At 36.9% G+C, this 40680-nt stretch carries 37 protein-coding genes and 1 other annotated feature; of the genes, 27 read left to right on the top strand and 10 right to left on the bottom strand.

What is annotated here, in order from left to right:
- The 4 genes from thpR to WBG45_RS10140 form a co-directional block, all read left to right on the top strand.
- Positions 1–554: RNA 2',3'-cyclic phosphodiesterase (gene thpR / locus WBG45_RS10155; RefSeq protein WP_424414219.1), on the top strand; the 554-nt coding region annotated here is incomplete at its 5' end.
- Positions 551–1477, top strand: a complete 927-nt coding sequence (locus tag WBG45_RS10150; RefSeq protein ID WP_424414217.1) for a diacylglycerol/lipid kinase family protein — start codon at positions 551–553, stop codon at positions 1475–1477. The genes thpR and WBG45_RS10150, both read left to right, overlap by 4 nt.
- Before the next feature lie 64 nt (positions 1478–1541).
- Entirely contained in the window at positions 1542–2189 is a 648-nt protein-coding gene (gene trmB / locus WBG45_RS10145; RefSeq protein ID WP_424414216.1) for a tRNA (guanosine(46)-N7)-methyltransferase TrmB, read from the top strand.
- Between the two features lie 135 nt (positions 2190–2324).
- Positions 2325–3170 carry a YtnP family quorum-quenching lactonase gene (locus WBG45_RS10140; RefSeq protein WP_424414214.1) on the top strand — a complete coding sequence of 282 codons (846 nt, stop codon included), beginning with the start codon at positions 2325–2327 and terminating at the stop codon, positions 3168–3170.
- A 106-nt stretch (positions 3171–3276) separates the two neighbouring features.
- Here the strand turns inward: WBG45_RS10140 and WBG45_RS10135 are convergent, their stop codons facing one another.
- Complete coding sequence (locus WBG45_RS10135) at positions 3277–3591, bottom strand: PepSY domain-containing protein (protein WP_024534178.1); 315 nt, start codon at positions 3589–3591, stop codon at positions 3277–3279.
- Positions 3592–3755: 164 nt separating this feature from the next.
- On the opposite strand from WBG45_RS10135, the gene WBG45_RS10130 reads away from it, so the two are divergent.
- The 12 genes from WBG45_RS10130 (at position 3756) to ccpA (ending at position 15878) form a co-directional block, all read left to right on the top strand.
- Positions 3756–4829 carry a M42 family metallopeptidase gene (locus WBG45_RS10130; protein WP_424414211.1) on the top strand — a complete coding sequence of 358 codons (1074 nt, stop codon included), beginning with the start codon at positions 3756–3758 and terminating at the stop codon, positions 4827–4829.
- A gap of 278 nt (positions 4830–5107) precedes the next feature.
- On the top strand, positions 5108–5638 hold the full coding sequence (locus WBG45_RS10125; RefSeq protein WP_424414210.1) for a DUF84 family protein: 531 nt from the start codon (positions 5108–5110) through the stop codon (positions 5636–5638).
- A 64-nt stretch (positions 5639–5702) separates the two neighbouring features.
- Complete coding sequence (locus tag WBG45_RS10120) at positions 5703–6221, top strand: hypothetical protein (protein ID WP_424414208.1); 519 nt, start codon at positions 5703–5705, stop codon at positions 6219–6221.
- Between the two features lie 13 nt (positions 6222–6234).
- On the top strand, positions 6235–6549 hold the full coding sequence (locus WBG45_RS10115) for a thioredoxin family protein (RefSeq protein ID WP_424414206.1): 315 nt from the start codon (positions 6235–6237) through the stop codon (positions 6547–6549).
- 126 nt (positions 6550–6675) lie between these two features.
- Positions 6676–7488, top strand: a complete 813-nt coding sequence (locus WBG45_RS10110; protein ID WP_424414204.1) for a DUF1444 family protein — start codon at positions 6676–6678, stop codon at positions 7486–7488.
- Complete coding sequence (ytpR, locus tag WBG45_RS10105) at positions 7488–8093, top strand: YtpR family tRNA-binding protein (RefSeq protein ID WP_424414202.1); 606 nt, start codon at positions 7488–7490, stop codon at positions 8091–8093. The genes WBG45_RS10110 and ytpR overlap by 1 nt, the downstream gene beginning before the upstream one ends.
- 128 nt (positions 8094–8221) lie before the next feature.
- Positions 8222–10615: a DNA translocase FtsK gene (locus WBG45_RS10100; protein WP_424414201.1), complete on the top strand. Its 2394-nt coding sequence runs from the start codon at positions 8222–8224 to the stop codon at positions 10613–10615.
- Positions 10616–10740: 125 nt separating this feature from the next.
- Positions 10741–12036, top strand: coding sequence for a UDP-N-acetylmuramate--L-alanine ligase (gene murC / locus WBG45_RS10095; RefSeq protein WP_424414200.1), 1296 nt, complete (start codon positions 10741–10743; stop codon positions 12034–12036).
- 271 nt (positions 12037–12307) lie between these two features.
- Complete coding sequence (locus tag WBG45_RS10090; protein WP_424414199.1) at positions 12308–12793, top strand: DUF948 domain-containing protein; 486 nt, start codon at positions 12308–12310, stop codon at positions 12791–12793.
- Between the two features lie 12 nt (positions 12794–12805).
- A complete protein-coding gene (locus tag WBG45_RS10085; protein WP_424414198.1) occupies positions 12806–13375 on the top strand; it encodes a YtxH domain-containing protein in 570 nt (189 codons plus the stop codon).
- A 301-nt stretch (positions 13376–13676) separates the two neighbouring features.
- On the top strand, positions 13677–14762 hold the full coding sequence (locus tag WBG45_RS10080) for a bifunctional 3-deoxy-7-phosphoheptulonate synthase/chorismate mutase (RefSeq protein ID WP_024534189.1): 1086 nt from the start codon (positions 13677–13679) through the stop codon (positions 14760–14762).
- 117 nt (positions 14763–14879) lie between these two features.
- On the top strand, positions 14880–15878 hold the full coding sequence (gene ccpA, locus WBG45_RS10075; RefSeq protein ID WP_424414196.1) for a catabolite control protein A: 999 nt from the start codon (positions 14880–14882) through the stop codon (positions 15876–15878).
- A gap of 218 nt (positions 15879–16096) precedes the next feature.
- On the opposite strand, the gene WBG45_RS10070 is transcribed toward ccpA, so the two are convergent.
- From WBG45_RS10070 to WBG45_RS10060, 3 genes are read right to left on the bottom strand one after another with little or no spacing between them, the layout of a single operon-like run.
- Positions 16097–17278 carry an acetoin utilization protein AcuC gene (locus WBG45_RS10070; protein WP_424414194.1) on the bottom strand — a complete coding sequence of 394 codons (1182 nt, stop codon included), beginning with the start codon at positions 17276–17278 and terminating at the stop codon, positions 16097–16099.
- Complete coding sequence (locus WBG45_RS10065; protein ID WP_424414192.1) at positions 17248–17895, bottom strand: acetoin utilization AcuB family protein; 648 nt, start codon at positions 17893–17895, stop codon at positions 17248–17250. Before WBG45_RS10065 ends, WBG45_RS10070 begins: the two co-directional genes overlap by 31 nt.
- Positions 17896–17915: 20 nt before the next feature.
- Positions 17916–18548, bottom strand: a complete 633-nt coding sequence (locus WBG45_RS10060; RefSeq protein WP_424414190.1) for a GNAT family N-acetyltransferase — start codon at positions 18546–18548, stop codon at positions 17916–17918.
- 172 nt (positions 18549–18720) lie between these two features.
- Between WBG45_RS10060 and acsA the strand changes: the two genes are divergently transcribed.
- Positions 18721–20439, top strand: a complete 1719-nt coding sequence (acsA, locus tag WBG45_RS10055; RefSeq protein ID WP_424414188.1) for an acetate--CoA ligase — start codon at positions 18721–18723, stop codon at positions 20437–20439.
- 66 nt (positions 20440–20505) lie between these two features.
- Here the strand turns inward: acsA and WBG45_RS10050 are convergent, their stop codons facing one another.
- Entirely contained in the window at positions 20506–23484 is a 2979-nt protein-coding gene (locus WBG45_RS10050) for a transglycosylase domain-containing protein (RefSeq protein ID WP_424414186.1), read from the bottom strand.
- A gap of 108 nt (positions 23485–23592) precedes the next feature.
- Positions 23593–23793: a binding site (T-box leader), on the top strand.
- Between the two features lie 95 nt (positions 23794–23888).
- Here WBG45_RS10050 and tyrS point away from each other — a divergent pair.
- Positions 23889–25154: a tyrosine--tRNA ligase gene (tyrS, locus tag WBG45_RS10045; protein ID WP_424414184.1), complete on the top strand. Its 1266-nt coding sequence runs from the start codon at positions 23889–23891 to the stop codon at positions 25152–25154.
- A gap of 51 nt (positions 25155–25205) precedes the next feature.
- Here tyrS and WBG45_RS10040 read toward each other — a convergent pair whose 3' ends face one another.
- Positions 25206–26021, bottom strand: coding sequence for a cobalamin-binding protein (locus WBG45_RS10040; protein WP_424414183.1), 816 nt, complete (start codon positions 26019–26021; stop codon positions 25206–25208).
- A 242-nt stretch (positions 26022–26263) separates the two neighbouring features.
- On the opposite strand from WBG45_RS10040, the gene WBG45_RS10035 reads away from it, so the two are divergent.
- Both WBG45_RS10035 and WBG45_RS10030 read left to right on the top strand, forming a co-directional pair.
- Complete coding sequence (locus tag WBG45_RS10035) at positions 26264–26659, top strand: hypothetical protein (RefSeq protein ID WP_424414181.1); 396 nt, start codon at positions 26264–26266, stop codon at positions 26657–26659.
- Positions 26660–27275: 616 nt separating this feature from the next.
- On the top strand, positions 27276–27947 hold the full coding sequence (locus WBG45_RS10030; protein ID WP_424414179.1) for a permease: 672 nt from the start codon (positions 27276–27278) through the stop codon (positions 27945–27947).
- A gap of 644 nt (positions 27948–28591) precedes the next feature.
- Here the strand turns inward: WBG45_RS10030 and WBG45_RS10025 are convergent.
- A complete protein-coding gene (locus tag WBG45_RS10025; protein WP_424414177.1) occupies positions 28592–28759 on the bottom strand; it encodes a hypothetical protein in 168 nt (55 codons plus the stop codon).
- A gap of 394 nt (positions 28760–29153) precedes the next feature.
- The gene (gene rpsD / locus WBG45_RS10020) at positions 29154–29756 is read right to left on the bottom strand and encodes a 30S ribosomal protein S4 (protein WP_424414175.1); all 603 of its coding nucleotides are present in this window, start codon (positions 29754–29756) and stop codon (positions 29154–29156) included.
- Positions 29757–30101: 345 nt separating this feature from the next.
- Here rpsD and megL point away from each other — a divergent pair, with 345 nt between their 5' ends.
- On the top strand, positions 30102–31313 hold the full coding sequence (megL, locus tag WBG45_RS10015; RefSeq protein ID WP_424414173.1) for a methionine gamma-lyase: 1212 nt from the start codon (positions 30102–30104) through the stop codon (positions 31311–31313).
- Positions 31314–31353: 40 nt separating this feature from the next.
- Here the strand turns inward: megL and WBG45_RS10010 are convergent, their stop codons facing one another.
- Positions 31354–31833, bottom strand: coding sequence for a GAF domain-containing protein (locus WBG45_RS10010; RefSeq protein ID WP_424414171.1), 480 nt, complete (start codon positions 31831–31833; stop codon positions 31354–31356).
- A 57-nt stretch (positions 31834–31890) separates the two neighbouring features.
- Positions 31891–32685, bottom strand: coding sequence for a histidinol-phosphatase HisJ (gene hisJ / locus WBG45_RS10005; protein WP_424414169.1), 795 nt, complete (start codon positions 32683–32685; stop codon positions 31891–31893).
- A gap of 147 nt (positions 32686–32832) precedes the next feature.
- On the opposite strand from hisJ, the gene ezrA reads away from it, so the two are divergent.
- From ezrA to rarD, 6 genes are all read left to right on the top strand, one after another.
- On the top strand, positions 32833–34533 hold the full coding sequence (gene ezrA, locus WBG45_RS10000) for a septation ring formation regulator EzrA (RefSeq protein WP_424414167.1): 1701 nt from the start codon (positions 32833–32835) through the stop codon (positions 34531–34533).
- A 125-nt stretch (positions 34534–34658) separates the two neighbouring features.
- Positions 34659–35792 carry a cysteine desulfurase family protein gene (locus WBG45_RS09995; protein WP_424414221.1) on the top strand — a complete coding sequence of 378 codons (1134 nt, stop codon included), beginning with the start codon at positions 34659–34661 and terminating at the stop codon, positions 35790–35792.
- A gap of 6 nt (positions 35793–35798) precedes the next feature.
- A complete protein-coding gene (gene thiI / locus WBG45_RS09990; RefSeq protein WP_424414165.1) occupies positions 35799–37001 on the top strand; it encodes a tRNA uracil 4-sulfurtransferase ThiI in 1203 nt (400 codons plus the stop codon).
- An 86-nt stretch (positions 37002–37087) separates the two neighbouring features.
- Complete coding sequence (locus WBG45_RS09985; protein ID WP_377733265.1) at positions 37088–37291, top strand: small, acid-soluble spore protein, alpha/beta type; 204 nt, start codon at positions 37088–37090, stop codon at positions 37289–37291.
- A 167-nt stretch (positions 37292–37458) separates the two neighbouring features.
- Positions 37459–39030 (top strand): acyl-CoA synthetase MbcS, encoded by a 1572-nt coding sequence (gene mbcS, locus WBG45_RS09980; RefSeq protein ID WP_424414163.1) that lies wholly within the window; start codon positions 37459–37461, stop codon positions 39028–39030.
- Positions 39031–39157: 127 nt separating this feature from the next.
- Positions 39158–40072: an EamA family transporter RarD gene (gene rarD, locus WBG45_RS09975; RefSeq protein WP_424414161.1), complete on the top strand. Its 915-nt coding sequence runs from the start codon at positions 39158–39160 to the stop codon at positions 40070–40072.
- Positions 40073–40680: the final 608 nt, after the last annotated feature.

Genomic DNA, 40680 nt, shown 5'->3' with positions numbered 1-40680 from the left:
GTTTGCAACATTATTTTATCGGTGTTAAATTACCTGGAGATTTAGCAAGACGACTAGTGGATGAGCGAAATGAGTGGCAGTTAGAACTTTCCCATAAAAGATTGCCAGTTGCTGAAGATTTACATATTACACTTGTATATTTAGGGGCAGTTGAAGCTGAAGTATTAACAAAACTCATAAGCGAGTTAAATGGACTCGCTGAAGTAATTCCTGCCATTAATCTCACTTTGTCGGGAGTGGCAACGTTTGGAAACCCTTCAACTCCAAGAGTAATTTACACGTCAATTGAAGAACAACCAATGTTGCGTAAACTACAAAATGCCATTTTAGAAAAGTGTCTAGCCCTATTATTAAAAGTAGATCAAAAACCGTTCGTTCCGCATATTACACTTGCAAAAAAGTGGAGTGGGAAAATAGATGGTTTTTCACAAGAAATGCTGATTAACCAATCATCATTCACTATGAGCAACTTTTCAATTTACTCTATTAATCCAAGGGAAGTTCCATCATATCAACCCATTCATACTATTTTTTTAAAGGACTTAACAACATGAAAACGACGTTCATCGTAAATCCTACTGCTGGCAATGGAACTTCGCTAAAGCGGTGGGAGAAATTCAAGGAAAAGTTAGATTTTACATATGTTGTTCACATGACCACTAGCCCCAAGCATGCCACTGAATTAGCAAAAGAATGTGCAAAAAGTGGAGAGCATCAGCTGTTAATTGCATTTGGAGGAGACGGTACCGCTCATGAAGTAATAGAAGGCGTACTCGATTGTCCGAATTGTATCGTGGGTGTCGTTGGTGCAGGGTCGGGCAATGACTTTGGTCGTGGATTCCCTTCTTTTCACCAGGCGGAAGAAGTGAATATGTATGTCCAATCTCAAGGTAAAACCATTGAAATGGATATAGGGTATGTCGTTACATCGCAACAAAGCTTTACCTTTGTGAATAATGCCGGGATTGGTTTTGATGCCTATGTAGCGTACCAAGTGAACAAATCCCCAGTTAAAAAGATATTGAACAAGTTCAATTTAGGCAAATTAGCGTATACTTTTTTTGTTATGAAAACATTGTTCACATTTAAACGCTTTACATTAACCGTAGAATCTTCTAACCAAAGTCAAACGTTTGAAAAAGTGTGGTTCGCTACTATAAGCAATCAACCTTACTTTGGTGGGGGAATGAAAATATCTCCAAAGTCTAATCCTGCTGATGGGAAAATTGAAATCACGTTAGTCCATCACTTATCACGAATTAAACTTTTGCTCGTCTTTGCGTCGGTTTTCTTCGGCAAACATACTTCCTTTAATGAAGTTCATCAACTGTCAACTACTACGTTTAAATTAACAACGAATGAATCTGTTTACCGTCACACAGACGGGGAGTATGCAAATCAAACCATTCCGAACGTTGCTGACGAGTTTACTGTGCAATCAAAGAAATGGCAGATTACCAGTATACTAGCAACTTGACGTTAACTTGTAATTCATTGATAATATAAATTCGAAAAGCAAGTATGAAAGTAGGCATAATTAAATGAGATTACGTAATAAACCATGGGCAGAAGATTTTATAAATGCTCACCCACATATCGTTTTACCAAATCCTGAAGATTTTAAAGGAAAGTGGAATACTGTTTTCAATAATGATCATCCACTTCACATTGAAGTTGGAACCGGTCGAGGACAATTCATAACTGGAATGGCAAAAGCCAATCCTGATATCAACTATATTGGAATCGAGTTGTATGATAGTGTTATTGTTTCTGCACTTGAAAATGCACTTGAAGCTGGGACTTTACCAAATTTAAAACTCATTAAAGTGAATGGGGAACATTCGGCAAAATTCTTCCAAAAGAATGATGTAAATCGAGTGTACTTGAATTTCTCAGATCCATGGCCAAAAGATCGACACTCCAAAAGACGTTTGTCTCACGAAAACTTCTTAAAATTATATGAATCATTTTTAATCGATAATGGGGAAGTTCACTTTAAAACCGACAATCGCGGGCTTTTTGAATTTTCTTTAGTGAGTATGTCTGAATACGGTATGTTATTGAAATATGTATCGCTGGATTTACATGCGAATATGCCGGAAGACAACATCATGACAGAATATGAAGAAAAATTCTCTTCAAAAGGGCATCCTATTTATCGCTTAGAATCGCAATTCGTTACTAAATAATTAACGTACTTTTGGAACTTGTGAGAAGCTGCAAATTATCCCTGTTCGTTAACATCATAGGAAAACGCCACTCAATCAAGAGATTGTCGTGGCGTTTTTTGTTACACTAAAAATATGATAAAGGGAGGGTTCAATATGGATCATTATAAATTTCACGAAATGACGTTAACTTGGTTAAACGGAGGATTCACTCAATTAGATGGGGGTTCAATGTTTGGTGTGGTACCAAAAGGCTTATGGTCAAAAAGATACCCTGCTAATGAATTAAACCAAATCGATTTAAGTACAGATCCGATTTTAATTCAATTTCAAGGGAAAACTCTTTTAATCGATACAGGCGTGGGAAATAAAATGGACGAAAGACAGCTGAGAAATAACGGGGTAAGAGCACAATCGCAAGTCGAGGATTCTTTAGCTTCATTAGGATTGCTTGCTGAAGATATCGACTTTGTCTTAATGACACATATGCATGCGGATCATGCGAGTGGTTTGACGAAGTTGGAGAACGGACAATATATTTCGACGTTCCCAAATGCTAAAATTCTTCTTTCTACTACTGAATGGAATGAATTGCGTCAACCAAATATTCGTTCAAGAAATACATATTGGAAAGAAAATTGGGAAGCTATTCAATCACAAGTGGAAACATTTGAAACTGAACGTGAAGTATTGCCTGGTATTCGGATGATTCACACAGGCGGACATAGTGATGGCCATAGCATTATTAAGCTAGAACAGAATGGTGAGACAATCATTCATATGGCTGATATAATGCCGACTCATGCACATCAAAATCCATTATGGGTATTAGCCTACGATGATTATCCAATGACTTCTGTTTTCGCAAAAGAAAAAATAATGGCCGAAGCTTTAGCTAACGGTTATTCATTTATTTTTTATCATGATGCCGTTTATCGTTTAATTAAATGGAATGAAACAGGAAAAGAAATTGTTGAGAAAATTGAACGTTCTAGAAATTAATGAATTTTTGAAGGTGTAAGTTCAATCATTAATGAGAAGACTCAAAATGAACACCGAAATCGAGCAACAAAAAAGCGATCCCTTTTGCACAGGGATCGCTTTCATTTTACAATTTAATTAAGTCTACAACTGTACCTGTTCGTGCGTCTGCAAAAAATTCAAATTGTTCGATTTCACCTTCACGAACGCGTGAAATACCTCCACGGTAAACATCCGTTGAAACGGCTTGACGATTAAAAGGTTCTGTTTTCATATAAATCCAAGATCCGTCTATTGGACCTTCCTCTTTAAACGACTGTTTAATACCATGTAACACAAGTTCTGCTGGTTTTGTTGGTTCAATTCTATGGGCAACTTCGCGAATTAAAAATCCTGCCGCAACTCCCGTAGAAAATCCAATGAGCAAATCTCTCTTCTTCATTAACATACCTCCTAAAGCATCGGTTTTTTTCAGTTTATCACATCTTACATATACAAACAGAGAATAACTTACACATTTAATTCGAACCGCGAAATAATAGGTGGAAATGTTCAGAAAAATCAACTACAATATGAATGAATGCAAGTACATAGGGGGATATCACTTTGAACTCAGAAACACTACAATTATTTAAGACGCTTACTGAACTTCCTGGAGCTCCTGGTAATGAACATGCTATGCGAAAGTTTATGAGAAGTGAACTAGAAAAATACTCTGATGAAATTGTTCAAGACCATTTAGGTGGGATTTTTGGATTGAAAAAAGGAGACGATCAAGGTCCTCGCATCATGGTTGCTGGTCATATGGATGAAGTAGGCTTTATGGTGACACAAATCACTGAAAACGGAATGATTCGATTCCAACCATTAGGTGGATGGTGGAGCCAAGTGTTACTTGCACAACGTGTGGAAATTATTACGGACAAGGGTCCAGTAATCGGGGTAATTGGTTCAATACCACCTCATTTATTAAGTGATGAAGTCCGCAACAAACCAATGGATATTAAAAATATGTTAATCGATATAGGTGCAGATGATTTAGATGATGCTGTCAAAATCGGCATTCAACCAGGCCAACAAATCGTTCCAGTTTGTCCGTTTACACCAATGGCCAATAATAAAAAAATCTTAGCTAAAGCTTGGGATAATCGATACGGATGTGGACTTGCAATCGAGTTACTAAAAGAGCTTAAAGACGAGAAATTAGCGAATACTTTATATTCGGGTGCCAATGTCATGGAAGAAGTAGGATTAAGAGGTGCTCAAACAGCTGCAACCTTAATTAAACCTGATTTGTTCTTTGCATTAGATGCTAGTCCAGCAAACGATATGTCTGGTTCTAAAACAGAATTTGGTCAACTTGGACAAGGTACATTATTACGAATTTTAGATCGCTCAATGGTTACACATCGGGGTATGCGTGAATTTGTATTAGATACAGCTGAAACTCATAATATCCCGTATCAATATTTTGTTTCGCAAGGTGGAACCGATGCCGGCCGTGTTCACATGTCTAATGAAGGTGTACCAAGTGCAGTTGTAGGGATTTGTTCAAGATACATTCACACATCTGGTTCTATCATCCATATAGATGATTATGCTGCAGCAAAAGAATTAATTATTAAACTAGTACGTTCTGCGGATAAAACAACACTAGAAACGATTCGTCAAAACGTTTAAAAAGTGCCTGAAAAGGCGCTTTTTTTGTGAAAAAAGATAGTCGAGATTGGATTCGACCACTCATAAGAGGTTTCCGTCCATTCAGCATGAGTTTCCGTCCATTCATGGAAGGTTTCTGTCCATTCAACATGAGTTTTCGTCCATTCATGTAAGGTTTCCGTCCATTCAAAATGAGTTTCTGTCCATTCGCTTGGAGGAGGACATCATTCCTCTGGAGAAAGACAGTGATTTCCCTATTTAAGTGGTCTGTTCCGCATCAAAGCATAGGGGGGATAAATATGAAAATAGCCATTGGAACAAAAAATCAAGCTAAAAATAAAGCAGTGCAAAGTATATGTTTACAAATGATGAACGATCCGGTCTTCATCTCCCTTGATGTACGTTCTAATGTATCAGAACAACCTTTTGGTGATGAAGAAACTTTACAAGGTGCAAAAAATAGAGCTAAACAAGCATGCAAAGAGGCGCAAGTTCATATGGCTTTCGGACTCGAAGGTGGAGTGAAAGAATTAAATGGCCAACTTTTCATTTGTAACTGGGGCGTTCTTCAAACAGCAGAAGGCGAGCAATATTTAGCAGGCGGTGCACAACTTCCTTTACCAAAAGAAGTGGCAAATGCAGTTCTAAATGGTGAGGAACTTGGACCCGTAATGGAGCGCTATACAAATCAAACAGGTATTAGGCATAATGAAGGTGCAGTCGGAGTTTTTACAAGTAATATCGTCAAACGTGCAGACATGTTTGAACACATAGTAAAACTTCTATTAGGTCAATACTTGAAGGATCATCCCAGCCATAAAATGACTTAAGTTGCAACGGTTTGGGAAGCATATTAAAATAGAATATAGTGAGTTTATGAATGGAGGAAAAAAGATGCGAAGAACCTGGTTGCGAATTGTAATCGCACCCTTTTTAATAGTGGCTCTAACTGCTTGTTCACCTTCTGCTGAAGACCAAACAGGAGAGGGAATAAAAGCTGCAAAAGAAATTTTTCAAGATGAAGCAACTAAACCTAATGAGCAAGTAGAAAGTGTAAACTTATTTGTTCCAGGCGGTTTTTCAATACAAGAGGATTCCGATGAGACGAACATCGTGTTAACAAAAAACAATGATGCGTATGTATTATTTATTAATCCGAACGAAGAACAAAATAGTCGCTTGTTTTATGATTTAGTACAAGCCGAGAAAAAAAATAATATTTATGCGTTAGAAACTTATGAGCAAAATAGTCGCTTTGGATTCATTGCTGTTCTACCATCAGGTGAGGAGCAATTCGAAATCATCACAAGTATCGGCGGCGTAAAGTTAACAACGATTTCTGAAGAAGCTAATATTCAAAAGAATATAGAGCAAATGATGAAGATTGTTCGATCGGTAAAAATAGAAAGGTAATGGGGGAGTTTGATTGAGAGACTTACAATCAGTTGAAGAATTTCAAGCTTTAAAAGTAACAGAAGACGTTGTGTTTTTATTTACTGCAGGCTGGTGTCCGGATTGTCATTTTATCGATCCATTTATGCCTGAGGTTGAAGAGAAATTCCAATCTTTCACTTTCGTTTCAGTTAATCGTGATCAATTTATTGATATCTGTGCAGAACATGAAATATATGGAATACCAAGTTTTCTAGTCTTTAAAAATGGAAATGAAGCTGGACGATTTGTCAGTAAAGACCGTAAAACAAAAGAAGAAATCGAAAATTTCTTAACAGAACTCTTATAATATGTCCCAACGAAACATCAAACAGTTTATCCTGCTTTTTACGGACTCCTGAACTTCTTAAAATAAAAATAGAGCGGTTCCGCTTAAAAAGCGAGAACCGTTTCCTTTTGTAAAGGACGTGACATGTTGAAACCAAAACAATTGGTTGAACGATTAAAACAAGAATTACCGAATCCTTATTTTACTTGGCAACATGATCAAAAGACAGATCGTGTAAGGTTGCATCATACGGAGCTAAACAAAGGAATGGAGATTTCACTACCTGAAATCTTAGCGAAATATGAAGTGAATAAAGATAAAGCGATTCACGCAGTAGTTTATACAATTAGCCAAACGTTCGAAGCAATGGAACAAGAATCCATTGGTCTAACTAAATCTACTTCAAATATCTTTCCTGTAATCCGTTCTACATCGTTTCCTGTTAAATCAAATGAAGGTCATGATTTTGTCGTTACCGATCATACAGCTGAAACACGCATATTCTATGCCTTGGATTTAGGAAATACGTACCGATTATTAGATGTAGACATGTTAGTTCAATTGAATATTACTGACTTAGAAGTAAAAGAAGCAGCTAGATTTCAAGTTAGAAAACTTTCAACCGAATTAAAAGAAGATAAAGTAGCAGGAAATATCTTCTATTTCCTGAATGCAAATGACGGCTACGATGCAAGTCGTATTTTAAATGAACAATTTCTAAAAGAGATGCGAGCTAAAGTTGAAGGGGACATGACCTTATCAGTTCCTCATCAAGATGTATTAATTATTGGAGATATTCGAAATGAAGCAGGGTATGATGTACTTGCTCAATTAACGATGCATTTCTTTACTGTAGGTAAAGTACCCATTACATCTTTATCATTTATTTACGAAGATGGAGAGCTTGAACCAATATTTATTATGGCCAAAAATCGTGTACAAAAGGAGAACAAAGAATAATGAATATTTTTTACAATACAACTGGTGTTGGGGATGTACTTTTAGTCCAATTAACAACAACTAAATTTGAAGAATTACAAACTGAATCTAAAGGAGACATTACACTAATTAAAGATGCAAAAACTGCTGAAATTGGTGCTTTTAATGTCTTTAATGCTAGTAAATATCTTGAAATTAAAGAATCAGGTTCTGTTGAAGTGACAAAAGAAATCGTAGAGTCTTTGCAACAATTGCTTAATGAAAATGATGTAGAGCTTAAATTAGAGGTAGACTTTACACCTAAATTTGTTATTGGTTACGTTTCATCTAAAGAAAAACATCCAAACGCTGATAAATTGAATGTGTGCCAAGTCGAAGTTGGGAATGAAACCCTACAAATTGTATGTGGTGCACCTAATGTTGAAGCGGGTCAAAAAGTTGTTGTAGCTAAGATTGGCGCGGTTATGCCATCTGGATTAGTTATCCGACCTGCTGAACTCCGTGGAGTTGCGTCAAGTGGCATGATTTGTTCGGCAAAGGAGCTAGCTATACCAAACGCACCAGAGGAAAAAGGGATATTAGTAGTAGAAGATCATAATGAAATAGGTTCAGCTTTCCAACTGTAAACTAGGTAAAACTCTGTGTATTCATTAATTTGAATATGCAGAGTTTTTTTTGTAGTATCAATATTACTATCAAATCTAGTAACAAACCTGTTAAAATAGAAGCATTGACACGAAAAGAGGGTTTGCAATTGAATTGGTTTACCAAAGCATTTAAAAAAGTTTTTACTGATGAAGAGCATGACATTGAAGAGTATATTGATGAAAATGAAGCACCTACATATAAAGAGTCTAAAACACCTTTTCGATTCCCACTAATAAGTGATGATGAAAAAAGTCGTCTCGGTGACGAAGAGACCTATGATAATTCACAAGAAGAAGAACATCGACCATTGTATATGCATAAACAATGGCAACAACAGCGACAAAATACTGTAGTTCATCAAGCAACCAAACCAAGAATTGAACAAATAAGTCCACCATTTAAACGAGATACGTACAAAGAAATCAAACGAGATGAGTACCAAGAAGTCAAACGAGATGAGTACCAAGAAGTTAAACCGAGAATTACAAAAGTGCCTGTTCAGACGAAGACTTTCAAACCGACTGAAGTTCCATCCCCGATTCACGGTTTTAATCGACCAAAAATAACACCCATCGATGAATTATTGGCTAAAAAGAATTCTGATGAAGTTATGGCTGAAACTGCAGTTACAACCTTAAATCCCAAAGAACGGTTACCGATTAAAACCTCTGAGCCAGCTAAAATTGTTCCTAGTGAACCAGTCATTATTACTCCGAGTGAACCAGTAATAATAGAGCAACATACCATAGTAGAAACAGAGCCGGTTCAAGAGACACCTGTTAAGGTTGAAGTGCCAGTTGAAACTATTCAAACTGTTAAAGAAGTCTTACCTGTACCTTCAGTTGTTGTTGAAAATCCAACTACTGAAAAAAGTAAGAAATCGCTTCCCTTTAATGTCATGATGTTAAATTCAGATAAAGAAAAATATCAGAAAAAGAAAGTTCAAACGAATTCAGTTCCGTCTTATAAAGAAGTACTGCCTGTGAAACCAGTTGTTCAGCCACCAGTTATTCCTGCAGTAAAAAAGTTGACAGTTGAGCAGGAAGTAACAAAAGAGTCTGTAACGGAAGAGAAAGTTCATGTAGCAGGCTATAACTATCCTGAAGAAAACTTTTTAGTACCACCTGAACAAAAAACTCAAGATTTTGAATGGATGCAAATGCAGGCAGATCGATTAATAGAAGCGTTATCTTATTTCCAAGTGACTGCGGAGATTATCCAAATGGTTCAAGGTCCAGCAGTCACTCAATTTGAAATAACGGTTGGACAAGGTACGAAAGTGAGTAAAATACGTAATTTAGCAGATGATTTAAAATTGGCCCTTGCAGCGAAAGACATTCGTATTCAAGCGCCTATTCCTGGAAAAAGTTCGATCGGTATTGAGATACCAAATCAAACCTCAAGACCTGTCCGATTGTCTGAAGTTGTCGGAAGCTCAAACTTCAAAGATTCGGATTCTCCACTTGAAGCTGCACTTGGTTTAGACTTAACTGGAAAACCGGTAACCATTGATTTACGTAAAATGCCACATGGTTTAATTGCAGGAGCTACAGGGTCAGGTAAATCAGTATGTATTAATTCGATACTCATCAGCTTATTATATAAAGCTACACCAAAAGAATTGAATTTATTATTGATTGACCCTAAAATGGTCGAATTAGCTCCATTTAATCATATTCCTCACCTCGTCAGTCCAGTAATAACGGACGTTAAAGCGGCTACTGCTGCACTGAAATGGGCAGTTGAGGAGATGGAACGTAGGTATCAACTTTTCGCGCATACTGGTGTTCGTGATATCACTCGATATAACGCTATGGCCGAAGAAAAGAGACAATTTGCTCAGAAACTGCCTTATTTATTAATCGTGATAGATGAGTTAGCTGATTTGATGATGATGGCACCAACAGAGGTAGAGGAATCTATTTGTAGAATTGCTCAAAAAGCTCGCGCATGCGGAATTCATTTAGTTGTCGCTACACAACGTCCATCAGTAGATGTAATAACGGGTCTTATTAAAGCAAATATTCCCACACGTATTGCGTTTTCTGTATCATCTCAGATTGATTCACGCACCATTCTGGATGTTCAAGGAGCAGAGCGATTACTTGGACGTGGAGATATGTTGTATTTAGGTAATGGGATGTCTGCACCTATCCGTTTACAAGGAACGTATGTTACCGATGAGGAAATGGATGATATTATTGAACATGCACGTAGTCAAGGTGAGCCCTCTTATTTATTTGAGCAAGAGGAATTAGTTCGTCGTTTAGAAGTTGCTGAGGATCAAGACGAGTTATTTGAAGAAGCTTGTCGTTTTATATTGGAACAAGGCTCTGCTTCGACTTCATTATTACAACGCAAATTCCATATGGGTTACAACCGTGCAGCTAGGTTGGTAGATTTAATGGAACAACATGGTTATGTTTCGGAGTCAAGAGGAAGCAAAGCACGTGAAGTATTTATTACTGAAAATGATTTAGAACTCCTATTTAAGGATTAATGATTTGACTACAAAATAATTGTGGGAACAATTGTTCAATTCGAGTCGAGATTAATTGATGATATAATAGGGTAAGAGAATAATGTAAACAAAGTATGGGCACCTTTCCCAGGAGGTATAATCAAATGACAGTGTTTCATTTTACAGGAATAAAAGGGTCTGGCATGAGTTCACTTGCACAGATTTTGCACGATGCAGGAAATCAAGTTCAAGGCTCTGACATAGATAAGCATTTCTTTACTGAAGATCCATTACGTAAACGAGGCATCAAAATTTCCACGTTTAATGCAAGCAATATTCAAGAAGGCATGACCGTAATAGCAGGTAATGCGTTTAAAGATGATCATGAAGAGTTAATTCGTGCCAATGAAATAGGTGTAGAAGTAATTCGTTATCATATCTTTTTAGGTAATTTAATGAATCAGTATACCTCTATTGGAATTACAGGCTCCCACGGTAAAACATCAACCACAGGGTTAATGTCGCATGTTTTGAGTGGCTATGCACCAACATCATATTTAATAGGAGATGGAACTGGTCACGGAGAATCTCAAGCCGAGTTCTTTGCTTTTGAAGCTTGTGAATACCGTCGTCACTTTTTAGCTTATCACCCTGATTATATGATCATGACGAATATCGATTTTGATCATCCAGATTACTTTACTGGTATCGAGGATGTAGTTAGTGCATTCCAATCTATGGCTTTACAAGTTAATAAAGCGATTATTGCATGCGGTGATGATGAGCATCTACAAAAAATCCGAGCAAATGTACCGGTTGTGTTTTACGGATTTGGATCTAACAATGACTTTGAAGCTCGAAATCTAATGAAAACAACGTCAGGTTCAACATTTGATGTCTTTATTCGCAATGAGTTTTATCGTACGTTTGAAATTCCGTTTTTTGGAGATCACGCTGTGTTAAATGCACTGGCGGTTATTTCGTTGTGTAATTACGAAGGTATTCCAGCTGATGTGATTCAACAGCAATTACTTTCATTCAATGGGGTAAAACGTCGTTTTACTGAAAGTAAAAAAGGTGACAGAATACTAATAGATGACTATGCTCATCACCCAACTGAAATAAAAGCAACGATTCAATCTACTCGACAAAAATATCCAAATCGTGAGATTATAGCGATTTTCCAACCACATACATTTTCTCGCACAAGAACATTTTTAAGTGATTTTGCTGAGAGTTTAGAAGGTGCCGATTTCGTCTACTTATGTGATATTTTTGGGTCAGCTCGAGAAAATGCTGGCGAGTTAACGATACAAGATTTAAGTGATTTGATTGATGATTGTGTCATTCTTAAGACAGAAGAAATTGACGTATTACTTAAACATGAAAATGCAGTTTATCTATTCATGGGTGCTGGAGATGTTCAAAAATTCCAAGCAGCTTTCGAATCTAAAATTTAAATAATTGTTCATGTTGAGGAATGCTATTGATATTAAAGAACTAACTAAAGAGTCCATTTGCGCCAATCATGCGGAACGGATAGATCAAATGAACATTAAACAGCAGTTAGAACTTAATAAAAAAACTCTAGTTAAAAAATTTAACTAGAGTTTTTTTTATTTTAGCAGGAGAAAATTTGTTTTTGTAGAATAAAATTAACTTGAGAAGTTTATTTACCTCTGTGTAAGGGAACATAGGTAGTATGAACATTTAAAAGGAGGAGATTGTTTAATGGAAATAATATTATACATAGCAGCGTTAGTTGCGGCTATCGGATTTCTCGTTCTTTGCGTAAGTCTAGCAATGACCTTAACTTCATTAAAGAAAACACTAAATGAAGTATCTGGAACAATGTCCGGATTGGAAGGTCAGTTACAAGGTGTAACGCGAGAAACAACGGAATTATTGCATAAAACAAATGGCTTGGCTTCAGATATTCAACATAAATCTGAAAAACTTAACAGTGTAGTAGATGCTGTGAAAAATGTAGGAGAGTCAGTTAATGGCTTAAATACGTCAGTTCGTCGTATTACTTCTTCAATTTCAACAGAAGTTGAAAGAAATGAAGATAAAATTGCACAAGTTGTGCAATGGAGTAATGTTGCATTTGGCATTCGTGACAAATGGAAAGAACGTAAAGCAATCGAAGAAGCGCGTGATGGCTACACAATTTATCAAAGTGAACCAAGTAACACATATAAAGAACCCCAAAAATAAGGAGGAAATAACATGACACAATACAAACCTAACTATAATGAAGCGAAGTACAACCGTGAGTTTTATACGAATAAATCTAACCAAACGGAATCGTACCTTCCTGAACAAGTGAACTATTCTAATGGGCAACAGCAGTATGATCCTTTATACAACTCAAACGATGAAGTTAATTCAAAAGACTTTTTAATCGGAGCTTTAGTTGGAGGAATAATTGGAGCAGCAACTGCTTTATTCCTAGCACCGAAATCAGGCGCTGAACTTCGTGGTGATGTGACTACGCAAGCAACGCACTTAAAAGAAAAAACTGTGGACTTATCATCTACTGCTAAAGAAAAAACATCTCAGCTTTCTTCTCAATTAAAAGAAAAATCAGGTCCTTTAGTTGATAAAGTTAAATCAATTAAATCTAAAACATCTTCACCAATGGATGACGGTACTGCATCTTCTGAAGGTGAAGAGCCAATTGATTTCATGGAGACGGTAACTAACACAATTGAAGAAGTTGTAAATGAAGATAACAAAAATTCAACATCTACTGCTCAAGCCTTAAAAGAAGCTGTAGAAGATAAAAAAACAGTATAAAAATATAGAAGACACCCCACATATACAATATGTGGGTGTTTTTTTGTGTATGAATTATGAACTAAGGAAAACATCTTAAAACTATAAAAAACGCAGAAAATCGAAGACATCAATGGGAAGAGTAACATGCGTATCAGATAAACAAAATGCTACTAAAATACTTTAGCGCGTTGAAGTGTTAAAGATATTACGTGACTTTCTGATTTTCCCGTACTATAATAAGTCTTATATTAAAAATACATCATACTGTTTACGTTAACTCTTTGTAAATACGATATGAATTTGAGAGGAGATCGAAGGTATGAGCCATCCAGAATTAGATAGCTTACGTAAAAATGTAGACGAATTAAACTTAGAAATTCTACGTTTAATCAATGAACGTGCAACTGTTGTAAAAGAAATCGGGAAAGTAAAAGAAAAACAAGGTGTCAACCGATATGATCCCCTTCGCGAACGTCATATGCTGAACTTAATCAAAGAAAATAATGCTGGTCCACTGCCACAATCAACAGCTGACCACATTTTTAAAGAGATTTTTAAAACAGCTTTAGAATTACAAGAAAATGATCACCGCAAAGCATTGCTTGTTTCTCGTAAAAAGAAAGCTGAAGATACAGTAGTTGTAATTAACGGAGAACGCATCGGTGAAGGGAAGCCTTCATTCGTATTCGGACCTTGTGCAGTAGAATCATTTGATCAAGTAGCAGCGGTAGCAGAAGCAATCCAACAAAAAGGATTGAGAATGATTCGAGGAGGAGCGTACAAGCCTCGTACATCACCTTATGATTTCCAAGGACTTGGTCTTGAAGGGTTAAAAATCCTAAAGCGTGTTTCTGAACAATACAATCTTGCAGTTGTCTCTGAAATTGTGACACCTCATCATCTTGAAGAAGCTTTAGACTATATCGATGTGGTTCAAATTGGTGCTCGAAACATGCAAAATTTCGAATTATTGAAAGCAGCGGGACAAATTAATAAGCCTGTCCTATTAAAACGAGGAATGTCTGCAACTATTGAAGAATTCATTCATGCTGCAGAGTACATTATTTCTCAAGGGAATGACCAAATCATTTTATGTGAACGTGGAATTCGTACTTATGAAAAAGCGACACGTAATACCCTTGATATTTCGGCGGTACCAATTCTAAAACAAGAAACGCATTTGCCAGTATTTGTCGACGTAACACACTCTACTGGACGTCGTGATTTATTACTTCCTGCAGCTAAAGCAGCAATTGCAATTGGAGCAGATGGTGTTATGGCGGAAGTACATCCTGATCCAGCAGTTGCCTTATCTGATGCTGCTCAACAAATGAATTTACAACAATTTGATGAGTTTTATGACTCGCTTCAGAAGTTCATGAAATCTTATGAAATTCACGCATAATTTTCATGCCGGTTCAATTAATGAACCGGTATTTTTCTTTGTATTGAGGTAACATTGGAAAAGGACTGAAAACTGTTATATGATGATAGAAGATAAGGACCCAGGGAGTGTATACATATGACAATAACAATTTATGACGTCGCCCGTGAAGCGAATGTCTCAATGGCAACGGTATCTCGTGTGGTCAATGGCAATCCAAATGTTAAGCCAGCGACACGCAAAAAAGTACTGGATGTAATAGAACGATTACAATATCGTCCAAACGCAGTGGCTAGAGGATTAGCTAGTAAAAAAACAACTACTGTTGGGGTAATTATTCCTGATATCTCTAATATTTTTTATGCAGAATTGGTACGTGGTATTGAAGATATTGCGACGATGTATCGCTATAATATTATTTTATCGAATTCCGATCAACGTGAAGACAAAGAATTGCAACTTCTTGAAACAATGCTAGGTAAACAAGTTGATGGAATCGTATTCATGAGTGAACATGTGTCTGTTGAATTATTAACGATGATGGAACGTTCTCCGGTTCCGATAGTTTTAGCAGGTACTGTTGATGCGTCAGGGAAAATGCCTTCGGTCAACATTGATTACTATCAAGCGGCCTATGAAGCTGTCCACCGCTTACTTTCAAATAATCACAAGCGATTAGCATATGTTTCAGGTTCTTTATCTTCAACAATCAATCGGGCTTATAAATTTACTGGCTACGAAAAAGCTTTAGAAGATGCTGGTTTAACACTTGATGAAGAATTAGTAGTGGAAAGCGAAGCGACGTATGATGAGGGATATGCAACATTTAATAAACTAAAGAATATTCAGGATCCTCCAACAGCTTACTTTGCTGGAAATGATGAATTAGCAATAGGATTAATACATGGTGCCCAAGATGCAGGATTACATGTTCCACATGACATTGAAGTCATCAGTTTCGAAAACTCTAAGTTAGCTCGTATGGTACGACCTGAATTAACAAGTATCGTATTGCCTTTGTATGATATAGGTGCGGTATCGATGCGTTTGTTAACGAAATACATGAACAAAGAGCAGATTGAAGAAAAAACGGTTATTTTGCCTCATCGTATTGAAGAGAGAGATTCAGTTAAATAATGAAAAGGAGGAAACTACAGCTATTGTAGTTTCCTCCTTTTTTTATGATATGTTCCGTGAAAGTTTGATTTTAATTATCACACTTTTGCGCAGGCCACACTGCTCCTGCAAAATAATCTAAATAAAGATTATTAAACAGCAGGTAAAACGGTCAATGCGGACTGAAAAACTGACATACTCAATTTTTCAGTATTCTCGTCAAGTTTCTTTAATCAGACCTAATGGGACCGTATGGAATAAAGAGCTTTATCGAGAATTTGTTTATTTTTTTCCGTAATTTCTTCTTTACGTGGAATGGGTTCGTATAAGTTATCTGGATCTAACCAAGTCGGAATCAACGTTACAGGTGATTCTCCTTGCCATTGATCAAGCCATTCTTTTGGCAATTCACCTTGTGGCAGCGGAATATCATTCATTTCCATCCATAAAAGCGACCAAGCTCTAGGAACAACTCTCCAAATATCATATCCACCACCACCAACTGCAATCCATTTCCCATCACAATATTCATGAGCTAACTGATGGGCTAGTTTTGGAATCTCATGATAAATTTTCATCGTTCCATAGAGATGAGTGAGAGGATCGAGGTAATGAGCATCCGCACCATTTTGGCTAATGATGACGTCTGGTTTAAAATGTTCCGCAATCTCGCGAAAAGCTGTCATATATAGCTCTAAAAAAGACTCATCTTCTGTAAATGCATCGATAGGCAAGTTGAAGGATGTTCCATATCCTTGTCCAGAGCCTCTCTCAGTGACGTTTCCGGTTCCAGGGAACAAATAGCGACCTGTTTCATGAATCGAGATTGTGCACACATCAGGGTCCTCATAGAAACTCCACTGTACACCATCACCATGGTGAGCATCCGTATCTATATAAAGAACACGTGCTTTATATTTGTGTTGTATGTATTTAATGGCTACAGAACTATCATTGTACACACAAAAGCCAGATGCTCGGCCATGAAAACCGTGGTGAAGTCCTCCGCCTAGATTAAGTGCATGTGAAGCTTTATTCTCCATTACATAATCTACCGCAGTTAATGTTCCACCAACTAACCTTGCACTTGCTTCATGCATGTTTGGGAAAATCGGTGTATCATCTGTCCCAATCCCAAAACTCTCAGTTTGGGACGAGGTAACAAGTCCTTGACTCGCTTTTTTCACGATATCAATATAACGCGCATCATGAGCAAGTAATAATTCGTCATCTGTTGCTAAGCGAGGCGGTACAACATCATGGTCTGTAAGCGCATTCATTTTTCTTAATAAGTCAGTAGTTAAGACTAATCGCTTTTGGTTGAACGGATGGTTTTCAGAAAACTTGTAACCTAATTGATCCTCTGAATAAATATATACGGCGTGTTTTTTTATGTTGTCATTCCCGGCATGTTTGGCCATAGCACATCGAAACCTTCTTTACGTATATCTTCAATAATCCCAAGAGGATTCATTGTCTTCACACGGAATACTAGGATTTTATTATCGTCATTTTGTAAATCTGGATAGACAAGAACACTCAATACATTTGAATGATGATCATGGAAAACCTTTGACACTTCAAACAATATTCCAGGTTTATTGGGTACACGAACTTCAATTTGTGAACCTGGTTGATGTGCCCCTGTTAATTCAATATATTTATATAATAAATCAGTTTCAGTGACGATACCAACTATTTTGCCACTACTGACGATAGGTAAACACCCAATCTTCTGATCATAAAAAATAGTAGCCACTTCTTCAACGAAGTCCAGTGGGTGACCGATAATTGGATTTTTAGTCATAATTTCTTCAATAGGAGTTGCATATATATCTTGGTGCTGGTTCTCAATTAAATTGGAAGGAGTAGCATCTTTTATATCTCGATCCGATAATACGCCTACAACCAGACCTTCTTCATTAGTAATAGGTAAATGACGAATTTTATTTTCTCGAAGTAAATTAATCGCGTCTTTAATTGAATGAGTCGGTTGAAGAGTAAATACATTTTTATTCATCATTTGTTCTACTATCATTGGAAAAGCTCCTTTACGAATTAATACATAAATCGATTCATAAAACGAAGTTGATCAAAACGTTGGATAGATTCAGTATCAATTCGTGATCCAATCTTCGCCATTAAACAGTTTGCAGGATGTGAACTAATCTCTGGATCATCCGTTGCAAAATATTCTAAGCCTCCAGCGTTCATCATTTTTTCCATAATCTTTCGATACTCCCACACATTCAAGCCTGTTCCTTTTAAATCCCAGTGCCAATAATATTCGGTTGTGATGGTGATATAATCTTCCATTGCGTCATCCATCATTGAAACTCGAAGCAAACTTTTTCCAACACCTGCTCCTCGGTATTTTGGAATTACTTCAATCGCACCTAACTCGATTAAATTCGTCATTTGTCCCTTTGACCATCGTTCAAGAGGGTCAGGATACAAGTAAGTGACATATCCCACTATTGTCATATTGTCCCGAGCGATTAAGATCCGACCTTCTGGTAATTTAGCTATGCCAACAATTGCTTTATGTTGTTGAGCAGGAGGACGAAATGCTACCAAGTCTTGATGGAAATCAAAGCGAGCTATATCCTCTGACGAAATGGGTCCTTCAATTATTAAATTGCCGTGTTTCGTTTTTAATTCCATGGCATTATAGATTTTTTTATGTTCCATGAGTTCACCCCTGAAAATAATTACAATTACCCCTATTATACATGAAATGAACAGAAGGAAAATGTTTTCAATATTTTTCATTTCCCTAAAGTCGAAAAAGTAAAATTATTCGCCATTTACATTTAATTTAAGGTAAACTAGTATTTGTATCGTAATTGAGAGGGTGGTAGAAATGAAACTTGAAGCACTTCCGGTCGTTCAAGGAGATTATTTACTCCAAAACTACGACGAAACTGCAGCTAATTTTGATTGGAAAGATGCAGAAAAAGCGTTTAGTTGGCATGAAACTGGTCGTATGAATATGGCACATGAAGCCATTGATCGACATGCAAATTCTGATAGAAAAAACAAAATTGCACTCTATTATAAGGATGCAAATCGAAAAGAATCATATACTTTTAATGAAATGAAAAAATGGTCAAACAAAGCTGCAAATGTATTGCAAACGCATACAAACCTTGAAAAAGGTGACCGTTTGTTTATCTTTATGCCACGTTCTCCTGAACTATATTTTGCTTTAGTAGGCGCTATTAAAATGGGTGTTATCGTTGGACCTTTGTTTGAAGCGTTTATGGAAGGTGCAGTTTATGATCGCTTAGCAGATAGTGAAGCAAAAGCCATAGTCACTACTCCTGAGCTTTTAGGTCGTATTCCTGTAGATAAATTACCGCATTTAGAAACTATTTTATTAGTTGGAGACAGTGTTAAAGAAGATAATAAAACGATCGATTTCATGAAACACTTGGAAACGGCATCACCTTACTTCAAAGTTGAATGGCTGGATAGAGAAGATGGTTTAGTTCTTCATTATACGTCTGGTTCAACTGGTAAGCCTAAAGGGGTACTACACGTTCAAGAAGCGATGGTTCAACATTATCAAACTGCAAAATGGGTATTAGATTTAAATGAACAAGATATTTATTGGTGTACCGCCGATCCAGGCTGGGTTACTGGAACATCATATGGTATTTTTGGGCCTTGGTTGACTGGGACTACGATGGTTGTCTTGGGAGGTCGTTTTTCACCTGGAGCATGGTATCAAGCAATTGAAGACTTTGGTGTGACAATTTGGTACAGTGCACCGACCGCTTTTCGTATGTTAATGGGGGCTGGGGATGCCTTGGTGAAAGATTATGACCTATCTTCCTTACGTCACGTTTTATCAGTAGGAGAACCATTAAATCCAGAAGTAATTCGATGGGGTGCTGAAGTATTCCATCACCGAATTCACGATACATGGTGGATGACTGAAACAGGTGCTCAAATGATTTGTAACTATGCTTGCTTACCAATTCGTCCTGGCTCAATGGGTAAACCAATACCGGGCGTTACGGCAGCAATTGTAGATGACCGTGGAGTAGTGTTACCTCCGAATCAAATGGGTAACTTGGCATTGAAAAAAGGATGGCCATCAATGATGCGCCAAATTTGGAACAACCCTGAAAAGTACCAATCTTATTTCTTAAACGATGAATGGTATGTATCCGGAGATTCAGCATACATGGATGAAGATGGCTACTTCTGGTTTCAAGGAAGAGTTGACGATGTTATCATGACTTCTGGCGAACGCGTTGGTCCGTTTGAAGTGGAAAGTAAACTACTCGAACATCCAGCAATTGTAGAAGCTGGTGTTATCGGAAAACCGGACCCAGTACGTGGAGAAATCATTAAAGCTTTCGTGGCATTAAAAGAAGGCGTTGAACCTTCTGATGAGTTAATTGCTGATATCCAACAATTTGTGAAAAAAGGGTTGGCTGCTCATGCAGCACCTCGTGAAATTGAATTTAAAGACAAGCTTCCCAAAACTCGTAGCGGTAAAATAATGCGACGTGTCTTAAAAGCCTGGGAACTTGATTTACCAACAGGTGATTTATCAACAATGGAAGATTAAATTTAAAAGAATGAAAAAAGCTGTGGTCCTTATCAAAATGATAAGGACCACAGCTTTTTAAGTTATTTATTCTCCATCATCATCTCCAGGAGGTGTTACTGGAGGTTCTGGTTTCGGTTCTGGTTTTGGTTCTGGTTTCGGTTCTGGTTTCGGTTCAGGCTTTGGTTTTGGTTCTGGTTTTGGTTCTGGTTTCGGTTCTGGTTTCGGTTCGGGCTTAGGTTCTGGTTTTGGTTCCGGTTTTGGTTCAGGCTTAGGTTCCGGTTCCGGTTCTGGCTCAGGTTCAGGTTCAGGAGCTTCAATTTTAGCTATGTTAGATACAGGGGATTGCATCCCTGTAATATCAACAGCTACAACGAAGTATTCACCTGGTCCACTAACTTGATACGAATTTTCATCAACTTCTTTGATGGCAGTAAGGAGCGCATTTGTTCCGCCAGTTCGGCTGAAGACACGGTATCCAACCACATCATTCGATGCTGAATTCGTCCAAGATAGTTTCTGTCCTGATAATGTTGCGGTAACAGGTTGTGGTGCCGCTCCATCAGCATTAAACGTATCTTCGGAGACAACACGATTTGCGAAACTAGAGTTTGTTGGGAACAATTTGCTAGGATCGCCTTTCATTCTTCCAAACATGCGATTAATAAAGTCTTCGTTAACTCCAACTCCACCCGCTGTAACAAATTCGCTCGGAGTTGTCGGAAGAGCACGATAACGCTTGTCCTTAATCATTACATATGAAGAAGAAACAAAACTGTCATCAACTTTACTTGGAACAAAAGTATTTGCATTAAATAAATCTGATGTTACAAGTCCAGCACGAGAACATTCAGTTGAAGGTGCCATTCCTGAAATAGCACAGAAGGAACGTGACACAACACCTTTTGGAGCTTTAAATTCAATATTTGGATCAATCAATTTAGGATTCACATCATAAGACGCATTCATGAGTTTTGCCCATAACATATTTACGCGTTGCCCTGGTTGAGGATATTTACCAGAACGATCTATTAATGTTTTTTGTTTATCATAGCCGAGCCATACGCCAAGTGTGATAGATGGATTATATCCCATAAACCAAACATCACGTGCTTCGTTTGTTGTTCCAGTTTTTGCTGCAAAATCGGAACTGAAGTTCAACATACTTTTAGCTTTTGTTCCAGTTCCTACGCTTAAAACATCTCGTAACATATCCGTAACGATATATGCAGTTTGAGGAGAGTAAACAGGAACTGCTTTTGCCTCGTGTTGATAAACCAATTTGCCATCTGCATCTTCAATTTTCTCAATCATATAAGAGGGAACATACTGCCCAGCATTTGCTAAAGTAGCATAAGCATTGGTGTTTTCTTGAACGGACACATCAACTGTACCTAGCACGGTGGATGGGTTAGCATAAGTTCCATCAGTAACGTTAGAGAAATTCATCTTTTCTAAAAAGGTAGTAGGTTTACGATCTTTAATCGAATCATACAGGCGAACTGCAGCTAAGTTTTGAGAAGTTGCAAGAGCCTGGCGAGCAGGAATGATTCCAAGCTCTTGGTTAGCATTGAAATTTCCAGGTTCGTATGGAATACCTCCTGCGAAGACATCCTGTAATTTCACATCAACTACGGGACTTCCTGCACCTAGCACTCCGTATTCAATTGCAGGTCCATATCCGACAAGTGGTTTCATCGTTGAACCATTTGGACGGAATCCTTGTGTAGCATGGTTTGTCTTCTCGGTCTCATAATCACGGCCGGCAATGAAACTCAAAATACGACCAGTACTGTTTTCCATTAACATACTACCCACTTGAACAGGAACATCGACTAGTTTAACTTCACCATTCTCATCAGTACGTTCTTCGGATGTTGTAATACCATAGCTGTCAAACTCATTTTTTGCTTTTTGATGAGCATCGTATAACTTTTTATCAATAGTAGAGTGTATACGATAACCATTTACACGCATCTTTTGCTCAGCAAGCATCTCATATTTTACTTTTATTTTATTTTCTTTTTCTAAACGCTCTGGATCAACATTATCTTTTTCAGCTAACATCACTGAAATAATTGAAATGGCTTGGCGCTCAAGTTCATCATTTAAATCTGGATATCTTTGATGTGTTGTCTTTTCTGCTTTACGAAAATCTTTTTTAATATCATATGCAATCGCCGCATTGTACTCTTTTTCCGTAATGTAATTCGTCTCTTTCATTCGATAGAGAACGGTTAACATTCGGTCTATCCCTGGTTTTAGACCATCAGCATCTTTAAGACCTTCTCTAGTAAATGGTGTGTGTGCAAAAGGTGCTTGAGGAATACCTGCGATAAAAGCAGCTTGAGGAAGATTTAAGTCTTTGGCTTTAACATTAAAAATACCCTCAGCAGCAGTTTCAATTCCGGCAATATTTACTCCTGAAGCATTCCGACCATAAGGAATAATATTTAAGTAGGCTTCTAAAATTTCATCCTTATCCATGAATTTCTCAATTCGTAATGCTAGTAGTATTTCTTTCGCTTTACGTTCATAGGATACTTCATTCGTTAAGATTTGGTTTTTTATTAACTGTTGAGTTAAAGTAGATCCACCGGTTTGACTATCAGAGTTCGTAACATCTTGAAACAGTCCACGGAAAATGGCTTTTGGAACAACACCGTCGTGAACTTTGAAGTATTCATCTTCAGTTGCATATACTGCATCTAAAACATAAGGTGAAACTTCACTTAGTTTTGTTTCTTTCCGCTGTAAATCTGCTCTTACTTTCCCTAAGTAAACATTGTTGGCAAAGTAAAGTTCTGAGGTTTCTTCATAACTTAATATAGAATTTCGCATTTCACTTTCTTCTCTAAGTGGTTCTTGGTCTACCAAAGAAGCGAAGTAACCTGCTCCAACTGATCCTACAAATGCTCCACCAACTAGTAAAACGATTAATACTAGAATAGCTAGATTCCAAAAGACACCAGACGTTATACGCAGGCCTTTTGCCCATCGTGCCTTTGTCCATTTATCCCAGGTTTCACTAATTTGTTTTAGACTCTTTTTTACTTGATCATTCAACGGAATCGACCTCCTAAAATCTTGTCCTATTATATCATAAAAACTTCCTTTTTTATTAATTTTATTGACAACGAAAATTTTAGGCGTACAATGAAAAACTATATAGTACTTTAAGTGATGAAAAGTCCGAAGTAATGAATGCAAGAGCTGTTTAGAGAGCTAGCGGTTGGTGAAAGCTAGTCAGTGTGCATACATGAATTACAGGCCGGGAGCTTAAACGTAAACACAACGATACTGTGTCTGAAGAGCGGAAGGGCAAGTTCCTTCAAGCTGGGTGGTACCGCGCAAATTATATTTAGCGTCCCTGCATGATTTTAATTAATCGTGCAGGGACTTTTTTATTGTTTTGCTCAAGTTACAAGAGGGACGCTGTATGGTTTTTACAATCAAAGGAGGAATAAGAAATGACCAACGTATTGATAGAAGACTTAAAATGGAGAGGTCTAGCTTACCAATTAACAGACGAAGAAGGTATGGTAGATCTTTTAAATAATGATTCAATTTCTTTATACTGTGGGGTAGATCCAACAGCTGATAGTATGCATATTGGACATATCGTTCCTTTGTTAACATTACGTCGTTTCCAACTTCATGGACACCGACCAATTTTATTAATTGGTGGGGCAACAGGAATGATTGGGGACCCATCAGGTCGAAGTGAAGAGCGCCAATTACAAACGACAGAACAAATTGATCAAAATGTTAAAGGACTAAAAGCTCAAATGGAACGTATTTTTGATTTTAGCTCTTCAAATGGAGCCGTTTTGGTCAATAACCGAGACTGGATTGGCTCGATGAATGTTATTGAATTCTTACGTGACTACGGGAAATATATCGGTGTCAATTACATGTTGGCTAAAGATACTGTTGCTTCTCGTTTAGAAGGAGGCATCTCTTTCACCGAGTTTTCTTACATGTTGATCCAAGCAATTGATTACAATCATTTGTACGATTCACATAATTGCCGTATTCAAGTGGGCGGATCTGATCAGTGGGGGAATATTACCACAGGACTTGAGATTATTCGTAAAACTCATAGTGATGAATCAAAAGCATTTGGTATGACCATTCCACTTGTGACAAAAGCTGATGGCTCGAAATTTGGCAAGTCTGCTTCAGGGTCAGTATGGTTAGATGCTGAAAAGACAACACCATATGAGTTTTACCAATTTTGGATGAATGCTGCGGATGCAGACGTCATTAAATACATGAAAATTTTCACTTTCTTAACACGTGAAGAAATCGAAGCTTTTGAAGTGACGGTCACTGAGGAGCCTCATTTACGTAAAGCTCAAAAAGCACTTGCCGAAGAAATGACTCGTATGATTCATGGTCAAGATGCATTGGATAACGCAATTCGTGTGACACACGCATTATTTAGCGGAGATTTAAAATCCCTTTCTGCTAGTGAAATGAAGGAAGCATTTAAAGACGTTCCTTCTATTGAAATGGCGAAGGAAGACAAAAACATCGTAGACTTGTTAGTAGACGCTGGTGTCTCACCTTCAAAACGTCAAGCGCGCGAAGATGTTACAAATGGGGCTATTTCAATAAATGGTGAAAAAGTAACAGCTGTCGATCATATCGTAAATGCAGCAAATCGTTTAGATGATTCATTCTCAATCGTTCGTCGAGGGAAGAAGAAATACCATATGGTGAAATTCGTATAAAAATAAAAGCAGTTTGACGGTTTTTACAATCGTCAAACTGCTTTTTATTATTCACTCATTATGCTTAACCCATCGTGGCAAATCTAAATCTCCATAAATGCTCGGGTGTAATATAGTAGCGAGTTTAAGAGCTCCTTCAAGTAAACGAGGAGAGGGACGGCAATATAATTCTTCTTCCATAATAAACAAATGCCTTTTCTGTTCATCTGTAAGTCCTTCGAATCCAGGTCGTTTTTCAATCACTTTTGTGTTCACTTTTTCTATTCTGACACCAACCCACGCCAAAAAGAAATAGTCCGGATTGCGACGCATGACATCATCCCAGTCTGTTTGAACACTAGCTAATTCCACATCCCGAAAAATATTTCGACCACCAGAAATTTCACTGACTTCTGTTAGCCAATTAATTTTACCTGGGGTAAATATCGGCTTTGGCCACCACTCCCAGTAAAGTTCAGGTGTTTTATCAACAGTTAAGGCTCGTTGTTTCATGTCATTTACAAATGATTTATATGCAGTCGCGACAACTTCGGCATGTGAGGCTATTCCACAAGCATGGCCAACGGTTAATAAATCCTCTGCAATATCGTTTAAACTTTGTGGATCCAACACGAGATGGGGGATACCACGAGCTACTAATTCATTCACATTTTTCTCCATACCAGGAACACTCAGTGAAGCTAGAACTAAATCAGGATTTAATGCTTCAAGTGCATCAATATCTATTGATAAATCAGGTCCGAGTTTTGGCAAATGCTGAACAGACAAAGGCCAGTCTGAAAAGTCATCAAGTCCGACAAGTTGATCAGTCAGACCTAAATAAGCAAGTAATTCTGTATTGCTAGGGCAAATTGATATGAGTCTCATAGAAAAACTCCTTATGTGCTTTTTTATTAGTGTATCATAAACAAAAAAATAGACCCGAGACGGAATCTTTTATCTCATTAACATTTACTTCATTCATGTCACGTAATAAACTCATTTCAACACTCAAATTACTGATCAATAGAAGCTGAGGGATCCGCCCAATAGCTATATTGCATCATTGACAATGGCCTTTCAGGATAGATATAATAAATAGAAAATTGAAATTATGAGGAGTTACCTTGATGCTAAATCGTATCCGGAATAAATTGAGTCCCGCACAAGAAATGGAAGAAGAAGTAGAAGTAGACAATATTTACTCTATCATCCCCCCTCCAGGAACCATTATCGGAGAGGCAACTGAAGAAGAAATGGAAAAGGCAGCAGATCTTGAAAATAGACATGTGGCGTTCATTAGGTTGCAGGATATGAGTATACAATTTGATGGTGTATCTTATAAAGAATTATTAAAAGATTTTTTAGATTTTGAAAGAGATTCGAGTAAATTTTGGAGAGCTGTATCCAGCCGTTTATCCGTTCCGTATGAATGGCCAATCCGAATTGATTATGCACTTGGCCCTATATATCTGGGTGAACACGATTACCTTGAACAAATGGACGAAGAAGAGAACGAAGATTGATAACAAAATTTCTTTATCCTGAACTTTTACCAAAAAATGGGCAAATACATAATATATGCATCGCTGGAAAAAGAGAGATTGACGGTTGGCATCGTCGAACAGATTAAGTGTCCCTTTTTTAAAAATTAAATCGATTTCAGAGCGTCAACCAAAAAGGTTAACGCTCTTTTTTTAACGGGTTCTCTTTTGGAGTACAAAACAGAAAAAAGTAATACAAATAGCAAGCTAGTTCGGATATGAATTAGCTTGCTTATTTTTGTTGCTATATCAATGTTTATTGGGTTTTTATGTTCGAATTTGCACCCTAATTCGTATAGCTATTAGCAGGATTACAATAACTATTGTCACGCTGCGAATTGGTATGTGAATTCACTTGTTAAAAGACTTACCAATTTTGGCGGAAAAGGATTAGACGACGGCTAAATCGAATATATAATTAGATTAAAAGTATGCTGTTCTTATTCAACAAACGTAGCAGGTTAGAAAAAAGGGTACTTACATATTAATAACCAATTGTAGATGAACAAAGTAAAGAAGGATAGGATAAAAATGAAATTCAGACTGGGTATAGACGACATTCAATAGTGACAAATTATATTTCTAGGGTGATAAATCGATGATAGGAATAAGTATAGCAACGAAGTGGGAATATGAAGCGTCATTGGAATATTTCGGCATAAAAGATAATGAACGTTTCGGTTATCCTTATGGCGAGTATTTCATAAGAACAATTGATGATACCGAACTTGTTTTTTATAGTACAGGAGTAAGAAAAGTAAATGGTGTCGGTGGTAATCAGTATATGATTTCTAAATTTAATTTAACTAAAGTAATCGTTGCTGGAACTTGTGCAGGAATAGATGATAAGTTCAGTAATTTAGATATTTTTGTACCCGATAAAGCCGTTCAATATGATTGCACAGTAAAAGAAATCGAGCCTCTTATTAAACAATCCTTCATAGTAGATATTGATTTATCCAAATATGGAAATGATTTTTATACTGGAACAATTGGCACCGCTGATAAAGCCGTAGTTATGTGGAAGGACTATTTAGAACTTATAGAAAACGAAATAACAATAGCCGATACAGAAGCGGGTGCAATTGCTTATATCTGTAAGAAGAATAATGTTGAATGCATTATTATTAAAGGGATATCTGATTTTCCAACAGATGAAAGAAACTCTGATAAATTCGAATCGAACATTGAACAAATTAATGTTTATTTAGAAAACACCCCCAAAGTTATGAACAAAATATTTGGCGAATATCTTAAAAGATTTATTTAAAAAAATGTTATTGAAGTAAAAGAGAAGAATGAAGCGCTGACCAATTGCAATCAATAAAAATGCTAAAAGCACTACAATTTGCAGTGCTATTTCGTTTGCTAATTTATATGCGATTCTCTATGTTTTTTAACTTTTTGTACTCCAAAAGAGATCCCGTTACTCTTTTTTTGTTTTTCTCTTTGTGGCGAGAACCATTTCCAAGAGCATTTACTGTGAAAAATCAATCAATAATTGAACATAGCTTTTTAAAAAATCGGTTAAAACATCAGTTTTTACGTTCGTTTATCCTATTTCATTAAGCTTCAAACTAAATTGCATTGAAAAAGCACCACCTTAGTAGAGGTGATGCTTTATTGGATAAACATTGTTCGGAAAGGTTTTCGCACGAACGATCCTGATGAATCTGACATGCCGTTAACTTACTTTGGCTAATTATTGCACTTATAGATCAGTCTATCTAAAAATCATTTATCATTCAAAATTAAAAGGTGATTATTTTATTGTTCGATTAACTCTAGACAATTTGTGCATTGAAAGTGGGTTTAATTGCAGCAAACACTACGTAAGTTTACTTCAATTTAAGACCAGTATTTTTAATAAGATTGAGAAAGGCGAGTCCTTATAGTACTCACCTTTCAAAAGTATTATTTATTTTTGTTGGATTGTTGATTCTTGTTTTTGTTGGTAACAATGTCTTTAGGTTTAGAATCTAAGTCTCCAGCAAATTCTTCCTTGTGATTGTTGGGATGATTGTAAATTTCAAAGGGGTTATGCGTTCTTACGTTTATAGTCTTTTTGCTGTTTTTACTCATGGATATTCACCTCCTAGAGTCTAATTTGCTCTGTATAGAAGGTTTTATTCTTAAAGGACATTCTTCTTTATTAAGAGTTATATGACCTTTCTGTTTCACAAAGAGGCATTAAAAGGAGAGGTTTTACCAATTGTACTTATAAACAGTTCATTTTATTTTCACTTATTGATAGGATAGAAAAATTTAAAATATAAAGCAACTCAATGGCATGCTGTTTGAGAGAAGATTAATCACTTACACATTCCTGTATATACACAATTTTTATTATATGTCCTAATTTATCCCCAATAACCGTTTTTTAATACTTTATCTTGCAATAAATAAAAAAACCCTAAAACCTTGAATTAACAAGGATTTTAGGGTTCTTAATACTACACTTTTTAAAGTATAGCTATTAACGTGAGTAGTACTCAACGATTAATGATTCATTGATTTCAGCAGATAATTCGCTACGTTCTGGAAGGCGAACGAATGTACCAACTTTTTTGTCTGCATCGAAAGATAAGTATTCTGGAACAAAGTTGCTTACTTCCATAGACTCATTAACGATATCAAGGTTTTGAGATTTTTCACGAAGAGAAATTTCTTGACCTGCTTTTAGACGGTATGAAGGAATATCAACGCGTTTTCCATCAACCATAACGTGACCGTGGTTTACTAATTGACGAGCTCCACGACGAGTGCGTGAAAGACCTAAACGGTAAACAATGTTGTCAAGGCGAGTATCAAGAAGAATCATGAAGTTCTCACCAGATTTACCAGGCATTTTAGCCGCTTTATCGAAAAGTGTACGGAATTGACGTTCGTTTACACCATACATGTGACGAAGCTTTTGCTTCTCTTGTAATTGTAAACCGTATTCCGACATTTTTTTACGTTGGTTAGGACCGTGTTGTCCTGGTGCGTAAGGGCGTTTTTCTAATTCTTTACCTGTACCGCTTAGTGATAGACCAAGACGACGAGATAATTTCCAAGCTGGACCTGTATAACGAGCCATAAGAGACTCCTCCTTTTAGTGGTTTTATTTTGTTGTAAAATAAGACCAGATGTATCAATCAAACTGCCATTTTATTTTCATGTACCTTCGCCCTCGCAGCCCAAGGGTTACGAGATACCCCTTCCAAAAATCTTGGAGGAATAAAATGAAACGAATAAGACCATACAACTGCTGCTTTTATTTTACACATCCTCTATTGTATCTAGTAAATGGTTTAGTGTCAAGATGAAACCTTGACATTTAACTGAAACGTCTAGGGAAAATGACCTTTTCAAAAATCACGGAATCGAGTAAGATGGAAATGAAAGGGATGAAAGCGTTTACATAAATTGAGGGGTGCTTCTAATGGAAAATGAATCTATACGTAAAGAAACCGCTGTAATTCACAAAGGATATTCGTCAGAACAACATCATGACAGTTTAGCCGTGCCTTTATATCAAACGTCAACCTATACTTTTTCGTCTGCCGAACAAGGTGAACGACGCTTTGCGGGTGAGGAGTCTGGAAATATCTATTCTCGCTTGGGAAATCCAACCGTTCGCATTTTAGAAGATCGTATGGCGGAACTTGAAAATGGGCAAAGTGCATTAGCTTTTGGGTCGGGGATGGCCGCAGTTAGTGCAGTGCTTATTCATGTTACAAAGACAGGTGATCATGTTCTTTGTTCGAGAGGTATTTACGGATGCACATTTGGCTTACTCGAAATGATGGATGAAAAATATAATATTTCACATAGTTTTAGTGCTTTATCAACAGAACAAGAAATCGAAGCGTCAATACGACCAGAGACCGTTTGTATATATATAGAAACACCAATAAATCCAACAATGGAACTTGTGGATTTAGAACTAGTTACTAAAGTAGCCAAAAAACATGGACTAAAAGTGATTGTTGATAATACATTCTCTTCTCCATATTTACAAAATCCACTTGATTTCGGTGCTGACTATGTGTTGCATAGTGCTACAAAATATATTAATGGTCACGGGGATGTCATTGCAGGATTATTAATAGGGAACGATATGGAAGACATGATGAATCTTCGAATGACCGTTCAAAAGGACGTAGGTGGAATTATTTCACCATTTGATGCCTGGTTAATTATTAGAGGATTAAAAACACTGCACGTTAGAATGGATCGTCATTCTGAAAATGCACAAAAATTAGTGTCGTTTTTACAATCAATATCAGTCGTAACTGATATTCTGTATCCTTTTGATCCGTCACATCCTCAATTTGAAATTGCTAAAAAACAAATGAGAGCAGGAGGCGGGCTCATTTCATTTAATATAAAAGGCGGGAAAGAAGCTGCACAATATTTTATGAATGCTCTGCAACTAATTAAAATTGCAGTTAGTTTAGGGGACGCGGAAACATTAATTCAACACCCGGCTACCATGACACATTCAGTCATTCCGGAAGTAGACCGAGAAAAAATGGGAGTTACCCATTCATTACTTCGTTTGTCTGTAGGACTTGAACACGTGGAAGATATTATGGCAGATTTAAAACAAGCATTTGCAAAGGTTGAAACACACTTTGCGATGACTAAATAAAACAAAAAAGGATGAAGTGGTTTTAAACCACTTCATCCTTTTAAATATGCTTCATTAATATAGAAACAAAATGTTCAAGACCTTGTTGATCATTTTCTTGGAAACGATTCTTTTCAGGACTGTCGATATCAAGAACACCGATAACCTCACCATTTTTAAGAAGAGGCACCACTATTTCTGATTGTGAAGCAGCATCACATGCGATATGTCCAGGGAAGGCATGCACGTCAGGAACGATGATCGTTTCTTTTTGTGCAACAGTGGTTCCACAAACTCCTCGACCAATAGGAATTCTTATACAAGCTGGTAATCCTTGAAATGGCCCAAGTACAAGCTCATTGTCATCCATCATATAAAAACCTACCCAGTTAATGCGATCAAAAAATTGGTTTAATAAAGCAGAAGCATTACTTAAATTAGCCATGACATTTTTTTCACCAGTTAATAATGCATCCAATTGTTTAGCTAACATTTCGTATTGTTGTTGTGTATCTCCAGCATATGTTGATTGTTCAAACATGAAATCACCTCTTAATTAGTGTATTCGTTTTTGATAATCCATCTAACGATGAAACATTTATTGAGTATATACGTCCTTATAAAATTGATGCAAGTCTTCTGCCCGGTGAGCGTCTGACCCGAAAACTAGAGAAATGCCCAAATCCTTTGCCAACAAAATGTATCGATGCGGGGGATAAGGTTCCAAACAAAACGGTTTGGCTAACCCTGCACTATTTACATCCAGTTCATATTGATTTTCTTTAATTAATTCCAATGTTTTTAAAATCATTTCATGATCATCGACTATAACATTATGGTCAAGTTGAAATTTGTGAATTAATGTGGGATGTCCAATTCGCTTGGGTTTGTATGGGCCTAGGTCAGAACAAATTGAATTCTGTACCGTTTTATAATAAAGAGAATAGACTTCTTCAATAGAATCGAATTGCTGTGCAAAATCTTTAAATGCTTGCGGTGAAAAATCAATACACGAATATTTTTTTTCATTTAGCAGGAAATGAACAGATAAAATAGAATCATCTAAGGTAGGACCTATTTCATTCAAGAGTTGAGTCGTTTCTTTTTCATAGCCTTCTATATAGTCAACTTCTAATCCTATTTTAATTGAGATATCAGCAGCATACTGCTTTTTGAGTCGTTGAAGTTCTAAAATATAGGGTTCGAGCATTTCAGGTTGAAGAAAACTATCTCGATCAGTGACAGTGTCAATAAATCCTTTAGGTGCAGGGGCATGCTCAGTGAATGAGATATCCGTGAACCCATTCTTAATAGCTTTTTCTATGTATAATTCAAACGAGTCTTTTGTTCCATGGGGACAATAGGGACTGTGAATGTGAGCATCTCGCTTCATCTAGCTAAACACCTCCAACGTGTAAATGTAACTTTTTACATAAATTCGGCAAAATTCTTCGATTTTCGTCAACATATTCATTTGTTTCATGGTAAGATTACATATATAACTGGCATAGACCGTGATTTTTGGAACAGGGGGCTTACGATGGATTATATCATCATTGCAATCATCGTACTAATTGCATTACTTATTCTCTTATATATGATGCGTCGCAAACATAATAACGAGATTGTTAGACTAGAAAATGAAAAACATCAAATTCAAAATAAGCCTATTTTAGAAGAAATGACTAAAGTCAAACAACTTAATATGAATGGACAAACAGAAGAAATGTTTGAGAGCTGGCGTAATAGTTGGACTCAAGTTATGGATGTTCACATGCCGAAAATTGATTCACTACTCTTCGATGCTGAGGAAAGCATTGATCGGTTCAACTTTAAGCGTGCTACTTCATTGGAAAAAGAAATTGAAGAGCGGATTCAACAAAGTGACGAACAAATGTCACTAATATTGGTGGAGCTTGAACAATTGATAGGCAGTGAAGAGAAAAACCGTGTTGAAATGGACCAATTAAAAGAACAGTATCGATCAGCGCGGAAGACATTACTCGCTCATCAGCATTCGTTTGGTGCAGCAGCTGTTCCACTTGAGAAAAAGCTTGAACAATTCGGTCCTCAATTTGATGAATACGACCGTTTGACAGAAAGTGGTAATTATTTATTGGCACGTGAAATCGTAATTGGATTAAATCAGGAAGCTCAATTTGTATTTAATTTATTGCATGATATTCCTTCATTATTAACAGATGTACAAAATAAGATTCCTGCAAGTATTCATGACCTACGTAATGGGCAACGTGAAATGGAAGCGCAATCGTATTATTTAGAACATCTTGAATTAACCGAACAACTAAACAAGCTAGATGAAGAATTAGTCCTTATGAAGGAATCCATTATTCAGCTCGATATAAAAGACGTGTTAGTACGAGTTGAACAAATGAAAGATGAAATAGAAGCTTTCTATGACATGCTTGAAAAAGAAGTTATGGCAAAACGTTATGTTGATCAGCATCGTCAGCCTACTGAAATGAGATTGGCCGAGGTTACGACGATTACTCGCCAAACAAGTGACGAAGCAGCTTATGTACAACAAAGTTATCGATTACCTGAAAATCAAGCTGAAATTCCTCTTGTTTGTTTGAAGCAAATTGAAACATTGCAAAAACGCTATGATTTAGTGGCGCAACGTGCAAGTGAAGATCAATTAGCTTATTCAAGCTTACAAGATGAACTTACACTTATATCGGATGATCTGGAGAACTTATACGAAGAACAAGATCGTTTCTCGAATAGTTTAAAGAGCTTACGTATCGATGAAAATCGAGCGCGTAAAAACTTGGATGAACTGAAACAATTACTTCATGAAACAGATCGTATGGTACATAAAGCGAATATGCCAGGTATACCTGAAGAAATGGATGTTCGCTTAGAAGAAGCAGAAGAACACATTTACTTAGTTATGCAGAGTCTCCAAGAAGTACCGTTGAATATGAAATTAGTTGATACTTATTTAGCCAAAGCAGATAAATGTATTCATGAAGTTCATGGGAAAGCGAAAGAGATGCTTGAGAACGTCTTATTGATTGAACGAATCATTCAATATGGTAACCGTTACCGTGCAAGTCACCCACGTATGAACCAACGCTTGTTAGAAGCTGAATCTGCATTCCGTCAACTTCGTTACACAAAAGCCCTTGAAGAAGCAGCAACAGCTGTGGAAGAAGTGGAACCTGGTGCAATGAAACGAATCGAAGTGCTTGTCAAAGAAGACGCATGGCGTTCATAATTTAAAAAAGAGTAAAGTGCTACACTAGTCTGAAGCTTAGAAGCAGTCTAGTGTTAGACAATAAAGTCAGTTGAAACCACCACACAACACGTGTTGGTGGTTTTCTATTGAAAAGGAGTATAGCCGTGTATTATTTTGACCATAGTGCAACAACAAAACCACATAAAGAAGTTTTGGAAACATTCGTTAAAGTGAATGAAGAATTTTATGCGAATCCTGCTTCCATCCATAAACTTGGTGTGGAAGCGCACACTCTTTTATCACGAGCACGTAAACAAGTTGCTGAAATGCTGGAAACAGATGAATCACGAGTTGTTTTCACGTCAGGTGGAACCGAGTCTAATCATTTTGCCATTCATGGCATAGCGAAAAATTTACAATCTCGAGGCAAACATATTATTACCTCAAGTATTGAACATCCATCCGTTTTAGAAGCGATGAAACAATTGGAACATCAGGGTTTTGAAATTGAGGTTTTAGCTGTTAATGAAAAAGGGTTGATTTCAGTTGAGGATGTAAAAGCTAGTTTACGAAAAGATACGATTCTGGTCAGTATAATGCATATTAATAATGAGCTCGGTAGTATCCAGCCGATTAAAGAATTAGCAACGATGATTCATCAAAATAGCCGCGCAGTTTTTCATGTAGATGCCATTCAGAGTTTTGGCAAATATCCTGTATCATTTGTTAAACTTGGAGTGGATGTTTTAACACTCTCAGCGCATAAATTCAATGGCTTAAAAGGATCTGGCATTGTTGCATGGAAAGATCATGTATCCTTCGAGCCTGTCATTGTTGGTGGTGGACAAGAGTATGGATTACGAAGTGGAACGGTAGCGGTTGCACAAGCAGTGTCGTTTGCAAAAGCCATGAGACTTGCTTCTGAAAATCAATCTACTATGCTTTTGAAATATATGCAATGGAACGAAAAACTAAGAAGTTCACTGCTAGAATATCGTAATGTTAAAATATTATCTTCAGATGAAGCTGCAGCCCATATTTTAACGATTAGTGTCCGTCACTTAAAAGGAGAAGTATTGGTTAATGCTTTACAAGCTAAAGAAATCATCGTGTCAACTTCGAGTGCTTGTTCATCCAAACAAACAAAAACAAGTCATGTCATAAAATCAATCGGATTACCTGATGACTATATACGAGGAGTCATTCGCATAAGTTTAGGCACAAGTAATACAGACAAACAAATTGATCATTTTATCGAAAGTTTTTCATCAATTATGAAGCAAGTAAAAGGAGAATAATACAAAATGGAATGGAAAGAACTATTAATACGTTATGGTGAGTTATCGACAAAGGGAAGAAATCGCAATGCATTTACAGGTCGCTTACGCGATAATATCCGTTATGCATTTGCTGATTTGCCAAAATTTCAAATTATTACGGAAAGAGATCGTATGTTTATTCGACCGAATGAACAAGAAACGATGGATCAATTAATTGAACGCTTGCCAAAAATTTTCGGCATTCAGTCTTTTAGTCCTGTGGCTTCATGTAGCTTAGATCTAGAAGATATTAAACAAACGGCGGTTAAAGTTGTAGAATCACTAGATCGAGCAGATAAAACATTTAAAGTTACGGTAAAGCGTTCATATAAACCATTTGAAATGGAAACGAATGAATTGCAACAATATGTTGGCTCTCATGTATTGCGAAACTTCCCGGAAATTCGAGTTCAAATGAAAAAACCGGATATTGATTTGGTGGTAGAAGTTAGAAGAGATGCTGTATATATGATGGCGCAAGTCATTCCTGGTGCTGGAGGTTTACCGATTGGATCAAATGGTAAATCTATTTTGATGTTATCAGGTGGAATAGATAGTCCTGTTGCAGGATATCAAATGTTGAAACGTGGTGTTCGTTTGGATGCCATCCATTTTCATAGTCCACCATTCACGAGTGAACTTTCAAAGGAAAAAGTAATGGAATTAGCTGAAAAATTAAGCCGATTTGGTGCTTCCGTTAAACTTCACATCATTCCTTTTACAGCAATTCAACAAGAAATTCAAAAACAAATTCCAAGTAATGTATCAATGACGACTACTCGGAGAATGATGTTGAGAATTACAGATCTTGTTAGAGAAGAAACAGGAGCTTTAGCTATCATTACAGGTGAGAGTCTAGGACAAGTAGCAAGTCAAACGCTAGAAAGTTTAACTGCGATTAATGCTGTTTCGACAACACCAATTCTGCGTCCACTTATTGCTTTTGATAAGCTTGATATTATTAAAATTGCTCAAGATATCGATACGTACGAGGTATCTATTCGTCCCTACGAAGATTGCTGCACGATATTCACACCGGCAAGTCCAAAAACAAAACCGAAACTCGAAAAAGTGGAGTTTTATGAGAGCTTTAAATCTTTCGACGAACTTATTGCAGAAGCAGTGAGCGAGCGTGAAATTATGATGTTCCCTAAAAAGAAACAAGATAAATTCTCTGACTTACTATAATAAATTTACCATGAATTACTATTTCCTGTGAATGCATGAATTCGCCAAAGCGGCACATTCTATAGTCACAAGGAGGTGACACAGACATGGCAAATCAAAATTCAAATCAACTAGTCGTTCCTGGCGTTAAACAAGCTTTAGATCAAATGAAATACGAAATCGCATCAGAGTTTGGTGTACAGCTTGGACCAGATGCTACAGCGCGTGCTAACGGATCCGTTGGCGGAGAAATTACTAAGCGTTTAGTGCAAATGGCAGAGCAACAATTAAACGGCGGATACCAAAAATAATTAATCTTTAGATAAACCGGTAGCGAAAGCTGCCGGTTTTATTATGTAATTAACAGAACGGGCATTGTGATTTCAAGTTCTTATTATCTGAAAAGATTGTACTTTTTGAAAAATCAGTATTATATACGTATAATAAAGGAGGAGAAAGAAGATAAGGGGGAACTAAAATGAATCATGAACATTTAATTGCACCGTTAACGTATAACTTGGTCCAAGAATTCGAAAAATATGCAACAGACGAAAAGAGATTAGCGTTAATATGGAAAAGTGAAAATGGAGAAACAAAAGAAATTACATACAAAGAATTAATGGAACTAGCAAATCAAGCAGCAAATGTGTTTACTCAAAGTGGATTAAAACAAGGTGATGTCGTTTTAATTATGGTGCCTCGTTTAATTGAAGCTTATGTGACGTATATTGGGGCGCTTAAAGCAGGCCTTGTAGTTATTCCAAGTTCAGAAATGTTAAGAGCTAAAGATATTGATTATCGATTAGTACATAGTGAAGCAAAAGCCGTTGTAGCTTACGAACCTTTCATCAGTCAATTTGAAAAAGTGGAGAATTTAGATGGTTTAAGTCAATTTGTCATTGGTCAAGGAAGTGATGAATGGGTCTCACTAACAGCTGAAATGACAAAAGCGTCAAATGTATTTGCTGCAGTCGAAACAAAAAATTCAGATATGGCGTTTTTATCATACACCAGTGGGACTACAGGAAATCCAAAAGGTGTTGTACATACTCATGGCTGGGCTTATGCACATTTAAGAACTTCAGCGGAACACTGGCTTGGTATTCATGAAGGAGATGTGGTGTGGGCAACAGCTAGTCCAGGATGGCAAAAGTGGATCTGGAGTCCTTTTCTAGCGACACTTGGTAGTGGTGCCACTGGTTTTGTCTATCATGGCAAGTTTGAACCAAAAATGTATTTAAATTTACTTCATGAATACCAGGTAAATGTATTATGCTGTACGCCTACTGAATATCGGATTATGGCCAAAGTGGAAGGGTTATCTGAGTACAATATGTCATCTCTTCATAGTGCAGTGTCAGCTGGGGAACCTTTAAACCGTGAAGTTATTGATACGTTTAGAAGAGAATTCGATCTAGAAGTCCGAGACGGTTATGGTCAAACGGAAAATACTTTATTAGTCGGTACAATGAAGGGTATGGAAGCTCGACCTGGTTCGATGGGTAAACCTACACCTGGAAACCAAGTAGAAATCATCAATGAATTCGGCGAAGTTTGTGAGACTGGAGAAGTAGGAGATATTGCAGTTCATATTGATACACCAGCTTTGTTTAAATCATATTTAAAAGATCCAGAACGAACAAATATGCAATTTAGAGGTAAGTATTATATAACAGGTGATAAAGCTTCTAGAGATGAAGATGGCTACTTCTGGTTTGAAGGCCGTGGAGACGATATTATCATCAGTTCAGGCTACACCATCGGACCGTTTGAAGTGGAAGATGCTTTAGTTAAACATCCTTCAGTGAAAGAATGCGCTGTGGTAGGAAGTCCTGATGAAATTCGGGGAACTATCGTAAAAGCATACGTCGTTTTAATCGATTCAGCTAAAGCTTCACCTAATTTAGTGAAAGAACTTCAAGATCATGTGAAGCAATTAACTGCGCCATACAAGTACCCTCGAGAAGTGACGTTTATCGAAGAATTACCAAAGACCGCTTCCGGGAAAATTAGACGTATTGAGCTTCGTAATCAACAACAAACAAAATAATGACAACCGAGCTATTCTTGAAAACCTCTAAAAAAGGTTTTTAAGAATAGTTTTTTGTCGTTTACATTCCCACAATAGGGCTCTATAATGAGATATATTTCGAGAGTCAAACTAATGAGGTGGAAGTATGTTAGAAAATGAACGTCAAGGCGTTATTTGGGCCATTGGAGCTTATTTGGTATGGGGAGTTCTCCCAATCTATTGGAAGTGGTTAGGCCACGTACCGAGCAGCGAAATATTAACAAGTCGTGTCCTTTGGGCATTTGTATTCACTTTGCTCTTCGTTGTAGTCATGAGGAATAGCAAACTGTTACTAATAGATATTCAGACATTATGGCAAAACCAAAAAGCATTTTGGAGTCTGTTTTTTGCTTCTGCACTAATATCAGCAAACTGGTTTTTATACATATGGGCTGTTAATCACAATCATTTAGTCGAAACGAGTTTAGGATACTATATTAATCCATTGATTTCTGTTCTGTTAGGAATCTTTTTCTTAAAAGAACGTCTTACGGCAGCGCAAAAGATAGCATTTGTAATTGCGTTAGTCGGCGTCATAATTTTGACGATATCATATGGCCGTTTCCCGTGGCTTGCTTTTGCTCTTGCAATTAGTTTTGCTATCTATGGCCTCATGAAAAAGACAATTCCTTTAGATGCTGTTCGAGGCTTAACAATCGAAACGTTATTTATTGTTCCCTTTGCGTTGATCTACTACATCTATCTCTTTGTAACGAACCAAGCTATCATGTTTCACGATAATCTTCAAACAGATTTATTATTAGTTCTAACCGGTCTAGCAACTGCTATTCCGCTCGTTCTGTTTGCAAAAGGAGCGCAAAGAATTCCTTTATATATGATAGGGTTTTTACAATATATTGCACCGACAAGTATGTTATTTTTAGGTGTCATTATTTATGGAGAAACGTTTAATGCCATTGATTTTCTTTCTTTTTCACTGATTTGGCTTGCACTGATTCTATTTACTGTCTCAAAAGTGATGGAAGCCAGAACTAGAAAACTCAAACTAGCAAAACTATAAAAAGCAGACGAGAGAATAAATCTCGTCTGCTTTTTTATTTTAATTTTTGAAGCTAAAAGCAACGCCATTGTTATTTTAGGCTATTTAAAATGCTGTTAATATGGACGGGCTCATTTTCGGAACGTGTTAAAAGCGGAAATGTATGATATGCAGCAATACAACTTTGAATATCCTGTTATAAAGAGGGTGGGAATCGGTAGAATATGGGCTGTCTAATGAGTCCCTAATATAAGTGAAGAAAATCAGTCTTTTTTCTGTACCAACATTTGAACATTGTAACATTTATTATTAACTGTTTTGCACATGATGAACTTTGTATTGATTGAAATGGAAGACGGCGACTCCAGCGGGAAAAGTGTGTCCAGGTGTGACCCCGCAGGGAGCAAAGCGAACGAGGAGGCACACGGACCACCCGCGGAAAGCGTCCGTCTGTAACGTAAATCAACTCTTTAAAATAGAAAAGGGAACCGCCATTAGTCATATTTTATGACTTTTATGACAGCCCCGTTTTTTTTTTGCGACGAGTAACCGTAGGAGCTCATTTTTTAAAGATACGTCCGTTTTACTTTTTGCCAGAATGTATTATTTTTCAATTTTAATGTTTTTAA

The organism is Paenisporosarcina sp., assembly GCF_049671445.1.
Lineage (GTDB): Bacteria > Bacillota > Bacilli > Bacillales_A > Planococcaceae > Paenisporosarcina.
This window is presented reverse-complemented; position numbering and strand designations above follow the sequence as displayed.

What these genes read in the sequence shown, in the direction of transcription:
- acsA (WP_424414188.1), top strand. Translation starts at nt 18,721, where the DNA reads ATGAAACTTGAAGCACTTCCGGTCGTTCAAGGAGATTATTTACTCCAA.
- rpsD (WP_424414175.1), bottom strand. Translation starts at nt 29,756, where the DNA reads ATGGCTCGTTATACAGGTCCAGCTTGGAAATTATCTCGTCGTCTTGGT.
- rarD (WP_424414161.1), top strand. Translation starts at nt 39,158, where the DNA reads ATGTTAGAAAATGAACGTCAAGGCGTTATTTGGGCCATTGGAGCTTAT.
- ytpR (WP_424414202.1), top strand. Translation starts at nt 7,488, where the DNA reads ATGAATATTTTTTACAATACAACTGGTGTTGGGGATGTACTTTTAGTC.
- WBG45_RS10140 (WP_424414214.1), top strand. Translation starts at nt 2,325, where the DNA reads ATGGATCATTATAAATTTCACGAAATGACGTTAACTTGGTTAAACGGA.
- tyrS (WP_424414184.1), top strand. Translation starts at nt 23,889, where the DNA reads ATGACCAACGTATTGATAGAAGACTTAAAATGGAGAGGTCTAGCTTAC.
- WBG45_RS10090 (WP_424414199.1), top strand. Translation starts at nt 12,308, where the DNA reads ATGGAAATAATATTATACATAGCAGCGTTAGTTGCGGCTATCGGATTT.
- hisJ (WP_424414169.1), bottom strand. Translation starts at nt 32,685, where the DNA reads ATGAAGCGAGATGCTCACATTCACAGTCCCTATTGTCCCCATGGAACA.
- WBG45_RS10040 (WP_424414183.1), bottom strand. Translation starts at nt 26,021, where the DNA reads ATGAGACTCATATCAATTTGCCCTAGCAATACAGAATTACTTGCTTAT.
- WBG45_RS10150 (WP_424414217.1), top strand. Translation starts at nt 551, where the DNA reads ATGAAAACGACGTTCATCGTAAATCCTACTGCTGGCAATGGAACTTCG.
- murC (WP_424414200.1), top strand. Translation starts at nt 10,741, where the DNA reads ATGACAGTGTTTCATTTTACAGGAATAAAAGGGTCTGGCATGAGTTCA.
- WBG45_RS10060 (WP_424414190.1), bottom strand. Translation starts at nt 18,548, where the DNA reads ATGGAACATAAAAAAATCTATAATGCCATGGAATTAAAAACGAAACAC.
- megL (WP_424414173.1), top strand. Translation starts at nt 30,102, where the DNA reads ATGGAAAATGAATCTATACGTAAAGAAACCGCTGTAATTCACAAAGGA.
- WBG45_RS10070 (WP_424414194.1), bottom strand. Translation starts at nt 17,278, where the DNA reads ATGGCCAAACATGCCGGGAATGACAACATAAAAAAACACGCCGTATAT.
- WBG45_RS10135 (WP_024534178.1), bottom strand. Translation starts at nt 3,591, where the DNA reads ATGAAGAAGAGAGATTTGCTCATTGGATTTTCTACGGGAGTTGCGGCA.
- WBG45_RS10025 (WP_424414177.1), bottom strand. Translation starts at nt 28,759, where the DNA reads ATGAGTAAAAACAGCAAAAAGACTATAAACGTAAGAACGCATAACCCC.
- WBG45_RS10010 (WP_424414171.1), bottom strand. Translation starts at nt 31,833, where the DNA reads ATGTTTGAACAATCAACATATGCTGGAGATACACAACAACAATACGAA.
- trmB (WP_424414216.1), top strand. Translation starts at nt 1,542, where the DNA reads ATGAGATTACGTAATAAACCATGGGCAGAAGATTTTATAAATGCTCAC.
- WBG45_RS10120 (WP_424414208.1), top strand. Translation starts at nt 5,703, where the DNA reads ATGCGAAGAACCTGGTTGCGAATTGTAATCGCACCCTTTTTAATAGTG.
- ezrA (WP_424414167.1), top strand. Translation starts at nt 32,833, where the DNA reads ATGGATTATATCATCATTGCAATCATCGTACTAATTGCATTACTTATT.
- WBG45_RS10035 (WP_424414181.1), top strand. Translation starts at nt 26,264, where the DNA reads ATGCTAAATCGTATCCGGAATAAATTGAGTCCCGCACAAGAAATGGAA.
- ccpA (WP_424414196.1), top strand. Translation starts at nt 14,880, where the DNA reads ATGACAATAACAATTTATGACGTCGCCCGTGAAGCGAATGTCTCAATG.
- thiI (WP_424414165.1), top strand. Translation starts at nt 35,799, where the DNA reads ATGGAATGGAAAGAACTATTAATACGTTATGGTGAGTTATCGACAAAG.
- WBG45_RS10065 (WP_424414192.1), bottom strand. Translation starts at nt 17,895, where the DNA reads ATGATAGTAGAACAAATGATGAATAAAAATGTATTTACTCTTCAACCG.
- WBG45_RS10125 (WP_424414210.1), top strand. Translation starts at nt 5,108, where the DNA reads ATGAAAATAGCCATTGGAACAAAAAATCAAGCTAAAAATAAAGCAGTG.
- WBG45_RS09985 (WP_377733265.1), top strand. Translation starts at nt 37,088, where the DNA reads ATGGCAAATCAAAATTCAAATCAACTAGTCGTTCCTGGCGTTAAACAA.
- mbcS (WP_424414163.1), top strand. Translation starts at nt 37,459, where the DNA reads ATGAATCATGAACATTTAATTGCACCGTTAACGTATAACTTGGTCCAA.
- WBG45_RS10085 (WP_424414198.1), top strand. Translation starts at nt 12,806, where the DNA reads ATGACACAATACAAACCTAACTATAATGAAGCGAAGTACAACCGTGAG.
- WBG45_RS10030 (WP_424414179.1), top strand. Translation starts at nt 27,276, where the DNA reads ATGATAGGAATAAGTATAGCAACGAAGTGGGAATATGAAGCGTCATTG.
- WBG45_RS10080 (WP_024534189.1), top strand. Translation starts at nt 13,677, where the DNA reads ATGAGCCATCCAGAATTAGATAGCTTACGTAAAAATGTAGACGAATTA.